The sequence below is a fragment of the Streptomyces sp. NPDC058326 genome (genome assembly GCF_042879855.1).
Lineage (GTDB): Bacteria > Actinomycetota > Actinomycetes > Streptomycetales > Streptomycetaceae > Streptomyces.
The window spans coordinates 1-57,164 of sequence record NZ_JBHVZO010000011.1; the positions used below are offsets into that span (position 1 = coordinate 1).

Below are 57,164 nucleotides of genomic sequence, written 5' to 3' on the forward strand. Positions count from 1 at the left end.
GGCCGGGGGAAGATCCCCGGCCGGCCGTCGCCGTGTGTGCCGCGTCAGGCGCCGATGCTGTCCTTCTCGGCGCTGTCGGCGTCGGCCACGCTCTCGGCGGCTTCCCGCTGCGCCTGCTTCTTGGAGGCGATCAGGCTGGTGATCGTGGTGATCACCAGGACACCGCCGATGACCGCGAGCGAGAACCCGATGGAGATCTCCGGGACGTGCACCCCGGACTCGTGCAGGGCGTGCAGCACGAGCTTCACGCCGATGAAGCCGAGGATCACCGACAGGCCGTAGCTGAGGTGGACCAGCTTCTTGAGCAGGCCGCCGATCAGGAAGTACAGCTGGCGCAGACCCATGAGCGCGAAGGCGTTGGCGGTGAAGACGATGTACGGGTCCTGGGTGAGGCCGAAGATCGCCGGGATCGAGTCGAGGGCGAAGAGGATGTCGGTGGTGCCGATGGCGAGCATGACGATCATGAGCGGGGTCATGATCCGCTTGCCGTTGTTCCGGATGAACAGCTTGGTGCCGTGGTACCGGTCGGCGACGCCGAACTTCTTCTCGACGCTCTTGAGAAGACGGTTCTCCTCCCACTCGTCCTCCTCCTCATCGGCGCGCGCCTCCTGGATGAGCTTCCAGGCGGTGTAGATCAGGAACGCGCCGAAGATGTAGAAGACCCAGGAGAAGTTCGCGATGACCGCGGCGCCCGCGACGATGAAGATCGTGCGGAGGACCAGGGCGATCACCACACCCACGAGCAGCACGCGCTGCTGGAGGTGGGAGGGGACCGAGAACTTCGCCATGATCAGGATGAAGACGAAGAGGTTGTCGACACTGAGCGACTTCTCGGTGACGTAGCCGGCGAAGAACTCCCCGGCCGCCTGGCTGTTGCCGAACACGAGCAGGCCGACTCCGAAGAGCACGGCGAGCACGACCCAGACGATCGTCCAGATTCCGGCTTCCTTGACCGAGACGTCATGGGGCTTCCGCCCGATGAAGAAGTCGGCTCCGATGAGGGCGACCAGACCGAGAATGGTCAGCACCCACAGGGTCATTGAAACGTCCACTGCGCCTCCGGCGTCGTACGGCTACTTGATCAGCGTCGTCGCTGCCGGAGGTCTCTTCCACCCGGGCGACGGACGAGGGCCGCCGGGCCGACGCCCCGGGATCAGATCCATGAGGATCCGTCCGTATTGACGGGTACGCCGCGCAATGGGGAGTACTCCCCTCCGCACCAAGAAGACTACCCGAAAGACCAAGAGAAGGTAAAGGGCAGGGTAAAGGGCCACCAAAAGCGCAGCTCAGAGCCGCTTTGCCTGCCGGGCCGCCACGACCTGACCCAGAACCTGCCGGAGGACTCCGCTGCCCGGCGGAAGCATCGGAGGCTCGTACGCCCAGGCATGGCCGACCCAGGGATCGGCGAGGTGGTCGTCGGGTACGGGGGTGAGCCGCAGCAGCGACCGCCACAGAGGATCGAGCAGCGGCCCGTACGCGGCGGCGTCCTCCCGGTCCGCGACCATCAGCAGATGGACGCCGACCGAAGGCCCCTCGTCGGCGAGGTACCGGAGCCGGGTGACCGCCCGGTCGTCGAAGCCGTGCGGGAAGTCGTGCACCAGGAGGAGCTGCCGTGCCGTGTCCAGACCCGGCGGCAGGGCGTCGTGGGCGCCGCCCCGCAGCGCCATCTGCAGCAGGTCGACCCGCTCGGTGAGCTGCTCCAGGACCGCCGACACCCCGGCCGCGCCCCGGGCCGGCGGGGCCGCGAGGACACCCTGGTCCACCAGCGGCGCGAGCGCGGCGGCGCCCGCACCCGCCGCGTCGACGACATGGACGGCGAACTGCCCAGCCGGATGCGCCGCGAGCAGGCGGGCCGTGTGCGCGACGGCGCTGTCCAGGGCGAGCCGGCGCAGCTCGGTCTCGTCGAGGAGCCCGGCCGCCTCGGAGCGGCCCCGGCCGCTGTCCACCCAGAGCCCTCGCTCCAGCGGCAGCCGGACGAGCATGGGGATCCGCAGATCCGCCCGCTCGGGGAGGTGGAGGTCGCCGAGGCGGACGGCCATCGGCTCCCCCGGCGGGACGCGGTAGGCGTGCCAGACGGGGTTGTCCCAGCGGGCGAAGGCGGCGGGCAGGGCCGGTTCGACGACCTCGGACTCGGCGGCGAGCTGGGCGAGGTCCCGGTCCAGGACCGCCTGGGCCCGCTCCACCAGCTCGTCGTGCCGGGCGCGGGCGGCGGCCCGCGCCGCGTCGTTCGCGCCCCCGACCCGGGAGCGGTAGTCCGAGAGCGTCTGGTCGAGCTCCCGGTCCAACCGGGACTCCGCGAAGTCGCAGGCGCTGCGGTAGGCGGCGGCCGTACGGGCCAGGTCCTCGAACATGCCCCACACCTGGTTGTACAGCCGCTCGTCCATGGACCAGCCCGAGGCGTCCCCGGCGACCGGCACGGGCGGTTCCTGCCGGGGCTCGGGGGCGGGGGCGGCGGCCGCCCGGCGGCGGGGGTGCGCGTAGTCGATGGGGCCGCCGGTGTGCGTGCCGGCCGAGGGCACGGCACCGGCCGTGCCCGTCGCGGGGGCGGACGTGGCGGCGCCGGTCACGGTGGGTGGCGTGGTGTCCGTCGCGGAGGTGGGTGTGGCGGTGCCCGACGCGGGCGTCGGTGCGGTGGTGCCCGTCGCGGCGGCCGGGGACGTCTGGACGGCCTGCGCGGCGGCCGGGTCCGGGGTCGTCACCGGCGCCGCGTGCCGTACGCGCTCCGTGTCGGGGACGCGCCGCGGCGGGGTGGCTACCGGGGCGACCGTCGCCAGGATCGAGGCGGCCAGATCGGCGGGGCGCTCCAGGCCCTGGTCGCCGAGGAGGGCGGCGAGACCGCCCTCGTACCCCTGGCCCATGGCCCGGACCTTCCAGGCGCCCTGGCGCCGGTACAGCTCCAGGGCCACGACGGCGGACTCGGTGTCGAGGCCGGTGATCGTGTAGCTGGCGATCTCGGCGCCGTCGAGACCGGAGACGGTGACGAACGGGGCCGCGACGGCCCCGAAACGGGCGGCCCCGCCGTCACGCGGTCCGGGCAGCGCCAGAAGGACGGAGACGCGGTGGACGGCCCCGGGGACCGCTTCCAGGTCGATGGTCAGGCGATGGTCGGCGGCGGCCTGCCCTGGGACCTCGACGCCGTGCAGGGAGGGCACGCCGGGGTGCGCGATCCACTCGGCGCCCGGCACTCTGCCCTGCTCGTCGCCGAGGCTGGCTCCGGCGAGGACGGGGTGACCGGCCGACACCCGGATCTCGAGGCGGGTGTCGGGCAGGGGGTGGTTCTGCCCCCGGACCAGCTCGGCCGTCATCGACTCTGTCCCCTCAGCGTTTCCGGGCTCGGTTGAAGCGCATCGTGTGGTTCATGCGGGACAGCTCCCGGTGGCTGCCGCCGCCGGGAGCTGTGGTGCGGCCGCGCGGGCCGCGCTGGCCGCCTACAGGTGGGGCAGGATCGACGGCATGAGGTCCTGGAAGGTGCGCCCGTTGGCCGGGTTGCCCAGGGCGGTCATCTGCCAGCCGGTGCCGACCCGGTGGACCTTCGCCATGATCTGCGCGGTGTAGTTGCCGCCGCCGTCGAGGGTGTAGCGCGCGAGCTCCTGACCGTTCGTCTCGTCGACGATCCGGCAGAACGCGTTCTGCACCTCCTGGAACGTCTGACCGGTGAAGGAGTTCACCGTGAAGACGACCGTGTCGATGTGGACGGGGACCCGCTGGAGGTCGACGAGGATCGCCTCGTCGTCCCCGCCCTGACCGGCGCCGCCGACGAGGTTGTCACCGGTGTGCTTGACCGAGCCGTCGTCGCTGACGAGGTGGCGGAAGAAGACCACGTCGACCGGCTGCTTGTCCGCGAAGAGGACGGCCGAGGCGTCCAGGTCGATCTCCTGCGTGCGCTTGCCGAAGAGACCGCGGCGCGGCGCGGCCTGCCAGCCGAGGCCCATCCGCACCTGGGTGAGACTGCCCCCGCCCTGCTTCTCCAGGCTGATGGCCTGACCCTTGGTCATGTTGACCGACACGCGTCTGCCCCTCTCGTTAGCGTTCCCCGCGCCCGCTGATCCGGTGCGTGCGGTTGTCCGTCACCCTACGCAGCGCCACTGACACCGAGGAGGCGCGGTCCGGTTTTGTGTCGGTCTTGCAACACACCGGGCCGCGTCCGGTCAGGCGAGTCCCGCCTCCTTCATCTGGCGCAACTCCTTCTTCAGCTCTCCCACTTCGTCGCGGAGCCGGGCCGCCACCTCGAACTGCAGCTCGGCGGCGGCCGCGCGCATCCGGTCGGTCATCTCCTCGATGATCGCGGCCAGTTCGGTCGCGGGCCGGTCGCCGAGCTCCACGGTGGATCCGGCCTTGCCCCTGCCCTTGACGCCGTGCGCGGCGAGCGCGGGGACGGGAGCCTTGGCACCCTTGCCCTCCTTCGCCTGGCGGTAGCCGGTGCCGAGCAGCTCCTCGGTGTCGATCTCCTCGCGTGCGATGGTCGCGACGATGTCGTTGATCTTCTTGCGGAGCGGCTGCGGGTCGATGCCGTGCTCCGTGTTGTACGCGATCTGCTTCTCACGGCGCCGGTTGGTCTCGTCGATGGCCTGCTCCATCGCCGGGGTGATCCGGTCCGCGTACATGTGGACCTGTCCCGAGACGTTCCGGGCGGCGCGGCCGATCGTCTGGATCAGGGAGGTGCCGGACCGCAGGAAGCCCTGCTTGTCGGCGTCGAGGATGGCCACGAGGGAGACCTCGGGAAGGTCGAGGCCCTCGCGGAGCAGGTTGATGCCGACCAGGACGTCATAGTCGCCGGCGCGCAGCTCGCGGAGGAGCTCGATACGGCGCAGGGTGTCGACGTCGCTGTGCAGATAGCGCACCTGGATGCCGAGCTCCAGGAAGTAGTCGGTGAGGTCCTCGGCCATCTTCTTGGTGAGGGTGGTGACGAGGACCCGCTCGTCGCGCTCGGTGCGCAGCCGGATCTCGTGGACCAGGTCGTCGATCTGGCCCTCGGTGGGCTTGACGACGACCTCGGGGTCGACGAGGCCGGTGGGACGGATGATCTGCTCGACGAAGCCGTCGCCCCGCGAGAGCTCGTACGTCCCGGGGGTCGCGGAGAGGTAGACGGTCTGGCCGATCCGCTGCTGGAACTCCTCCCACTTCAGCGGGCGGTTGTCGAGGGCGGACGGGAGCCGGAAGCCATGGTCGACGAGCGTCCGCTTGCGGGAGGCGTCGCCCTCGTACATGGCGCCGATCTGCGGCACGGTGACGTGCGACTCGTCGATGACGAGCAGGAAGTCCTCGGGGAAGTAGTCGAGGAGGGTGTTGGGCGCGGAGCCGGGCTCGCGTCCGTCGAAGTGCATCGAGTAGTTCTCGATGCCGGAGCAGGAGCCGATCTGGCGCATCATCTCGAGGTCGTAGGTGGTCCGCATGCGCAGCCGCTGCGACTCCAGGTGCTTGCCCTGCTTGTCGAGCTCGGCGAGCCGGCCCTCCAGCTCCCGCTCGATGTCGTTGACCGCGCGCTCCATGCGCTCGGGGCCCGCGACGTAGTGGCTGGCGGGGAACACGTACAGCTCACGGTCCTCGCTGATGACCTCGCCGGTGAGCGGGTGGAGGGTGGAGAGGGCCTCGATCTCGTCGCCGAACATCTCGATGCGGACGGCGAGCTCCTCGTACACCGGGAAGATCTCGATGGTGTCGCCGCGGACGCGGAAGGTGCCGCGGGTGAACGCCAGGTCGTTCCGCGTGTACTGGATGTCGACGAAGCGGCGGAGCAGCTGGTCGCGGTCGAGCTCCTCGCCGACCTTCAGCGGGACCATCCGGTCCACGTACTCCTGGGGTGTGCCGAGGCCGTAGATGCAGGAGACGGAGGCGACCACGATGACGTCCCTGCGGGTGAGCAGGGAGTTCGTCGCGGAGTGGCGGAGCCGCTCCACCTCCTCGTTGATGGAGGAGTCCTTCTCGATGTACGTGTCCGACTGCGGCACGTACGCCTCGGGCTGGTAGTAGTCGTAGTACGAGACGAAGTACTCCACCGCGTTGTTCGGCAGGAGCTCGCGGAACTCGTTCGCCAGCTGGGCGGCCAGCGTCTTGTTCGGCGCCATCACCAGGGTGGGGCGCTGGAGCTTCTCGATCATCCAGGCGGTGGTGGCCGACTTTCCGGTGCCGGTGGCACCGAGGAGCACGACGTCCTTCTCGCCCGCGCGGATACGCCGCTCCAGGTCGGCGATGGCCGCCGGCTGGTCGCCGCTGGGCTTGTAGTCACTGACGACCTCGAAGGGCGCCACCGAACGTTCGATCTTGGAAACGGGCCGCATGCAACCACCGTACGACCCGGCACTGACACTCGGGCGGTGATCACCAGTCCTGGGAGCGGTGGCCGCCCCTGGCGGCGGTCCCGCGGGCGGCGCGGCCGGGGGGCCGGGAGGTCCAGTTGGCGGGCTCGCCGTAGGACGGGACGTGGCGGGGCGCGGGCACGCCGGGGCGGTGCGGGGTCCGGGCCGCGGGGCCCCGCCAGTCCGGATCGCCCATCACGAGCAGCGGGTCGAACATGACGACGACGGCGGCGAGGATGAGGAAGACCGCCGGACCGATCAGCATCGGCAGCAGCAGCGAGGTGGCGTCGTCGCCGGTGCCGGTCGTCGGCTCGGTGCCGTGCAGATGGACGCTGACCGCCGACATGGCGGTGTAGTGCATACCACTGACGGCGACGCCCATCACCAGGCTCGCACCCAGACTGGCCAGAAACCCATGGACGGAGACGGCCGCCCAGAGGGCCGCGGTGGCGGCCACGACGGCGATGACCACGGAGAGCGCGACGGTGAGCGTGTCGTATTCGATACGCCCCTGGAGGCGCATACCGGCCATTCCCAGGTAGTGCATGGTGGCCACGCCCAGACCGGTGATGGTGCCGCCGGTGACCAGGGTGAGCGCGGTGGCTCCGCGGTATCCGACGATGAAGATGCCGATCCCGACCATGACGACGGCGACGCCGAGGCTGGCGAAGGTGATGGGCCGGTCGTACTGGATGGAGGCCTGGTGGACGGAGAAGCCCATCATGGCGATGAAGTGCATGGTCCAGATGCCGGTGCCGATCGAGGTGGCGCCGAGGGCGAGCCAGCCCGCCTTGAAGCTGTCGCGGTGGCGGAGCGATCTCGTCGTGCACCGGAGGCCGAGGGCGCCGCCCAGGCACGCCATGAGAAAGGCGGCCACCGGCGTGACGAGGCCGTAGCTGAATCCGTCGACCGTGCCCTGCATGAGCGTGTGCCCTCCACCCCTGGTGCAACGTCGTCCGAAAACAGTCGGTACCGCTGGGTACTGCTACCGGGGCGAGATTATGGCGCGCGGGGGGCTTCGCGAGCACGCGACCGGGGAATTGCTGTTCGTGAGACCGGAGCGAGACCAGTCCGTGATCTTGCCGGGCTCCGTGATCTCGCCGACCACGGTGATCGAGCCGAGCTCGACGAGTTCCCCGTCCCGGTCCCGCTGTCAGTGGCGGGTCGTACCGTGGGCGGCATGGACATCGAAGCGGGGCCGACGGGCGGCGAGCGGGCCGTCCCGGCGGAGTGGACGGTCATGGAGAGCGCCATCGGGCCGCTCTTCCTCGCCGCGACCGCGCGCGGGCTCGTGCGGGTCGAGTTCCACGCCGACGCGGCGCGCCGGGAGCGGATGCTCGCCCGGCTCGCGGGGCAGCTCGGCGCGGAGCCGGTGGAGCGCGCCTCGGGACTGCTCGCGGGCGCGATACGTCGTCTCGACCGGTACTTCGCGGGCGAGCCCGGCGATGTCGGACTGCCTCTGGACTGGAGCCTGACGGCCGGGTTCAACCGGCAGGTGCTGCGCGAGCTGGCGGTCGGCGTGCCGTACGGCACGACCGTGGGGTACGGGGAGCTGGCGCGGCGCGTGGGGCAGCCGGGCGCGGCGCAGGCGGTCGGGGCCGCGATGGGTTCCAATCCGCTGCCGGTGGTGGTGCCGTGCCACCGGGTGGTGGAGAGCGACGGCGGGCTCGGGGGCTTCGGAGGCGGTCTGGAGACCAAGCGGCGGTTGCTGGCCCTTGAGGGCGTGCTGCCCGCACCGCTGTTCTGAGCGGAGCTGGTCGTTCCGCCGAGCCGGGTGGGGGCGTTCCCCTGGGGTGGGGCGGCTGGCACACTCATGTCAGTGACCAACACCCCCGACGCCCCTGACACCACCCTCTCCGGGCATCTGTCCGTCACCGTCGCCGCGCTGCCCGCGCTCCGCCGGCGGATCCAGGCCGTGCTCATCGCCACCCAGATCCTCGGAGGCCTCGGCATCGCCACCGGCGTCGCGCTGTCCGCCGTCCTCGCCAGGGACGTCAGCGGCTCCGAGGCCCTGTCCGGTCTGGCGTCGACGGCGACGGTGGCGGGTCCCGCGCTGCTCGCCATGCCGCTGGCCGCCCTGATGGCCTCGCGGGGACGCCGGGCCGGGCTCGTCCTCGCGTACCTGATCGGAGCCCTCGGGGCCGGGGTGGCGGTACTCGGGGCGGTCGTCGCGAGCTTCCCCCTGCTGCTCGTCGGACTCGTCGGCTTCGGCGCGGGGTCATCGGCGAACCTGGCCGCCCGCTTCGCCGCCGCCGACCTGGCCGAACCGGACCGCAGGGCACGGGCCATCTCCACGGTCGTGTGGGCGACCACCATCGGGGCGGTGCTCGGGCCGAACATCGCCGCGCCGGCCGGCGAGAGCGTCTCGGGCCTCGGGATACCGGCCGCCGCCGGCCCCTTCGTCTGGGCCGCCGGCGTCTTCGTGATCGCCGCGGCCGTGGTGGCGCTGCTGCTCCGCCCCGACCCGCTCCTCGCCGCCCGCGCGCTGACCGAGGCCGGGGCCGGCGAGGCGGCGGAGGAGCGTTCGCTGCGCGCCGGGATGCGGGCGGTACGGGAGTCCCCGCGGGCCCGCCTCGCCCTCGTCACCGTCGCCGGTTCGCACACCGCGATGGTGTCGATCATGTCGATGACTCCGGTGGCGCTCACCCACCACGGCGCGGACATCCAGCTGGTCGGGCTCGTGATCAGCGGGCACATCGCGGGCATGTACGCCTTCTCGCCCCTGATGGGCTGGCTGTCCGACCGGCTGGGAAGGCTGTCGGTGATCGGGCTCGCGGTCGGGCTGATCGGGGTGGCGGCGCTCGTCGCGGGCACGGCGGGACCGAGTCACGGCAGGACCGCCCTCGGCCTCTTCGTCCTCGGCCTGGGCTGGTCGGCCGGTCTGGTGTCCGGCTCGGCGCTGCTCACGGACTCGGTGCCGACCGCCGCGCGGGCGGCGGTCCAGGGGCTCTCCGACTTCATCATGAACACCGCCGCCGGACTCGGCGGCCTCGCGGCGGGCCTGATCGTCGCGAAGGCGGGCTACGGGCCGCTGAACGCGATCGCCGCGTGTCTGCTGCTGCCGATGGCGGCGCTCGCGCTCCGCGGCTCGTTCCGGAAGGACTGATCCCGGGTCAGCGCGGCACCGTCGGCGAGGACGCCGCGCGCGCCAGTCGGCGCGGGGCTCCCGTGCCGTCGGCGGGCACCGTCCAGACCTCTCCCCCGTATCCGTACGCCAGGGTGGCGTGGTCCGTCCACAGCGCCTGGTCGTCGATGCCGCGCCGCTCGGCGACCGCGTGTTCGCGCCCGGTGGCAAGCTCGTACACGTACAGCCGCCACGGCTCGCGCGGCCCGTCGGACACCCGCTTCTTGAAGGCGATCCTGGTGCCGTCCGGGGAGAGCGAAGGGCATTCGACGTTCTCCCGCAGGGCCCGGGCCGACCAGTTCCGCAGGTCCCCCTCGACGAGGTGCGTGCGGCCCGCCGTCGAGACGGTGGCGTAGAAGCGGTTGTCGTCCGCGGCGAAGCTGACGCCCCAGTAGTTGACGTCGGGGGCGTGGTAGCGGCGCCCGCCCAGGGTGAGGGGGATCTGCTCCATGTTCTTGACCAGGTAGCCGGTGCGCAGGTCGAGGATGGACGTGCGGGTGGAGAAGGACGAACGGGCATAGGAGTCACCGGTCGCGAACATCGTCCAGGAGAGCAGGTTCCCCGAGGCGGAGACCCGGGCCCGGCTGGGGATGCCCGGCAGGCCGACGCGGCGCACCTCGCGCAGTCGCCGGTCGAGCACGAGGGCGTACGAGCGGGCCGGCACGCCCGGCCGGCGCTGGAGGCAGAGGGCCGTCCCGCCGGCCGCGTGGAAGCGGTCGCAGGAGGGGCCGCCCACGACCCGCCCGCCGGGTGCGGACGGATCCAGGCGGGCGACGCGGCCGCTCGCGGTGTCACGGACGTGGAGGGCGTCGGCGCCGCCGTCGAGGGTGAAGCCGGGGTCCGCGGTGCCCGTGGCCGCGGCCTCACGGCCCGAGGCCGCCCGCAGGGTGTAGGCGGTGGCTCCGCCCCCGAGCAGCAGGAGGGCGAGTACGAGGATCCACGCGCGCGCGTGGATGGACGGGCGGGCGCCGGTCAGGGCAGGCATGGGTCAGTCGGTCCTCTCGGAGGGCTAGGGGGTGTCTTGTCGATCAGGCCGGACGCCGCGAGCCCGGCCTGATCGACGAGACACCCCCTAGGGGGCATCGGCCGGTGGCCGCGGGGCGTCCCGCTCCGGTGCGGTGGCGGGCAGCAGGCGGGCGGCGCAGACGAGAGCCGCCGTGAGGGCGAGGAGAGCCGCGACGAGGGCGGCCTCCGGTCCTGCCGCGGTCCAGACGGCGCCGAAGGCGACGGCGGCTCCCAGCCGGGCGAGCGCCTGGGCGGTCTGGACGAGCGCGAGGCCGCCCGCCTGCCGTCCCTCGGTCAGGAAGGGGCCGGTCAGGGCCATCAGGACGCCGTCGGTGGCGGCGTAGAAGACCCCGAGCAGGGCGAGGACGCCCAGGAGGACCGCCGCGTCGGGCAGCGGGGTCAGGAGCAGTCCGTAGGCGAGGAGCAGGGCCCCGTGCCCGTACAGGAGGGGTCCTCGCCGCCCGATCCGGTCGGCGAGGCGTCCGGCGGGGACGGCGAGCAGGAGGTAGACGGCGGCGGCGCCGAGCGGCAGGAACGGGAACCAGGTCGCGTCGAACTCCAGCCGCCGCTGGAGCAGCAGATAGAGGAACGAGTCGCCGACGGTGGCGGCACCGAGGAGACCGGCGCAGAGCACGATCCGCCGGTAGCCGGGCGAGCGCAGTCCGGCGAGGAGCCCGCCACGCGCGCGTGGCGCCGCCGGCCCGGCCGGCCTCGGCGCCGCCTCCCGCGCCCGCCCGGGGACGAGCAGCACCCAGAGGAGGACGCCGAACGCTCCGACGCAGAAGCTGACGGCGAAGACGGCGTCGTACGCGTCTGCCGTCGCCCACAGCAGGGCGAAGGCGGCCAGGGGGCCGAGGAGGGCGCCGGTGGTGTCCATGGCGCGGTGGGTTCCGAAGGCGCGCCCCAGATCATCGGGTGGGCTGTGCAGGGTGATCAGGGCGTCGCGCGGGGCGGTGCGGACGCCCTTGCCGAGCCGGTCGGCGGCGATGGCGGTGGCGATCCAACCGGTCGCGCCGCCCGCGAGGAGGAGGCCGAGCCGGGAGCAGGCGGAGAGGGCGTAGCCGAGTCCGCCGACCTGCTTGTGTCGTCCGCCGCGGTCGGCGGCGGTGCCGCCGAGGAGCCGTACGAGCGCGGTGGCACCCGTGGAGAGGCCGTCGAGCAGCCCGAACTGGAGCGGGGAGAGACCGAGTCCGAGGACCAGGTAGAGCGGCAGGACCGCGGTCACCATCTCCGAGGAGACGTCGGTGACCAGGCTGACCGCGCCGAGGGCGAGGACGGTGCCGGGGACGCGCCGCCGGACCCCCGAGGGGGCGGGCGGCGCGTCGCGGCGACCGGTGGTCGCGAGGTACATCAGTGGCAGGTGTAGGTCGGGCCGGAGTCCTTCACCAGGTTGTCGGTGCCGACGTACTGCCAGGTGTAGGTGGTGTCGGTGAGGTCGAGCTTCAGCACGCCGTACGTTCCGCTGATCCGCTTCTGGCTGTGGGGCTGGACCGTCTCGATGTCGTACGGCTCGGCGCCGCCCATGCCGCCGACGATCTCGACGATGCCGTCGGCCGCGGCCTGCCCGCTCGCGTTCTGCGGGGCGAACCGCTCGTAGTGATGGTCGTGGCCGTTGAGCACCAGGTCGGCCTTGGCCGCGTAGAGGATCTGCCAGACGGGCTTGGAGACGGGGTCGTTGCCGTGGCCGCCCGAGGAGTACAGCGGGTGGTGGAAGTAGGCGGCGACGCAGCCCTTGGTGTTCCGCGCGAGGTCGTCCTTGAGCCACTGGATCTGCGCGGAGTCGTCGAAGGAGTTGGAGTCGAGGGCGATGAAGTGCCAGTTGCCCTGGTCGTAGCTGTAGTACGGCTTGCCCTGCGGGTAGGCGATGGAGCCGAAGTACGACTTGTAGCCGGCGAACGCGCCCGCGGGGTCGTAGGACTCGTGGTTGCCCGGCACGGGCCGGGTCTTCGCCTTGAAGGCTCCCCACGTCTTGTCGTAGTAGTTGCGGAAGTCGGAGAGCCGGGCGTCGTCGTACTGGTTGTCACCCATCGTCAGGTAGAAGGACGGCGCGATCCGCTGGGCGAGGGCGGCGGTCTTCGGGTGGGCGCAGGAGCTGCTGGATGCCGTGCACTGGGCGGCGATGTCGCCGGCCGCGACGACGGTGAAGGCGCCGGTGGGCGGGGGTGTGGTGCCGGCGGTGCCGTAGACCTCTACCGTGTAGAGCGAGTAGCCGTACGGGGTGCCGCGCGCCGTCCCGTACACACGCAGGTAGCGGCCGGTCCCGGTGAGGCCGGTCCAGTCGTCCGTGCCGCCGTTGCCCGCCGTCTCGGTGGCGAGGCCGGTCCAGGTGGTGCCGTCGGCGGAGATCTCGACGCGGTACGCCTTGGCGTGGGCGACCTCCCAGACGAGCTTGACGCGGGAGACGGTGGCGGAGGGGCCGAGGTCGACCCGGATCCACTGCGGGTCGATGCCTTCGGCGCTGGCCCAGCGAGTGGTGGAGACGCCGTCGAAGGCCTTCTCCGGGCCGAACGTGCTGTCCTCGACGGAGGAGGACGTGGCCGGCCGGCCCTGGGAGATGAGGACGTCGGCGGCGGCTCCGGCCCGGTCCGGGAGGGCGAGCAGGAGTCCGCCGACGAGCATCAGGACGGCGGTGAGGACGAGGGGCAGTCGGTTGGGGGCGGTGGGGCGGGGTGGGGCGGAGGCGTTCAGGCGCATACCTGGCTCCCTGGCCTGTGGGGTGGCGAGAGCTGGACACCGGTGCGGCGCACCACGGACCGGCCGCACGGCGCGGACGGGCGCCTGTGCCGCGGGATGCGGACGCGGGCGGCCGGCCGGGTGGCGATGCGGGGCGCCACGCGGCGGGGTGGTGCTCGGCGGCCGGGTCAGAGCTCTCACTGAGCGCGTCACGCCCTGGGGACGGGTCGCCGCGCCAAGCCGCTGCCGGGGATGCTAGCCGATAGGAAGGTTTCCTACCAGACCTTCGACCATCCATGAATCCGGCGCCGACCATCCGTGGATCCGGGGGGCAGCCACCCACGGGTTCGGGGCCAACCACCCACGGATCCTGGGCACTTCGGAGCCCCCGCCAGGCGATCTCCCGGCCTCAGAGGCTGATGTGGTACGCCTTGCGCAGGGTCTCGTGCACGGTCCAGGTCGTCCGGTCGCCCTCGCGCAGCACGCAGGCGTCACCGGGCCCGATCTCCAGGGTCTCCCCGCCCTCGACGGCGACGGTCGCCCGGCCGGAGACCACCACGAAGAGCTCGTTGGCCTCGGTGTCGGTGACGACGCCGGGCGTGATCTGCCAGATGCCGCGCAGCTGCTTGCCGTCGGCCGACTCCCACAGCACCTTGCCCGTCACCTCGGGTGTGCCGGAGACGATCTGGCCGGGATCGAGTGGCTCCGCCTCGAGCTCCGCGTCGGGGATGTGCACGGCGAAGGAGGGCTGGTCATGTGTCGTCATGGGCGGTGACTGTAGCGGGGGTCCAGGGCCGCCCCGAGGCCGGGACCGGATGGACGACAGCCCTCCGCTTGGGCTCTCACCAGGCACGATGCCCGCATCCCGGGAAGACGACGGAATCCGTACCCGCGCCTCGGCGCGGCATCCGGCGGGTGGGCCGCCCGGCTGGGGCGACCGCGCCGGCCCCCGTGACGGATTCCGAAGGCACCGTCGCCCGAGTGGCCGGTGGGCGCCACCGAGGTTTGCGGGGCGCGCGGTCGCGCCAGGAATGGGACATGTCCATACAGGTGTCCGAAGAGGTACGGGAGGCGCTCCACGAGGGGCGTCCGGTCGTCGCGCTGGAATCGACGATCATCGCCCACGGCCTGCCGCGCCCGCGCAACCTGGCCGTGGCCCTGGAACTGGAGGGGCTGGTACGCGCAGGGGGCGCCGTCCCCGCCACCATCGCCGTGGTCGACGGCACGGCCAGGGTCGGCCTCGACCGGGCGGCGCTGACCCGGATCGCCGAGGACCCCGCGGTGCGCAAGCTCGGACACCGCGACCTTGCTCCGGCCCTCGCGACCGACGCGACCGGGGCGACGACGGTCTCGGCGACGGCCCGGCTCGCCGACGCGGCCGGCATACGGGTGTTCGCGACCGGCGGCCTCGGCGGCGTGCACCGCGAGTGGACCGAGACCCAGGACGAGTCCGCCGACCTGCGGCTGCTCGCCCGGGTCGGGATCACCGTCGTGTGCGCCGGGGTCAAGTCGATCCTCGACGTGCCCGCGACGCTCCAGCGCCTGGAGACCCTGGGGGTGACGGTCGTCGGATACGGCACGGAGCACTTCCCCGGCTTCTATCTCTCCTCATCGGGTGAACCCGTCGACTGGACCCTGCGGACCCCCGAGGAGGTGGCGGGGGTGATACGGGCGCAGGACCGGCTCGGCGAACCGAGGGCGGCGCTCGTCGTCGCCAACCCCGTCCCGGTGACCGAGCAGTTGGATCCCGCGCTCCACGACCGGGTGCTCGCCGGCGGCCTGGCGGCGGCGAAGGAGAAGGGGATCACAGGCCAGGGGGTGACGCCGTTCCTGCTGGAGTATCTGACGGTGCACACGGAGGGTGCGTCCCTGGAGGCCAACCTGGCGGCGGTACGGGGCAATGTGCGGCTCGCGGCGAGAATCGCGGGAGCGTACGGCGCGGGGACGGCACCCGGCACGGGACCGCGCGCCTCGGGGGCGACGGCGCCCGGCGCGGGCGGCCGGTGAGCCGCGCGGCGGGCGCGCTGCTCGTCGTCGGTGACGTGGTCACGGATGTCGTCGCCCGGCACCGGACGCCACTCTCCCCAGCCACGGACACGGCGGCGACGATCCGGACCCTGCCGGGCGGCGCGGGCGCCAACGCGGCCTGCTGGGCGGCGCGTTCCGGGTGCGGAGAGGTGCGGCTGCTCGGCCGGGTGGGCACGGACGCGGCGGCCTGGCACGAGCGGGCGCTGCGGCGCGCGGGCGTGCGCCCCCTGCTCGTTCCGGACACGGAGGCGGCGACGGCCACCGTGATCGCGCTCGTGGACTCCTCGGCGGAGCGCACCTTCCTGACGGACAGCGGCGCCGCCCTGCGCCTCTCCCCAGGCGACTGGTCCCCCGCCCTCCTCGACGGGGTTGCCCGGCTCCATCTCTCCGGCTACCTGTTCTTCGCCGCGCCGAGCCATGAGACGGCCCGGCGGGCGCTGCGGGACGCCCTGGACGCGGGGGTCCCGGTGAGCGTGGACCCGGCGTCGTCGGGGTTCCTGACCGAACTGGGCGTGGACCGGTTCCTGGCGTCGGCGGCGGGCGCCGAGATCCTGCTGCCCAACGCCGACGAGGCCCGGTCGCTCACCGGACGTACCGGCCCGGAGGAGGCGGCCGCGGAGTTGAGCCGTCTCTTCCCTCTGGTCGTGGTCACCCTCGGGGCGGCGGGCGCGCTGGTCGCCGAGGGCGGCGCGGTCACCGCGCGGGTGACGGCGCCGCGGGTGCGGCCGGTGGACTCGACGGGCGCGGGCGACGCGTTCAGCGGGGCGTTCCTGGCCGCCCTGCTGGCGGGCGCGGACGCGGCGAAGGCCGCCGAGGCAGGCTGTCGCGCGGGCGCGGAAGCGGTCGCGGTGGTGGGCGGCCGCCCACCGGACCGGCGCGGCGAGGCCTGACCGAAGCCGTGCCGCTACCGCCCGATCCCCGTCCAGGCCGGGTGGCGGGGGTCGTCGGCGCGTACGACGGCGTCGGCGGCTGCACCGGGGTCGACCTCCGTCTCGTACCGGGCGAAGGCCGGCAGGGTCCAGGCCTCCTCGGTGCGCCGCGCGAGGGCGGCGGCCGAGAGCCTCAGGTGCACGGTGAGGTCGAAGGGGAACCAGTGCCCGAGCAGAAAGGGCCCGTGCACCACGAGGATCCCGCCCGGCGGCAGCGTGACGTACGGGCTGCGGGTCGCGCGGTCCCGCGCCGGGTCCCACAGGTCGGGCAGCACGCGCCCCGTGCCGCCGGGCTCCAGCGGGCCGAACACCTCCCGCCACAGGGCCTTGATGTCGGTCCACCCGTCGTAGTACGCGTCGGGGTCCCGCTTCCCGTACTCGTACCGGAGCGACGCGGGCCGCAGAAAGCCGGCGGTCCCCACGACATGGACGGAGCGCCCGCGCTCCCGCAGCGCCTCGGCGAGCAGCCGGGCGAGGTCGTCACCGAGTGCGGCGGGCGGACCGTCGATGCCGACCTTGACCCAGTCGCCGCCGTCCCCGGGGGTGGCCGCGTCGATGTGCCCGGCGAGTGTCTCCGCCAGCCGCTCCCAGGTGATCGCCTCGTATCGCATCCCACTCATCCTGCCCGCAGACGCACGGGACCGCCGTCGCCGGGACCGCGCGCGAGCGGCCGGGGACGGACTGCGAGCACCGATCGCACCTCACGGCTTGACCTTGTCACTGGCGTCACAGTTCGACCATCGGACTCATGGATACCACCACACCCACCAGAGTCGTTGTCGTCACCGGCGCGGGCACCGGTATCGGCCGGGCCACCGCCCGGGCGTTCGCCGGACAGGGGGCCACGGTCATCGCCGTGGGCCGCAGGAGGGAGCCCCTCCGCGAGACCGCCGACGGGCATCCGCGGATCCGTCCGTGCGTCGCCGACGTCACGGCGGAGGGCGCGGCCGAGGAGATCGTCCGTACCGCCCTGAGCGACCACGGCCGGCTCGACGTGCTCGTCAACAACGCGGGCATCGCCGCGGGCGGTCCGCTGGGCACCCTCGACCGCTCCGTGATCACCCCGCTCCTGGAGACCAACCTCGTCGCCCCGGTCCTGCTCACCCAGACCGCCGTCCCCGCGCTCCGGGAGTCCCGGGGCATCGTCGTGAACGTGACGACGGCGATCGGCCAGCGCGGCTGGCCGTCCAACTCCGTCTATCCGGCGACCAAGAGCGCCCTGGAGACCCTGACCCGGTGCTGGGCGGTGGAACTGGCGCCCGACGGCGTGCGGGTGGTGGCGGTCGCCCCCGGCGCGATCGAGACCCCGATCGGGGACCACATGGGCCTCTCCCCCGAGCAGCTGGAGGCGGTGCGGGCGTGGCAGCTCGCGCACACACCGCTGGGCCGGATCGGCAGGCCCGAGGAGGTCGCCTGGGCGATCACCGCGCTGGCCGCGCCGGAAGCCGCCTTCCTGACCGGCACGGTGCTGCCCGTCGACGGAGGCGCGCTGGTCACGTGATACGACTGTGTGAGGAGGTGGCGCCCTTGCGCATCGGTGAACTGGCCCGGCGGACCGGGGTGTCACCCCGCGCGCTGCGCCATTACGAGACGGCGGGACTGATCTCGTCGGACCGGGCCGTCAACGGCTACCGGGTGTACGGGGAGGGCGCTGTCGCGCGGGTGGCGAACATCCGGTACCTGCTGGACGCGGGGCTGACCCTGGAGGACGTGTCCGCGTTCCGTTCCTGCCTCGACGGGGACCTGCCGGCGGCCCCGCCGTCACCTCGCGGTCTGGAGATCGCCCGCGAGCGCCTCGCCGTGCTCGACGCGCGGATCGCGGCGCAGACCGCGGCTCGGGACCGGCTCGCCCGCACCTTGGCCGCCGCGTCCGACAGCGCCTGACCCCGCGGTTGGCCGGAACGCGGTCATCGGATCCGGCGGACCCGACCTCCCGAGGCCGGAAGGCTGTCAGCGGACCCGACCTCCCGAGGCCGGAAAGCGGTCAGCGGGCCCGGCACCCCGCACGGTCCGTTCGAGGGCGGCTCGGCCCGAGGCGATCGCCTCGGTGAGCGTCAGCTCCCCGGCCGCGAGGGCCCGGCAGGTCGCCGTGTCGGTCCGCAGCCGCGCGTCGGGCAGCTCCGCCGTACCCGCCCCGTACACCCCGTCCCCGTACGAAACGCTTCCGTCGCCCCCCACCCGTACGTGGAACTCGCCCTCGTCCAGGCTCACCTGGACGACTCCCTCGCCCAGTTCGACGAGCGCCCCGAGCAGCGGGATGGCGTACCAGTGCGCGCGGACGGCGTCGGTGGGCCGCGGTTCGCCCAGGTCGGGCGCTCCCCAGGCGGCGAGGGTGCGCAGCACGGGCAGCAGGTCCCGCCCGCGTGGGGTGAGTTCGTACACGAACGCCGAGGCGGGCGGGGGCAGTCGGCGGCGGGTGACGAGCTCGGCGCCCTCCATGTCCTTGAGGCGGCCGGCGAGCATGTCGGTGCTGACGCCGGGCAGGTCGGCGTGGAGGTCGGTGTAGCGGCGCGGTCCGGCGAGGAGTTCGCGGACGACGAGCAGGGTCCAGCGGTCGCCGACGAGGTCGAGGGCGCGCGCGGCGGCGCAATGCTGGTCGTAGCTGCGGCGGCGTGGCTGACGTGGCATGCGACGCAGTCTAGACATGTTGTTGGACTTTCCAAGCTCGAACTTGGTAAAACCAAGCAACACTGATTCCGGGGACCTGGGGAGGTCGGACATGGAGTTCCGGCAGTCGAGCAAGCTGAGCGAGGTCTGTTACGAGATCCGGGGCCCGGTCATCGAGCACGCCAACGCGCTGGAGGAGGCGGGCCACAGCGTCCTGCGCCTCAACACCGGCAATCCGGCGCTCTTCGGCTTCGAGGCGCCCGAGGAGATCGTCCAGGACATGATCCGGATGCTCCCCAAGGCCCACGGGTACACCGACTCGCGCGGCATCCTGTCCGCCCGCCGCGCCGTGGCCCAGCGCTACCAGGCCATGGGGCTGCCGGAGGTCGACGTCGACGACGTGTTCCTCGGCAACGGCGTCTCCGAACTCGTCTCCATGGCCGTGCAGGCCCTCCTGGAGGACGGCGACGAGGTCCTGATCCCCGCCCCCGACTTCCCACTGTGGACGGCGGTCACCACCCTCGCCGGCGGCAAGGCCGTGCACTACCTGTGCGACGAGTCGGCCGACTGGTACCCGGACCTCGACGACATGGCGTCGAGGATCACCGACCGGACCCGGGCCGTGGTCATCATCAACCCCAACAACCCCACCGGCGCGGTCTATCCGAAGGAGATCGTCGAAGGCATCCTCGATCTCGCCCGCCGCCACGGCCTGATGGTCTTCGCCGACGAGATCTACGACCAGATCGTCTATGACGACGCCGTCCACCACCCGGCCGCGTCCCTCGCCCCCGACCTGGTCGTCCTCACCTTCGGGGGGCTGTCCAAGACATACCGGGTGGCGGGATTCCGCTCCGGCTGGCTGGTCGTCACCGGTCCGAGGCAGCACGCCAGGAACTACCTGGAGGGACTCACCATGCTCGCCTCCATGCGGCTCTGCCCCAACGCCCCCGCCCAGTACGCCATCCAGGCCGCGCTCGGCGGCCGTCAGTCCATCCACGAGCTGACCGCCCCGGGCGGCAGGCTCCGCGAACAGCGCGACCGGGCCTGGGAGAAGCTCAACGAGATCCCCGGCGTCTCCTGCGTGAAGCCGAAGGGAGCGCTGTACGCCTTCCCTCGTCTGGACCCCGCCGTGCACAAGATCCACGACGACGAGAAGTTCGTCCTCGACCTGCTCCTGCGGGAGAAGATCCAGGTCGTCCAGGGAACCGGCTTCAACTGGCCGCGCCCCGACCACTTCCGCATTCTGACCCTGCCGTACGCCGACGACCTCGACGCCGCGATCAGCCGCATCGGCCGCTTCCTGAGCGGCTACCGGCAGTGACGTACCGCCCTCCCGGCTGTCATGATCTGACAGTCCGAAAGATCTTCGGACCCGACGAGGGAACCGGTCACCGACGGCCGGGGGGACGGGAGGGCGGCCGGTCATGGACGTGGCGCTGATAGCGGTGGCGGGAACCCTGTTGGGCGTCATCGCCACCCACTGGTTCCAGGGGCGGGCCACCGAGCGCACAGCCTCGCTCGCCCGGACCGAACAGCTCCGCCAGGAGCGGATCGCGGCCTACAGCGCCTACGCGGGGGCGGTCGTGGACTACCGCCGCAGCCAGAACGACCGCTGGTTCCGGGCCTTCAAGGAGCCCGGATCGGAGGAGGCGGAGGAGTCCCGGCACGCCTCCTACCGGCAGCGCACCACCGCCCGGCAGGCGCTCTTCCGCGTCCAGTTGGTCTGCGACGACGCGCACATCCGCCGGCTCGCCGAGGCGGCCTTCGAGCAGACCCACTGCATGCACGAGGCGGAGGGGGAGGCGGAGCGCGCCCGTCGCTCCGCGCAGGCGAAGGAGGCGCTCGCCCTGTTCATCTCCGCCGCCGCGCCCGGCGTCCGCTGACCGGGACGGCGGACATGGACCTCGTCGCACCCGTCGTCGTCGAACCGCTCAGGCGCCGCCGCTGCTCGGAGTGCCGGCAGGGCCCGCTGGAACGGATGATCGTCGAGTTCAACGCCCCGGTCTGTCTGGACTGCGCCGACCTCGGGCATCTGGTCTTCCTGCGCCGTGGCGACACGGCGCTCACCCGCCGGGCCCGTGAACGCAGCACGCTCTGGGCCGTGGTGGTACGGCACAACCGGCGCCGTACCCGATACGAACGACAGGGCCTCCTCGTCGAGGAGGCGGCGCTCGCCGAGGCGGAGCTGGCCTGCCTGGCGGACGCCGACGCGCGGGCCAGGCGGCGGGCCAGGGACGCGGTACGGCGCGCGGCCCTGGACGCGGAGATCACCGAGGTCCTCCGGGCGGAGATCCTGCGGCTCTTCCCCTCCATTTCGGCGGACCGGGCCACGGAGATCGCGCTCCACGCCTCGGCGAAGGGCAGCGGACGGGTGGGGCGCACGGCCGCGGGCCGCTCCCTCGACCGCGGCGCCGTCACGGCCGCGGTGCGCGCCTCCGTACGGCATGTCGACACGCCGTACGACACCCTCCTGATGCGGGGAGTTCCACGGCACCAGGCCCGGACGAGGGTCGCTCCCGCCATCGAGGCGGTGCTCCGGGCCTGGCGTCGCGGCGGCGAGGACGCTCATGGCCGGGGACACGGCTGACGGCTCGGGTGTCAGCGCGCCTCGGCCGGTCCGCGAGGCCGGGACCGTCAGGCCTGGTCTCCGGCGCGGCGCGCGCGACGGTACAGCAGGGCGCCGCCGAGCAGCAGCGCGGCGCTCGCGCCGGCGGCGTACCCGAGGGTGTCCGAACCGGTGGCGGCCAGCGCCGGGCCCTTCACACCCTGCGGCGCGGGGGCCGGGGCGGGCTTCTCCGTCTCGGTCTCCGTCTGCGGGACCGGCACGTTCCGGACGGGGGTCTGCGGGCGCGGCGTCGGCCTCTCGATCGGCGGCGCCGGCTTCGACGGGCCGTTGACCGAGGTGTTGCCGAAGACCGGGTTGAGCAGGCCGACGACGTTGACCGAGTTCCCGCTGACGTTCACGGGGAGGTCGACCGGCAGCTGGAGCCCGTTCCCGGAGAGGATGCCGGGCGAGCCGGCGGTACGGCCCTCGGCGGTGGACCCGCCGCCGTTGGAGGAACCACCCTGCGTGCCGCCGCCTTGGGAGCCGCCGGCCTGCTCGCCGCCGCGCGGGGTACCGGGCTGGTCCTTGTGGGAACGGCCGCCGCCGTCGCCCGAGCCGTAGCCCTCGGGCTCCTGCTCGGCGGAGTGGTTGGCACAGCTGTTGCCGAAGGCCGGGTTGAGCAGGCCGACGACGTTGACCGTGTTCCCACAGACGTTGACCGGGGCGTGCACCGGCAGCTGAACCGTGTTGCCGGAGCCGATGCCCGGCGAACCGACTGCGGCGCCCTGCGCGCCGGCGTCGGCGTGCGCGGCGCCCGCCGAGAGGGCGAGCGCTCCACCCGTGACCAACAATGTGGCCAGACCACTTCGGCGAATCTGCCTCATGGCTTCCTGCCTTCCGGAGGTGTGCACGGGCAAGTGCCCGTACCGGAATCAACGCGACAAACGCATGTGCCGGATCCGGCCGTTGACGAGTTTCACTCCATCGAGTGGGACCCGTTCGAGTGTCGGTCAGCTCCCCAGAAGGTCGGTGAGGGCTCCGACCGGGTCCTGATCGGGCTCGCCGCGCGGCCACCAGTCCTCACGTCCGGTGTCCGACTCGTAGCCGTACCAGAGGCCGTCACGGCCGAGACGGAGCTGGAGGGACTCGGTGGAGAGCCGGTTGCGCCAGGGCCGGAAGGCGGGGAAGTCGGCGGCGATCAGCGCCGGTCTGGCACGGTCGAAGGGGCCCGCCGGCGGGTCCCACGGCTCTTCGAGGACGGCGAGTCCTGCGGCGCCGCCCTGCCGCCAGGCGGCGACGGCCCGGGCGAGTTCCGTCGGGGTGCGGTCGAGCGCGTACGCCAGGTCGCGGTAGAGGGCGCGGGTCGAGGCGGTGAGCCCGGACCCCGGGTGCGCGGCGGCGAGCCGGACGGCGTCCTGCCACGGGGTGAGCGCGGCGACCGGGTCGCGGCCGGTGGCGAGGAAGGTGTGGGCGCGGGCCGCGGCCTCCGTGGCGAGGAGGTCGAGAGCGAGCGGGTCGGGCGCCTCCGGGTCGGGCGGGAAGACCGCGGGGCGGCCGGGGCGGTCCGGAAGCGGGAGCGGTGGCGGCAGCGGCGGGCCGGACCGCTCCGCCGCGTCGAGCACCGCGCGGGCGGGAACCGTGGGCATCGGGGGTGCGGCGGCGATCGTCTCCGCGGCGGACCGGGCCGCGTTCCGTCGGGTGAGTTCGGCGAGGAGCTCCTGCTCGCCGCGGCCGCGCATCAGGAAGAGGACGAACGGATCCTCGTCGAGCAGCCGGGCGGCCTGGTAGCAGAGGGCGGCGGCGTGCTTGCAGGGGTAACCATCGTCCGGGCAGGTGCAGTCGGGGACGAGGTCGCCGGGCGCGGGCAGCAGTCCGGTGACCGCCTCCAGGGCGTGCGGTACGTCCTTGTCGAGCAGGGCGGCGATGTGGTCGGGGCGTGCGGTGGCCTCGTCGAGGAACCGCTCCCAGCCGTCGTCGCCGAGCGTCCGCATCCTGATCTCGGCGCGGTACGGACGGGCCCGGCTGCCGTGGACGTAGGCGACGACCCGGCCGGGGGTGACGGTGATCGCGTCGACGTGGCCGCGTCCCGCGTATGCCTTGCCGCGGGCGAGACGGGCCGGGTCGAGGGCGGTGTCCTCAAGGGCCTCGACCCAGGCGTTGCCCCACCAGGTGGCGGCGAACCGTCCGTCGGGGGCCTCGCGGGGCGCGACCTGCGGGAAGCTGCGGCGGCGGTCGTCGTGGCGGGGGGCGGCTCCGCGGCCGCCCCTTGCGGTGTTCACGAGGGCCTCCTCAGGGACACCAGGTCGGCGAGCTCCCGGTCGGTCAGTTCGGTGAGGGCCGCCTCGCCGGAGCCCAGCACGGCGTCGGCGAGGGCCCGCTTGGCGCGGAGCATCTCGGCGATCCGGTCCTCGACCGTGCCCTCGGCGACGAGCCGGTGGACCTGCACCGGCTGGGTCTGCCCGATGCGGTAGGCCCGGTCCGTGGCCTGCTCCTCGACGGCCGGGTTCCACCAGCGGTCGTAGTGGACGACATGGCCGGCCCGGGTGAGGTTGAGGCCGGTGCCCGCGGCCTTGAGGGAGAGCAGGAAGACGGGAACCTCACCGGCCTGGAAGCGGTCGACCATGCGCTCCCGCTCGGCCACCGGTGTGCCGCCGTGGAGGAGTTGGGTCGGGACGCCGCGCGCGGCCAGATGGTCGGCGAGGAGCCGGGCCATCGACACGTACTGCGTGAAGACGAGCACCGAACCGTCCTCGGCGAGGATCGTGTCGAGGAGCTCGTCGAGCAGGGCGAGCTTCCCCGAGCGGCCGGCGAGCCGCGCGGTGCCCGCTCCCGGCGGTGCCTGTTCCTTCAGGTACTGGGCGGGGTGGTTGCAGATCTGCTTGAGGGAGGTCAGCAGCTTCATGACGAGGCCCCGGCGGGCCATGCCCTCGGCCTCCTCGATCCGCGCCATGGTCTCGCGGACGACCGCCTCGTAGAGCGAGGCCTGTTCCCGGGTGAGGGAGACGGGGTGGTCGGACTCGGTCTTCGGCGGCAGTTCGGGGACGATGCCGGGGTCGGACTTGCGGCGGCGCAGCAGGAAGGGGCGCACGAGGCGGGCGAGCCGCTCGACGGCCTCCTCGTGCTCGATCTCCTCGTTGTTCTCCACGGCACGCGCGTGCCGGGAGCGGAAGGCCTTGAGCGGGCCGAGGAGACCGGGGGTGGTCCAGTCGAGGAGCGCCCACAGTTCGGAGAGGTTGTTCTCCACGGGGGTCCCGGTGAGGGCGACCCGGGCGGGGGCGGGGATCTCGCGCAGTGCTCTGGCCGTCGCCGAGAACGGGTTCTTGACGTGCTGTGCCTCGTCGGCGACGACCATCCCCCACTCCCGCTCGGCGAGCCGGGCGGCGCTGGTGCGCAGGGTGCCGTACGTGGTGAGGACGAATCCGCCCTCGACGCCGTCGAGGTCCCGGTCGGCGCCGTGGAAGCGTCGTACGGGCACGCCGGGGGCGAACTTCTCCACCTCCCGCTGCCAGTTGCCGAGCAGGGACGCCGGGCAGACGACGAGGGTCGGGGCGCGGCGGGAGCGGCGCAGATGGAGGGCGATGAGGGTGACGGTCTTACCGAGGCCCATGTCGTCGGCGAGGCAGCCGCCGAGCCCGAGGGAGGTCATCAGGTCCAGCCAGGCGAGTCCGCGCAGCTGGTAGTCGCGGAGGGTGGCCGTCAGGCCGGGCGGGGCCTGCACGTCCTCGGGTCCCGCGAGGAGCCGGTCGCGGAGCGCGGCGAGCGCCCCGACGGGGACGGCGGGCACGGTCTCGCCGTCCACCTCGGCGGTACCAGTGAGGGCGACGGCGAGGGCGTCGACCGGTTCGAGCAGGCCCAGCTCCCGCTTGCGCGCCTTGCGGACGAGGTCGGGATCGATGACGACCCACTGGTCGCGGAGGCGCACGATGGGCCGGTGGGCCTCGGCGAGCTGGTCCATCTCGCGGTCGGTGAGCGGATCGCCGTCGAGGGCCAGCTGCCAGTTGAACCGCAGGAGCTCCTCGCTGTCGAAGAAGGCGGTGCCGTCGGTCGCGGAGCCGGGCGCGGCCTGGGCGGCCCGGACCACGGCGGAAGCGCTGAGCGAGCGGGCCAGCTCGCGGGGCCAGTGGACGGCGACCCCCGCGTCGGCGAGCCGGGCGGCGGCGGGGCCGAGCAGCTCGTACAGCTCGTCCTCGGTGACGGCGAGGACATCGGGCACGTCCCGCTCGAGGAGCCGGCCGAGCGGGGACCAGACGCGGGCGGCCCGACGCAGCGCGAGGACGGCGTCGATCCGGGCGCGGGGGCCGAAGTGCTCGCCGTCCCCCGCCCAGAGTGCCGAGGCGTCGATGACGAGGGTCGGGTCGGCCAGGCTGTGGACCTGGAGAAGCGCGGCGGCCGCATGGCGCTCGCGTCCGGTGGTGCCCTCCCCTTCGGCGCCGTCCTGGCCGGCGGCCGGGTCGAAGAGCTCGTACGGCGACAGGTCCAGGCGGAGCGAGACACGGACGCCCGCGTCCATCCCGGCCGCCGCCTCGGCGGCCCAGGCACGCGCGCGGGGCAGGTGCTGGGGCGGGCGCGCGGCGAACGGCGCCCCGACCGCGTGGGCGGCGGCCGGAGTGCGGGGCAGCACATCGGCGACCGCGTCGAGGAAGGCACGCACGAGGGCTTCGGGATCGGGCAGCCGCAGCGGACCTGGCCCTGGGACGGGCACGGCGTGCGCCTCGTACGGCAGGGCCGCGGCGACGGCCCGCAGATGGGCGATGTCGTCGGCGTCCAAGGGCCCCGCCCGCCAGGCGTCCAGGTCGTCGGCGGTCAGGCCGGGCAGCATCCGGCCGCGGGCCACCACGTGCAGGGCGTGCAGGGCGGCGGCACCCCAGCCGGCGGTAGCCGGGTGGGCCGCCGGGTGGTGACGGGCCGCGACGAGGTGGGGCAGGGCCACGTCGACGGGGAGGGTCAGGGCGGGGACCGCGCGACCACGGGCCCCGGTGCCATGCCGTCGTACGACGGTCAGCTCGACGCGCTCCGCACCGCTTTCCGCCGGATCGGGCAGGGCGCCTCCGTCAGGGGTCCAGAAGGCGACCCGGCCCTCACGGGGCAGGGCGGCCGGCAGGAAGACGGCGGCGCTGGTGATCCAGGTGGGTGCCACTGCTCCGCGCTCCTTCCGCCGGGTGATGCGTGTCGACCGGATCTCCGACCTTACGGGTGGGGTCTGACAACGGCCGCCGGGCGGCCTCCCCCGAGCGGCCCAGCAGCGGATGACACCGGCCCCCGGGGGCGGGAGGGTGGCCTGAACACCTCCCTCACAGAAGAGGATCCGCCATGTCCGTTCGCCGGCGTCTCACGACCGCCACCGGGGCCGTGCTGCTCACCTTCGCCGTCGCCGGTTGTTCGGGCCTGGGCCGCAGCGCCGTGGGCACGATCATGTACGAGACGGAGCGTGAGGCCGCGGTGATGGTGACCAGCCCCCTGGTGAAGGGCTGCCATCGCCTCGCGCCGGCCGGCGCGACCAAGGTCGAGAACAACACCCTGGTCGACATCGTGCTGTACCCGACGCGCGACTGTAAGGGCAAGGACTCCACCTACCTCCCCAGCAACAGCGGCAACGGGATCGTGCCGGGCACCCTGCCGTGGCGCAGCTACAGCGTCATCCACTAGGGATCACGGGCCGGGAGGGCGTCCGGCGCGGGTGCGCGCTCCGCCACCTTCGGCGCCGGTTCCCCTTCCGCCGTCCCAGGGTCCATCCTGGAAGTGTGCCTCCGGAGGCTCCGACGGGGAGGGTGACCGTCATGCGTACCGGGAACGAGCCGGCGACCGCGCGCAGCGCCCTGCGCCTGCGGTTCTGGCTGAGTGTCTGGGGCCTGCTCTGGGCCGGCTTCGGGACGACCGCGTTCTCCCTGGTGGGCCGCCCCGGGTGGGCCGCGGCCTGTGGCGTGCTGTTCCTGGTGGCCGCGTGCGACCTGACGATGGTGCTGCGCCATCTCCACCAGGGTCCGCACTGGCAGCCGGGCCGGGACATCCCGCCGTACGAGCCCGACCATGGCGGCACGGGGCGCTGAGTCCTCGGGCCGCCTACTTCTCCGTGTCGAACCCCGCCGCCCGGAGGTACTCGGGCTTCGGGTCGAGGGCGGCGGCGAGGCGGAAGTGGCGGGTGGCCTGCTCCGTCCGGCCCGAGCGCTCGAAGGTGCGGGCCAGTGCGAAGTGCGCGAACGCGTTGTCCGGCTCGCGCTCCAGGACCAGCTCGAACTCCAGCTGAGCCGGACGCAGCTGCGCGGCGGCGAAGAACGCACGGGCACGCAGCAGACGCGCCGCCGTGTTCTCGGGGTGGGCGGCGATCACGGAGTCCAGGAGCTTCACGGCACCCCGAGGGTCCCGCGCGGCCAGCAGGTGCTCGGCGGCGCGGAAGTCGATGACGTGTGTTTCCGGGTTTCTGTCGGCCACCATGGCATCCTTCCCCTTCGACCCGGTGGTTGAACACCGGACCCGGCGGCCGCATTCCACCAGCCTCACCGCCGGCGGCCCTACGCGGGGCCCGCGGTCCTGCGCTTCAGCTCGTCCCAGACCTTCCGCACCTGCGGTTCGAGGGCGTCGAGCGGTCCGTCGTTGTCGATCACGAGGTCCGCGACGGCCAGCCGCTGCGCGCGCGTGGCCTGGGCCGCCATCCGGGCCCTCGCCTCGGACTCGGCCATGCCCCGGAGCCGTACGAGCCGGTCCAGCTGGGTCTCCGGGGAGGCGTCCACCACCACGACCAGGTCGTACAGCGGCGCGAGCCCGTTCTCGGTGAGCAGAGGTACGTCGTGGACGACGACGTCTCCCGTGCCGGCGCGGCGCTCCAGCTCCGCCGACCGTGCCCCGACCAACGGGTGCACGATGCTGTTGAGCGTGGCGAGGCGGTCGGCGTCGGCGAAGACGATGGAGCCGAGCTTCGGCCGGTCGAGCGCCCCGTCGTCGGTGAGGATTCCGTCCCCGAAGGCCTCGACGACGGCCGCGAGCCCCGGGGTGCCGGGCTCGACGACCTCGCGGGCGATCCGGTCCGCGTCGATCAGCACGGCCCCGTAGGAGACGAGCAGCCGTGACACTTCGCTCTTGCCGGCGCCGATCCCGCCGGTCAGGCCCACCTTCAGCATGAGCGGCAGCTTAGGGCCTGCTCCTGGCGGGTCAGGAGTCGCCCTCCCGCTCGGCGAGGAAGCGCTCGAACTCGCGGCCCAGCTCGTCCGCCGACGGCAGGTCGACCGGCTCGGCGACCAGGCTGCCACGGGTCTCGGCCCCGGCCACCGCGTCGTACTGGTGCTCAAGGCCCTGCACGAGCGCGACCAGCTCCTCGTCGCCCTCGCCGATCTGGCGGTCGATCTCGGTCTGGGTGCGGCGGGCCTCCGTCCGCAGGGAGTGGGCGACGGCGGGGAGGACGAGCCCGGTGGCGGCAGTGACGGCCTCGAGCACGGTCAGGGCGGCGTCCGGATACGGGGAGCGGGCGACGTAGTGCGGCACGTGCGCGGCGACACCGAGGGTGTCGTGCCCGGCCTCGGTGAGCCGGTACTCGACGAGCGACTCGGCGCTGCCGGGGACCTGGGCCTCGTCGAAGGGGCTGCGGTGGCCGGGCATGAGGTCGGTGCGGCTGCCGTGCGGGGTCAGCCCGACGGGACGGGTGTGCGGCACGCCCATGGGAATGCCGTGGAAGTTGACGGAGAGACGCACGCCGAGGCGCTCGATGATCTGCCGTACGGCGGCGGCGAACCGCTCCCACTCGACGTCCGGCTCCGGGCCGGAGAGGATGAGGAAGGGCGCTCCGGTGGCGTCCTGGACGAGGCGGACCTCGATGGAGGGCGTCTCGTACGCCGTCCAGCGGTCGCGCTTGAAGGTCAGCAGCGGGCGGCGGGCACGGTAGTCCACGAGCCGGTCGTGGTCGAAACGGGCCACCAGCTGGTGGGGCAGCGTGTCGAGCAGGCGCTCGACGATCTGCTCACCGGCCTCGCCCGCGTCGATGTAGCCGTCGAAGTGGTACAGCATGACCAGCCCGGCCGACTCCTGCGCGAGGGCCAGGTCGACGACGGCCAGGCCCTTCGGGTCCCATTCGTACAACTCCTGGGGATCAAGCACGGTTACCGCTCCTCCTCGTGTCCTCTCTGGGAACGTCTGGTGCGGCAGCGCCATTCCCGCGGCGCGTGATCTTCCGCCCGGAACGGCCCGAACGGCGGCACTGGTCCAGACCTTGACATGGCCACCGCCTCTCCCTACCGTCTCGGGACAGCATCGCGTTCAGCATCTCGGTCATCGTGCACATACAGGAACACCCCACTCCCCCACCGCACGGAAGGGATCCCCATGCGCACCAGGACGCTGCTCCTCCCCCTCCTCCCGGCGCTCCTCGCCGTCCCCCTCGTCACCACCCCCGCCTCGGCGGCGACCGTCGACGTCTCGACCGCCGCACAGCTCAGGACGGCGCTCACCAACGCCCGGCCCGGCGACACGATCCGCCTCGCGGACGGCACGTACACCGGGAACTTCAAGGCCACCACCCCGGGCACCGCCTCGGCCCGGATCACCCTGACCGGCTCCTCGCGCGCGGTGCTCACCGCCGGCGGCGGCTACGGGCTGCACCTCAACGGCGCCTCGTACTGGACGGTCTCGGGCGTCACCGTCACCGGCGGTCAGAAGGGGATCATGACCGACGCCGCGAACAGTGTGGTGATCGACGGGGTGACCGTGCACGACCTGGACATGGAGGGCGTGCACTTCCGCAACTCCAGCAGGAACGGCGTCATCAGGAACTCCCGGATCTACGACACGGGGAACGACGGCCGTGGCATGGGCGAGGGCGTGTACGTCGGCAGCGCCAACACCCTCGCCGACCGCAGTGACAACGCGCAGATCCTGAACAACGTCATCGGACCCGACGTCGGCGGCGAGAGCGTCGACATCAAGGAGGGCACCACCGGGGCGCGGATCGTCGGCAACACCTTCGACGGGCGCGGACTGACCGGCGCCCACTACGACGACTCCTGGGTGGACGTGAAGGGCAACGGCGTCCTCGTGGAGAACAACACCGGCGTCAACACGACGAACAACGGCTTCGAGACCCACACCCAGCAGAGCGGCTGGGGCTGCGGGACGGTCTTCCGCGGCAACCACTCGAACCTGACGGGCGCGACCGGCACGAAGCGGCTCGCGATCAACGTGACCAACCGGAGCGGCTCCTGCCCGACGACGGTCTACGCCTCGAACACGGTCACCGGCGGGAACGGTCTGACGAACATCCCCGTCACTCCCTGAGCCGGCCCGGGGCATCGCGCGCCACCGCGGCGGGCGGCCCGGGGAACGACCGAGGCCCGCTCCCCCGAAGGGAAGCGGGCCTCGATTCGCTAGCGGCTAGCGCTCAGCGGAGAGCTGTTCAGCTCTGGCCGCCGGCGAGCTTCTCGCGGAGGGCGGCGAGCGCCTCGTCCGACGCCAGGGCGCCGGAGTTGTCGTCCGACTCCGAGGAGTACGAACCACCCGAGATGCCCGCACCGGCGTTGCCACCGGCGGCCGGGGCGGCAGCGCCCTCGGCGGCAGCGGCCTCGTCGGCCTCGCGGGACTTGATGACCTGAGCCTGGTGCTGCTCGAAACGAGCCTGCGCCTCGGCGTACTGGGTCTCCCAGGCCTCGCGCTGGGTCTCGAAGCCCTCGAGCCAGTCGTTGGTCTCGGGGTCGAAGCCCTCGGGGTAGATGTAGTTGCCCTGGTCGTCGTAGGACGCGGCCATGCCGTACAGGGTCGGGTCGAACTCGACCGAGGCCGGGTCGGCACCGAAGGACTCGTTGGCCTGCTTCAGCGAGAGGCTGATGCGACGACGCTCGAGGTCGATGTCGATGACCTTGACGAAGATCTCGTCGTTGACCTGGACGACCTGCTCCGGGATCTCCACGTGGCGCTCGGCCAGCTCGGAGATGTGGACCAGACCCTCGATGCCCTCGTCCACGCGGACGAACGCACCGAACGGAACCAGCTTGGTGACCTTACCCGGGACGACCTGGCCGATCTGGTGGGTCCGGGCGAACTGCTGCCACGGGTCCTCCTGCGTCGCCTTCAGCGACAGGGAGACACGCTCGCGGTCCATGTCGACGTCGAGAACCTCGACGGTGACCTCCTGGCCGACCTCGACAACCTCGGACGGGTGGTCGATGTGCTTCCAGGACAGCTCGGAGACGTGCACGAGGCCGTCGACGCCACCCAGGTCCACGAAGGCACCGAAGTTGACGATCGAGGAGACGACGCCGGAGCGGACCTGACCCTTCTGCAGGGTGGTGAGGAACGTCTGGCGAACCTCGGACTGGGTCTGCTCGAGCCAGGCACGGCGGGACAGGACCACGTTGTTGCGGTTCTTGTCCAGCTCGATGATCTTCGCCTCGAGCTCCTTGCCCACGTAGGGCTGGAGGTCGCGGACGCGACGCATCTCGACGAGGGAGGCCGGCAGGAAGCCGCGGAGGCCGATGTCGAGGATGAGACCACCCTTGACGACCTCGATGACGGTACCGGTGACGATGCCGTCTTCTTCCTTGATCTTCTCGATGGTGCCCCAGGCGCGCTCGTACTGGGCGCGCTTCTTCGAGAGGATCAGGCGGCCTTCCTTGTCCTCCTTCTGGAGAACCAGGGCCTCGATCTCGTCGCCGACCTTGACGACCTCGTTCGGGTCGACGTCGTGCTTGATCGAGAGCTCACGGCTCGGGATCACGCCTTCGGTCTTGTAACCGATGTCGAGCAGGACCTCGTCCCGGTCGACCTTCACGATGACGCCGTCGACGATGTCGCCGTCGTTGAAGTACTTGATCGTCTCGTCGATCGCGGCGAGGAAGGCTTCCTCGTTACCGATGTCGTTGACCGCAACCTGCGGGGTGGTGCTGGTGGCGGTGGTCTCGGTGCTGCTCGTCATGTGGGAAAGGGCTCCGGTTACGGACAGAAAGTCGTAGGTACTGCTACGCCGTGAGCCCGTATCGCACCAAGAAGCCGGACAGCCAATGAAGCACCTTCCGCGAACGGCAGGAGCCTCGAAAACCGAGGGGACATACAACAGGTACGAGCGCGGCCTGCTCCGTCTGAGGCGCGCAGGCCCGCAGCGCAACCTTTAGCATACGGGGGCAGCCGGACAGGGTCAATGCGCGAAGCGCGCACCCGGGGCGGAACGCCTCAACTCCGGCGCCACTCATGTCCTTACGCGCCGCAACGGCGGGGGCCGCCGCACGGCGGCACTGAGCGCAAACTACATCGGCGGGCGAGATGAACCAAGAGTACGAACAGGAAGTGCCCCGGGACTCGGCCGAGGACGAGGCGGAGGCGACCCGGCGTGACGCGGGGGACGCGGAGAGCAGCCGGGCGAGCCGTGGCTGGTGGGACAGGAACGCCGACGAGTACCAGAGCGACCACGGCTCCTTCCTCGGCGACGACCGGTTCGTGTGGGGCCCCGAGGGACTCGACGAGGCCGAGGCCGGACTCCTCGGGCCCGCCTCCGCGCTCAAGGGCCTCGACGTCCTGGAGATCGGAGCGGGCGCGGCGCAGTGCTCGCGGTGGCTGGCGGCGCAGGGGGCGCGGCCGGTGGCCCTCGACCTCTCGCACCGGCAGCTCCAGCACGCGCTGCGGATCGGCGGCGAGGTGCCGCTGGTGGAGGCCGACGCCGGGGAGCTGCCGTTCCGCGACGGCGCCTTCGACCTGGCGTGCTCGGCGTACGGCGCGGTGCCGTTCGTCGCCGACCCGGTGAGGGTGTTCCGGGAAGTACGACGGGTGCTGCGGCCCGGCGGCCGGTGGGTCTTCTCCGTGACGCATCCGATCCGCTGGGCGTTCCCCGACGAGCCCGGTCCCGAGGGCCTGTCGGTCGCGGCCTCCTATTTCGACCGCACCCCTTATGTGGAGCAGGACGAGCAGGGCAGGGCCGTGTACGTGGAGCACCACCGGACGATCGGTGACCGGGTCCGGGACGTGGTGGCCGGCGGATTCCGTCTGGTGGATCTCGTCGAGCCGGAGTGGCCGGAGTGGAACAGCCAGGAGTGGGGTGGCTGGTCCCCGCTGCGGGGGAACCTGATCCCCGGGACGGCGATCTTCGTCTGCGAACGCATGGAGTAGTCGAGCAGCGAATGCCCGGAGCAGCCGAGTAGTCGTATTAATGGGTGGGCCCTGTGGACAACGGGGCCCGCCTTTTTCGTGTCTCGTACGAGACTGAGTGCGTGATCCGAAACGACGCACTCGACCGTCTCCCCGTCCGCCATGCCGTCCCCGAGCTGCTCGCCGCGCTCGACCGGCGCGGTGCGGCCGTGTTGTCCGCGCCTCCCGGCACGGGCAAGACGACGCTGGTGCCGCTCGCGCTCGCGGGACTCATAGGGGAGGGACCCCGGCGGCGGGTGCTGGTGGCCGAGCCCCGCCGGATGGCGGTGCGGGCGGCGGCCCGGCGGATGGCGTGGCTGCTCGGTGAGGAGGCCGGCGGCACGGTCGGCTTCTCGGTGCGCGGAGAGCGGCGGACCGGTCCGTCGACCCGGGTCGAGGTGGTGACCACGGGCATCCTGCTCCAGCGGCTCCAGCGGGACCCGGAGCTGGCGGGCGTGGACATGGTCCTGCTCGACGAGTGCCATGAGCGGCACCTGGACGCCGACACGGCCATGGCCTTCCTCGTGGACGTACGGGCCACCCTGCGCCCGGAGCTGAAGCTGATCGCCGCGTCGGCGACGAGTGACGCGGCGGCATGGGCGGACCTCCTCACGGTCCTGGACGGGACAGGGCCGGCGCCGGTGGTGTGGAGCAAGGGCGAGGGGCACGGTTGCCGGGTCTTCTTCGCGGCGCCGCCCCCGGGCGTCCGGCCGGCCCACGGCACCTGGGTGGACCCCGCGATGCTGCGGCACGTCGCCGCGACGGTCCGGCTCGCGATGGAGCGGCACGACGGGGACGTCCTCTGCTTCCTGCCGGGGACGGGGGAGATCGCTCGGACGGCCGGGATGCTGGCCGGCGTCGACGCGGAGGTGCTCCAGCTGCACGGGCGGGCCCCGGCGGCGGTGCAGGACGCGGTGCTGCGCGGTACGGAGCCGGGCGGCCGGCGCCGGGTGGTCCTCGCGACCTCGGTGGCGGAGTCCAGCCTGACGGTGCCGGGGGTGCGGATCGTCGTGGACTCGGGGCTCGCACGGGAGCCGCGCATGGACCACGCCCGCGGGCTCGGCTCACTCGCGACGGTGACGGTCTCGGAGGCGACGGCGACGCAGCGCCTCGGCCGGGCAGGCCGGGAGGCGTTCGGCTTCGTGTACCGCTGCTGGGCCGAGGCGAGCGACGGGGGCAGGCCCCGCTTCCCGTCCCCGGAGATCAAGGTCGCCGATCTCTCGGACTTCGCCCTGCGGGCCGCCTGCTGGGGCGACCCGACGGCCGAAGGGCTCGCGCTGCTCGACGCGCCGCCCGCCGGGGCGATGGCGGCGGCCCGGACGGTCCTCGGCTCGATCGGAGCGGTGGACGAGGCCGGGCGGGCCACCGATCGAGGGGTACGGATGTCCCGGCTCGGGCTCCACCCGCGGCTCGGCCGCGCCCTCCTGGACGGTGCTCCGGAGGTCGGGGCGCGGCGGGCCGCGGAGGTGGTGGCGCTGCTCAGTGAGGAGCCGCCGCGCGACTACGGGGACGATCTGGCGGCGGCCTGGCGTGCGGCCCGCCGGGGCACCGACGGGTACGGCGCACGGTGGAAGGCGGAGGCGCGCCGCCTGGAGCGGTCGGCGGCCGAGTCGGTCGGCGGAGCGGGCTCCGGGGCCGGGGGCGGTCCGGTGGTGGGCGAGGACGCGGTGGCCGGGCTCGTGACGGCACTGGCGTTCCCCGAGCGGGTGGCGAGGGCCAGGGAGCAGGAGGGATATCTGATGGTGTCGGGGAGCGGGGCGCGGCTCGCGGAGGGTTCCTCGCTGCGCGCCACTCCGTGGCTGGCCGTGGCGGTGGCGGACCGTACGGCGCGGGACGCCACCGCACGGGTGCGGCTGGCCGCCGTGGTGGACGAGGACATGGCGCGGCGGGCGGCCGGTCATCTGCGGTCCACGGGTGAGGAGGTCCGATGGGAGGACGGGGACGTGGTCGCCCGCTCGGTGGACCGGCTGGGCGCGGTCGAGCTGACGGTCCGGCCGCTGGGGGCGGGGGCGGCGCCCGCGCTCGTACGGGAGGCGCTGCTCGACGGCCTGCGGCGGGAGGGGCTCGGGCTGCTGCGGTGGAGCCGGGAGGCCGGGGAGCTCCGTGGGCGGCTCGCCTTCCTCCACCGGCAGCTGGGAGAACCCTGGCCGGACATGGCGGACGAGGCGCTGGTCGACCGGGCCGGGGAGTGGCTGGAGCCGGAGCTGTCCCGGGCCGGGCGCCGGGCGGATCTGGGGCGGATCGACGCCGGTGAGGCACTGCGGCGGCTGTTGCCGTGGGCGTCGGGCGAGGCGGGCAGGCTGGGGGAACTGGCGCCCGAGCGGATCGAGGTGCCGAGCGGATCGCGGATCCGGGTCGAGTACGGGGGTGAGCGGCCGGTGCTCGCGGTGAAGCTCCAGGAGCTGTTCGGGCTCGCCGAGACGCCGCGGGTGGCGGGGGTCCCGGTGCTCGTCCATCTCCTCTCCCCCGCCGGGCGGCCGGCGGCCGTGACCGCCGACCTGGCGTCGTTCTGGCAGGACGGCTACCGGGCGGTGCGGGCGGAGCTGAGGGGGCGGTATCCGAAGCATCCGTGGCCGGAGGATCCGTCCACGGCGGAGGCGACCCGGCACACGAGCGCGCGGCTCAGACGGGAGGGGTGACCGGGGCGGTGGCGGCCTCCGGTGCCGGGCGGCGGGAGCGGGCCTCGAGCCAGAGGGCGAGAGCGAGGAGGAGCAGCGCCAGGAGGGTGAGGCTCCACGGGAGGTAGGAGACGAGCATGAGGACCATGAGGCGGTTGGAGGAGACCATCTCGCCGACGCTCTCGATGTAGTCCTCGCGCATCTTCACGTGCCCCTCGAAGACGGTGAGGGTGTCCCGGCCCATCAGCGCGCCGGCGTTGCGGAGCTCCTCCTTGTGGATCTCCTCGCCGTTGACGGGGGCGCCGGTGACCGGCTCGATCCAGAACATCCGCTTGGTCGTGTACCAGCGGGTGAGGCCGGATTCGGCGATGACCTCCGGGGGGATCTTGACCGGCATGGTCTTGGGCATGGGGACCTTGGTCCAGGGGATGGTCTGCTCGAAGTAGTAGACCTCCATGCCGCGGAAGGTGCGGGTGCCCTTGTAGTGGATGGGGGCGGAGGTCCGGGTCTGGGCGTCGAAGTACTGGTAGTCGCGCTTCTCGGTGAGGAAGGGCCACTTGAACTCGATGCCCTCGCGCCGGACGGGGTCGCCGTCGACCATCTCGCCGGTGGCGTGGACGGGGTCCTGGGTGTGGGCGTCGAAGATGTACCGCTCGGGGACCCGGGAGACCATCTTGCCGTCGGGGCCCGTGATGTAGGCGAGGGCGTCCCAGACGACGACGTCGCGCCCGGCGTCGCGTTCGATGCGCCGCGACTCCTCGACGTTGCCCTTGAGGGTCTGGATGATCGTGATCTTGTCGACCTTCTCGGCCTTGAGGGTGGAGTAGTCGAGGAGGGTCGCGGGCTTCGCCTCGAGGACGGTCTCCTGGTACTGGTTCGGCGGAATCTTCGCCAGCCGGGGGAAGGCGTACCAGCGCAGGGTCGGCGCCATCGCGGCGCAGAAGACAGCGAGGGCGAGGAGGACGAGGCTCGCTCGGCGGCGCACGGTCGCCCCCTACTTCTTGGGGCCGGGGTCGGCGGTCAGCAGGGGCTTGGGCGAGGTGGGGCCGTCGGGCGGCAGATCGACCACGGAGACGAGGAGGACGAAGAGGAGGACTGGGGCGAGTCCGATGGCGGCGGCGACGAGGGCGCGCATGGTCGGCCTCCCGGGATGCGATCTGATGGGGCGTCAGGGCGGGGGCACCGTAGCAACGCGACCGTGAGATGAGAACACGTTGCACCACGGCACCGTCGCTTCCGGGGAACGCGAAGCGCCGCCCCTCCGTCCGGTGGGGACGGAGGAGCGGCGCGGAGGCGCGGTCGGGTCAGGCCGAAGGCGAGGGCGAGGCCTCGGGCGTGCCGGTCCCGGAAGGAGTCGGGTCCGCGGTCGGCTCCGGAGTGGGAGTCGGCGTCGGGGCGGGCGCGGTGACCGTCAGCTTGACCTCCGTGCTGCCGCCGCCGGGCGCGGTCAGGCGGATCACGTACTCGCCCGCCTTGTCGCCGGCGAAGAGGTCGGGGAGCGTGATCAGACCGTCCGCTCCGGTCTTGAGGGAGACCTCGCGGAACGTGTTGCCTGCCGCGTCCTTGAAGTAGGGGCTGTCGGCGCTCTCGGCGCCCGTCGCCGAGGCGACGATCACGGCGGTGACGCGTACACCGGGGGCGAGCACGCCCTTGTCGGTGGCCTTCACCTGCACCTGTCCGCCGAAGGCGGTGCCGGTGGTGGCCGACAGGGGCTCACCGGCGACGCGGGCGAGGGTGTCCGCCTCACGGGCGGTGACCGTCGCGGCGAACTCGGTCGCGGCCACCGTGCTGTTGCCCACGAGGGTGGCCCTGACCTTGAACGATCCGGTCTTCTCGCCCGCCCGCAGCGTGGGGGCCTTGGCCATGCCGGCGGAACCGACGGTGACGGTGGCGGTCGTCGCGCCGCCGACGAACCGGGTGTCGGTCGCGCCGACGATCTCGAAGCGGATGCCGACCCCGGTGACCGGCGCGCCGGAGGCGTCGAGCGCCGCGACCGTCGGCGCCGTGGCGAAGGCGCTCTCGGTGCTCGCGGTCAGCTGCCCGGACGCGACGGGCGCGAGCCGTACGACCTTGACGGCGGGCGGCACGGTGGGCGGCTTCGTCGGAGTGACCGGCGGCTTGGACGGGGTGGTCGGCGTCGGCTTCTTCGGCGGGGTGACCGGCGGCTCGGACGGGTCCGTCGGCTTCGGGGTGACCGGCGCGGAGGGCTTCGGAGCGGGCGACGTCGGGATGGGCGGGAGCGGCGTGGCCGGGCGGTTCCCCTGTCCCCGGCCGTCGCTCCGGTCGACCGGCAGCACGCCCGTGCCGTCCGGGACCTGGTGGGTGCCGCGCTGGTAGTACTCGAACCATGACAGGACCGTGTTCAGGTACTCCCGCGAGCGGTTGTAGCTGAGGACCGCCCGGTCGAGGTCGGCCTTGAGCGCGAGGTTGCGGTCGTTGGCGCAGAGGTAGAGACCGGCGGCCTGCGCGGCGTCGTAGATGTTGTTCGGGTCCTTCTTCCCGTCGCTGTTCGCGTCCTGGCCCCAGGTGGCCCAGGTGGACGGGATGAACTGCATCGGGCCGACGGCACGGTCGTGGGTCTTGTCACCGTCGTAGGCGCCGCCGTCGGTGTCGGAGATGTTGGCGAATCCGACGCCGTTGAGGGCGGGGCCGAGAATCGGCGAGAGCGTCGTGCCGTTGGCGTCGACCCGGCCTCCGCGCGCCTGGCCGGACTCGACCTTGCCGATGCCGGCGAGCAGCTGCCAGGGCAGGTTGCAGCCGGGGTCGGTCGAACGTATCGACTGCTCGGCGCGCTTGTAGGCGGAGAGCACGGACGCGGGTATGCCGGCCTCGGCGGGCCCGGTGACCAGCGGCAGACGGGGGGTCACCCCGGGCTTGTTCGGCGTGTTCAGCGGCGGCAGCTCGGTGTAGTAGGGCGAATCGCCCGTGGCGGAGCCGTCGCCGGAGGGCGACGCCGTGTCCCCCGCGCCGATGGCGCGGTCCCCGCCGGCGTTGTCCGCGGTCGGCGGAACCACCTCCGGCGCCTGTGAGGCGGCGAGCGCGGCGACCGCCGCGGCCACCACCGCACCACTGGTCGCTCCCTTGCGCAGCCTGCGGCCCAAGTGCGCTGACATGTCGGCGGTCCCTTCCCCCTCGACTGCGGTCCCACGCTCCCCGCGTCAGACCTCCGGCGACCCTATGCCAACTCCGGCCCGCCCGGCACCGGCGCCTGACCGTGTTTCACGCTTTCGTCACCTCTCGGCCGCTTCACGACCAGGGACGCGAGGGAACCGAGTGGAGCGCCGCGCCCCTCTTGCACTGCGGCCGATGCCACACTCCGGCCGTCACCACCGGAACCTGGGGGAACTCCCGTTGCCGTTCACACTGAGCCATGCCGCAGCCGTGCTGCCCGGACTGCGCCGGAACGGGACCGCGCGCGGACCACTGGTCGCGTCCGCTCTCGTCGCGGGCTCCTTCGCGCCCGACATGACCTATTTCGCGGCGACGGCGTTCCCCGGGGCGATGGTCCTCGGGGACGTAACCCACTCCCCCGTCGGGATCGTGACCGCCGACGTACTCATCACCGCCGGGCTCGTGGCCCTGTGGCTGACCGTGCGTGAGCCGCTCGTGGTGCTGCTGCCCGCCCGGTGGCGCGGGCGGGTGTACGGGCTCGTGCGAGGCCGCCCCTGGAGCGACCGGCACCCGGCCGTCGTGGCCGGGTGGTTCGTCCTCTCCGCGATCCTCGGCGCGACGACCCATGTGGTGTGGGACTCCTTCACCCACATCGACCGCTGGGGCACCCGGATGATCCCGTTCCTCGGTGACGTCGTGGCCGGGTTCCCCGTCTATCTCTACGCGCAGTACGGGGGTTCGGCGCTGGCCCTGGGACTTCTGGGCTGGTTCGTCGCGCGGGCGCTGCGCTCCGCCGGCCCGAGCGTGGAGCTGCCGGCCGGGATTCCGGTCCCCGGACGGCGCGGACGGCTGTTCGCGGCATGGCTGATCGGCGGCTGCGTCCTCGCCGGGATCGCCCACCGGGTGCTGCGCTGGGCCGCGTACTGGGGCTGGGACCGGATCGAGACGCCCCTGGACGTCATTCCGACGGCGTGCTTCGGGGCCGGCGCGGGGCTCGCCGTCGGGCTCGTGCTGTACGGGGCGGGGGCGCGGCTGCGGCCGGCGCCACCGGCTCCGGCATCCCCGGCCCCGGCCGGTCCACTCCCCGCGGCGTCCGACGGAAAGGACCGGGGTCCACGGGCGGAACGCTCCCGTCAGGAATCTCGCTGATCTTCTTCGGCGAGGTGAAGCCACGGGCCGCCGCACCGCCGGAGAGTCCCCCGTAGCGGTCGTGGCCCAGGACGGGTTCTGGGCACCGGCCTCACGGAGGACCTGGTTCAACCGGGCGCGGGAGAGCCCTTGCCACGGTGGGCCCACGGCGAGGTGGGCCCACCCGTGGCGTCAGTGGGCGGCGGAGTCCCAGTCCCGGCCGACGCCCACCGAGACGTCGAGCGGGGCGCGGAGCTCGGCCGCGCCGGACATCTGCTCGCGGACCAGGGCCTCGACCTGCTCGCGCTCGCCGGGGGCGAGTTCGAGCACGATTTCGTCGTGGACCTGGAGGAGCATCCGGGAGGCGAGGCCCGCCTCCGTCAGTGCCCGGTCGACGTTGAGCATGGCGACCTTCACGATGTCGGCGGCCGTGCCCTGGATCGGGGCGTTGAGCGCCATCCGCTCGGCGGACTCGCGGCGCTGCCGGTTGTCGCTGTTGAGGTCGGGCAGGTAGCGGCGGCGGCCGAGGATGGTCTCGGTGTAGCCGGTGGCACGGGCCTCGTCGACGACCCGGCGCAGATAGTCGCGTACGCCGCCGAAGCGCTCGAAGTAGGTGTCCCGCAGGCCGGCGGCCTCACCCGGGTCGATGCTCAGCTGCTGCGAGAGACCGAAGGCGGACAGTCCGTAGGCCAGGCCGTACGACATGGCCTTGATCTTGCGGCGCATCTCGGAGTCGACGGCGGACCGCTCGACGCCGAAGACCTGGGAGGCCACGGTGGTGTGGAGGTCCTCGCCGGAGGCGAAGGCCTCGATGAGGCCCTCGTCCTCGGAGAGGTGGGCCATGACACGCAGCTCGATCTGGCTGTAGTCGGCGGTCATGAGGGCCTCGAAGCCCTCGCCCACGACGAAGCCGTGCCGGATGGCCCGGCCCTCGTCCGTCCGCACCGGCACGTTCTGCAGGTTCGGGTCGGTGGAGGAGAGACGGCCGGTGGCGGCGACGGTCTGGCTGAAGGTGGTGTGGATCCGGCCGTCGGCGGCGACGGTCTTGATCAGGCCCTCGACGGTGGACCGGAGCCGGGCCTGCTCACGGTGGCGGAGCATGATCACCGGCAGGTCGTGCTCGGTCTGCGCGGCCAGCCAGGCGAGCGCGTCGGCGTCGGTCGTGTAGCCCGTCTTGGTCTTCTTGGTCTTCGGCAGGTTCAGCTCGCCGAAGAAGACCTCCTGGAGCTGCTTGGGGGACCCGAGGTTGAACTCGTGGCCCACGGAGGCGTGCGCCTCCTTCACGGCCTGCTGCACCGCGCCGGCGAACTGCTGCTCCATGGCCTCCAGATGGTCCCGGTCGGCGGCGATGCCGTGCCGCTCCAGACGGGCGAGGAGGGCGGAGGTGGGCAGCTCGACCTCGTGGAGGAGCTCGCGGGCCCCGACCTCGTCCAGCCGCTCTTCGAAGGCGTCCCCGAGGTCGAGGACGGCCCGCGCCTGGGTCATGAGGGCCTCGGCCTCGGCGGTGTCGTCCGCGCCGAAGGCGAGCTGTCCGTCGGCGGCGGCCGCCGGGGCGAGCTCACGGTGGAGGTACTCCACGGAGAGCGCGTCGAGGGCGAAGGAACGCCGGCCGGGCTTGACGAGGTAGGCGGCAAGGGCGGTGTCCATCGTGACGCCCGCGATGCTCCAGCCGTGCTCGGGGAAGACCCGCATGGCGCCCTTGGCGTTGTGCATGACCTTGGGCCGGGCGGGGTCGGAGATCCACGCGGACCAGGCCCGCTCGTCGGCCTCGTCGAGGGCGCTGGGCTCGAACCAGGCGGCGGCGCCTCCGGCGGCGGCGAGGGCGATCTCGCTGACGTTCCCCGCGCCGAGCGCCCAGCTGTCCACGGTGGCGATGCCGAGCGGCTCGGTGCCGTGCTCGGCGAGCCAGGGGGCGAGCTCGCCGGAGCCGAGGACGGTGCCGTCGATCTCCACACCGGCGGCGGGGGCCGGGGCGGCTTCCTCCGCGGCGCCCGGGTCGACGGCGAGGAGCCGCTCGCGCAGCGAGGGGTTGCGGATCTCCAGGGTGTCGAGGACGAGGGCGACGGCCCCGCGGTCGTACGGCTCGCGTGCGAGGTCAGTGACGCTCTTCGGCAGCTCGACGTCCTTGACCATCTCGGTGAGCCGGCGGTTGAGCTTGACCGACTCCAGGTGGTCGCGGAAGTTCTGGCCGGCCTTGCCCTTGACCTCGTCGGCGCGCTCGACGAGCTCGGCGAAGGAGCCGAACTGGTTGATCCACTTGGCGGCGGTCTTCTCGCCGACTCCGGGGATGCCGGGCAGGTTGTCCGACGGGTCGCCGCGCAGGGCGGCGAAGTCCGGGTACTGCGAGGGCGTGAGGCCGTACTTCTCCTGGACCTTCTCCGGGGTGAAGTGGGTGACCTCGGAGACGCCCTTGGTGGGGTAGATCACGGTGGTGCGGTCGGAGACCAGCTGGAAGGAGTCCCGGTCGCCGGTGAAGATCCGGACGTCGAAGCCCGCGGCCTCGGCCTGGGTGGTGAGGGTCGCGATGACGTCGTCGGCCTCGAAGCCGTCGACGGCGAACCGCGGCACGTTCATCGCGTCGAGGAGCTCGCCGATCAGCTCGACCTGCCCCTTGAACTCGTCGGGGGTCTTCGAGCGGGTCGCCTTGTACTCCGGGAACTCCTCGGACCGCCAGGTCTTGCGGGACACGTCGAAGGCGACCGCGAAGTGCGTGGGGGCCTCGTCGCGGAGCGTGTTCGCCAGCATCGAGGCGAACCCGTAGATCGCGTTCGTCGGCTGCCCGGTCGCGGTGGTGAAGTTCTCCGCGGGCAGCGCGAAGAACGCCCGGTACGCGAGCGAGTGCCCGTCCATGAGGAGCAGGCGGGGGCGGGTGTCTGCGGGGTTCTTCGATGCTGTCTCGGCCACACGACGATCCTGCCACGGACCGCTGACAATCCCGTCCACACCTGCGGAGGTGCCGGGCTGTCGGTGCCGCGTGACAGGATCGAAGCCGTACGCCACAGGATTACCGCTCAAGGGAGAGCGCGATGGTCAGCAAGCCGCCGGTCGGTGACCCGGTCCAGGACGCACCGCAGGTCACGCCACCGCAGCACTCCGCGGCGGGACTGCCCGCCATCGGGCACACCCTGCGCGTCGCCCGGGAGCAGATGGGGACGGTGCGCACGGCGCGGACCCTCCTGAAGGTCAACCAGAAGGACGGCTTCGACTGCCCCGGCTGCGCCTGGCCCGAGGGGGACAAGCGGCATGTGGCGGAGTTCTGCGAGAACGGGGCGAAGGCGGTCGCCGAGGAGGCGACCCTGCGCCGGGTGACCCCGGAGTTCTTCGCCGCGCACCCGGTGGCGGACCTGGCGACCCGCAGCGGGTACTGGCTCGGCCAGCAGGGCCGGATCACGCAGCCGATGCTGCTCGCGGAGGGCGGCGAGCGGTACGAGCCGGTGACCTGGGAGCGGGCTTTCGCGATCATCGCCGAGGAGCTCCGGGCGCTCGGCTCCCCCGACGAGGCGCTCTTCTACACCTCGGGGCGGACGAGCAACGAGGCGGCGTTCCTGCTCCAGCTCTTCGCCCGCGAGTTCGGCACGAACAATCTGCCGGACTGCTCCAACATGTGCCACGAGTCCTCGGGTTCGGCGCTCACGGAGACCATCGGCATCGGCAAGGGCAGCGTCTCCCTGGAGGACCTGCACCGGGCGGACCTGATCATCGTGGCCGGCCAGAACCCGGGCACGAACCATCCGCGGATGCTCTCGGCCCTGGAGAAGGCGAAGGCGGCGGGCGCCCGGATCATCTCGGTGAACCCGCTGCCGGAGGCGGGCCTGGAGCGGTTCAAGAACCCGCAGACCCCGCAGGGCATGCTCAAGGGCGCCGCCCTCACCGACCTCTTCCTCCAGATCAGGATCGGCGGCGACCAGGCCCTGTTCCGGCTGCTCAACAAGCTGGTCCTGGAGACGGCCGGGGCGGTCGACGAGGAGTTCGTACGGGAGCACACCCACGGGTTCGAGGAGTTCGCGGCGGCGGCGGGGGAAGCCGACTGGGACGAGACGCTCGCCGCGACCGGGCTCGACCGGGCCGCGATCGAGCGGGCCCTGGAGATGGTGCTCGCCTCGGAGCGGACCGTCGTCTGCTGGGCGATGGGCCTCACCCAGCACAAGCACTCCGTGCCGACCATCCGCGAGGTGGTCAACTTCCTCCTGCTCCGTGGGAACATCGGCCGGCCGGGGGCCGGGGTGTGCCCGGTGCGCGGCCATTCGAACGTGCAGGGTGACCGGACGATGGGGATCTTCGAGCGGCCCGCGCCCGCTTTCCTCGACGCCCTGGACAAGGAGTTCGGGATCGTATCGCCGCGCCACCACGGCTTCGACGTGGTCCGCTCGATCCAGGCGCTGCGCGACGGCGAGGCCAAGGTGTTCTTCGCCATGGGCGGCAACTTCGTGGGGGCGACGCCCGACACGGAGGTCACCGAGGCCGCCATGCGCACCGCGCGCCTGACCGTCCACGTCTCGACGAAGCTGAACCGCTCGCACGCGGTCACGGGCACGCGCGCACTGATCCTGCCGACGCTCGGCCGCACCGACAAGGACGTGCAGAGGAGCGGCAGACAGTTCGTGACGGTCGAGGACTCGATGAGCCTGGTGCACGCCTCGCGCGGCAACCTGCCGCCTGCCAGCCCGCACCTGCTGTCGGAGCCGGCGATCGTGGCGCGGATGGCCCGTGCCGTCCTGGGCGCCGGATCGGCGACGCCCTGGGAGGAGTTCGAGGCGGACTACGCCACGATCCGCGACCGCATCGCGCGCGTGGTGCCCGGTTTCCAGGACTTCAACGCGCGTCTCGCGGCGGATCCCGGCGGTTTCGCGCTGCCGCACGGCCCGCGCGACGAGCGCCGCTTTCCCACGAAGACCGGCAAGGCGAACTTCACGGCGGCGCCCGTCGAGTACCCGAGGGTGCCGGAGGGCCGGCTGCTGCTGCAGACGCTGCGCTCGCACGACCAGTACAACACCACGATCTACGGCCTGGACGACCGCTACCGGGGCATCAAGGGCGGCCGCCGGGTCGTCCTTGTCCACCCCGAGGACGCGGCGGCGCTCGGTTTCGCCGACGGGGCGTACGCGGATCTGGTGAGCGAGTGGACGGACGGCAGCGAGCGGCGGGCGCCCGGCTTCCGGGTGGTGCACTACCCGACGACCCGGGGATGCGCGGCGGCCTACTACCCGGAGACGAACGTCCTCGTACCGCTGGAGTCGACGGCGGACATCAGCAACACCCCCGCGAGCAAGTCCGTGATCGTGCGTCTGGAAGAATCCGCTTCCGCCTAAGCGTTTGCTCAGGCAGCTCAGGAAGATCAGCCGTACGAAGACGAACGGAGTCGGGCCATGGGTGAACAGCAGCACGTGAAGTTCCCGCAGGAGGTCATCGAGGAGTACGCGGCCCTTGGCGTCGACCTCCCGGCGCTGTTCTCGGCCGGGCACCTCGGGAACCGGATGGGCGTCCAGATCCTGGAGGCCTCGGCCGAGCGGGTCGTCGGCACGATGCCGGTCGAGGGGAACACGCAGCCCTATGGCCTGCTGCACGGCGGGGCCTCCGCGGTGCTCGCCGAGACGCTGGGCTCCATCGGCTCGATGCTGCACGGCGGGGTCTCGAAGATCGCGGTCGGCGTCGACCTGAACTGCACCCACCACCGCGGAGCGCGCAGCGGCCTGGTGACCGGTGTGGCGACGCCGGTACACCGCGGGCGGTCCACCGCCACGTACGAGATCGTGATCACCGACGAGCAGGACAAGCGGGTCTGCTCGGCAAGGCTGACCTGCATGCTGCGCGAGATCACCGCCAAGGACGCGGGCGACCTGCCGGAGGCGGGCCGGGCCGGCACCGTCTGAGCCGGGCGGCCCGCCGGGCAGAACGGCGCGGCGCGGGAGGGGATGACCCTCCCGCGCCGCGCCGTTCGCGTATCGCCTCCCCACGCCCCCTCCCCACCTCCACGCCCCCTCCACGTCCCGACCACGCCGCGCCGCGACGTCCGGCGGTCAACTCCCTTTCCGCCGCCCCCTCTTGCCTCACACAGCCACAGCCGCTTCACTGGCGAAACTCCCTCCACAGGAGATCACCCGATCCACTCAGACACCGAGGGGTTCTTCGTGACCGCCGTTCGCACCACCTCCGCGATGACCGCCGTCACCGCCGCCGCCTGCGCCGCCGTTCTCGCCACCGCGATCCCGGCCACGGCGATCAACTCGTACAACGCAGCCCCCGCCCCCGAGCGCACCGAGGTCGGCGCGCTCGTCGCGACCTGGGACAACGACGAGAACCCGGCGACGCCGGACCGGGTCGACTGGGTCTGCTCCGGCACCATGATCGACGCGGACACGTTCCTGACGGCCGCGCACTGCACGACGGACTGGCCGGCGAACGTCCGCTTCCACGTCTCGCTCGACCAGGACGTCCAGGCCGGCCTCGACCGGGCGGCGGCCGAGCACCCCGGTGACCCGGCCGCCCAGGCCAGGAGCGTGGCCGTCGAGGGCACCGCCCACAACCACCCCGCCTACCCCGGCCCGGCCTCCGACACCCATGACATCTCGGTGATCGAACTGCCCGCCTCCGCCATGAAGACCCGGTGGTCCTTCACCCCGGCGACGCTCCCCCGCGCGGGCGCCCTCGACGCGCTCGGCGCGCGGGGCCTCGACGCCACGTCCTTCGTGGTCGCCGGATACGGCACCGAGGAGTCGAAGCGCGGCCCGGGCGGTCACACCCACCCGGGCGGCGGCGTCCGCATGAAGGCGCCGGTCGCCTTCAACGCGCTCAACGACGCCTGGATCCGGCTCGCCATGACGGCGCCGCAGGGGAACGGCGGTGCCTGTTACGGCGATTCGGGCGGCCCCAACTTCGCGACCCTGGACGGCAGGCTCACTCTGGTGGCCACCACGATCACCGGTGATACGCCGTGCTACGCCACCAATGTGACCTATCGCCTGGACAGTCCCGGTGCGCGTGACTTCCTGAAGCCGTACGTCCAGCTTCCCTGAGGTGAACCGTCACCCTGAGTGATGACGGTACGGGTGGGGGCGGACCGGGACGGAGGAGCCGTTTCGTCCGCTGAGGTTTCTGCCAGTGTCCGATATCCGGAGAGGCGGCCGAGTGCTCCGACAGGAGCAAGATTCACTCAAGCCCCTTAGCGGAACTGCACGTTCTCACGATGCGAACACCGCATTACAGACCGCTATGCCCCGGTTTTCCCACCCGACGAACACACTCTTTCCCCCTCGGCATAACAAGACAGTCACATCATGTCCTCGGCGCTCCCCGACCCTCCCCACCTGCGCCTAGAGTCACGGCCAGTCACCGCGCCGCCGGGCGCGTTCTACTGCACGGCCCTGTACCACCCAGTACGGCCCGGCGTTCCAAAACGGCACCCCTCGCTTTGCAGCTTCACGGCACCGCCTCATTCCGAGGGGGCCGCGCCAGGGAAAGGACCCTTCGTGCGAAACCGTTCGTTGCTCATACTCACCACCGCGGTCACCGCGGGAGCACTCACCCTCACCGCCTGTGGTTCGCGCGACGACAAGGGCGGAGCCGCGGAGAACGGTGAGGGCGGCAACGTCACCGTCACCATCGGTCTCGACGCGCCCCTCACGGGCGAGCTCTCCGCCCTCGGCCTCGGCATCAAGAACTCGGCCGACCTGGCGGTCAAGACGGCCAACAAGAAGGCGTACGTCAAGGGCGTCACCTTCAAACTGGAGTCCCTGGACGACCAGGCCCAGCCCTCCGCCGGCCAGCAGAACGCGACCAAGTTCGTCGCCGACAAGACCGTCCTCGGCGTCGTCGGCCCGCTGAACTCCTCCGTCGCCGAGTCGATGCAGAAGGTCTTCGACGACGCCAAGCTGACGCAGGTCTCCCCGGCCAACACGAACCCGGCGCTGAGCCAGGGCGTCAACTGGAGCACCGGCGACAAGAAGCGCGGCTACAAGTCGTACTTCCGTACGGCCACCACCGACGCCATCCAGGGCCCCTTCGCCGCCCAGTACGTCTTCAACGAGGCCAAGAAGACCAAGGCCTTCATCATCGACGACAAGAAGACCTACGGCGCCGGCCTCGCGGGCACCTTCAAGGGCGAGTTCGAGAAGCTCGGCGGCAAGGTCCTCGGCACCGAGCACATCAACCCGGACACCAAGGACTTCTCCGCCGTCGCCACCAAGGTGAAGAGCTCCGGCGCCGACGTCGTCTACTACGGCGGCGAGTACCCGGCGGCCGGCCCGCTGGCCAAGCAGATCAAGGAAGCCGGCGCGAAGGTCACCGTCGTCGGCGGCGACGCGCTCTACAGCCCGGAGTACGTGAAGCTGGCGGGCGCCAAGGCGGCCGAAGGCGACATCGCCACCTCCGTCGGCGCGCCGATCGAGTCCCTCGCCTCCGCCAAGGAGTTCCTGGCCGACTACAAGACCGGCGGCTACAAGGAGGCCTACGAGGCCTACGGCGGCTACTCGTACGACTCGACCTGGTCGATCATCGAGGCCGTCAAGAAGGTCGTCGACGGCAACGGCGGCAAGCTTCCCGAGGACGCCCGCGCCAAGGTCGTCGAGGCCATGCAGGGTGTCTCCTTCGAGGGCGTGACCGGCAAGGTCTCCTTCGACGAGTTCGGTGACACCACCAACAAGCAGCTGACGGTCTACAAGGTAGAGGGCGGCGCGTTCAAGCCCGTCAAGTCCGGCACCTTCGGCGGCTGATCCACCCCGCCACTCACGCACCACCTTCACCGCGCGGGGGGCCGCACCAGGCTCCCCGCGCGGTGTCACATCCGTCGAAAGTCTCGGAGGACAATGCGGTGAACGAACTGCCGCAGCAGCTGGTCAACGGCCTGCTACTGGGATCCATGTACGGGCTGGTCGCCGTCGGCTACACGATGGTCTACGGCATCGTCCAGCTCATCAACTTCGCCCATGGCGAGATCTTCATGACCGGCGGCTTCGGGGCCCTCACGGTCTGGCTCATCCTGCCCGGCGGCACCACCATGTGGGTCGCTCTGCCCCTCATGATCATCGGAGCCGTACTCGTCGCGACGACGATAGCCGTCGGAGCGGAACGGCTCGCGTACCGTCCGCTCCGCGGAGGCCCCCGCCTCGCCCCGCTCATCACGGCCATCGGTCTCTCGCTCGCCCTCCAGCAGCTCGTCTGGTCGCTGTACCCGGAGGCGAAGTCCGCCCGGACCTTCCCACAGATCCCCGGCGGCCCGATCGAGCTCGGCCCGATCACCATCCAGACCGGCGACGTCTTCCTCCTGATCGCCGCCCCCGTCTGCATGGCCGTCCTCGCCTTCTTCGTCATGCGCACCCGCACCGGGCGCGGCATGCAGGCCACGGCGCAGGACCCGGACACCGCCAAGCTCATGGGTGTCAACACCGACCGGATCATCGTGATCGCGTTCGCCCTCGGCGCCGCGATGGCCGCGGTCGGTGCCGTCGCCTACGGCCTCAAGTACGGCGTCGTCGACTACAAGATGGGCTTCCTCCTCGGACTGAAGGCCTTCACGGCCGCCGTCCTCGGCGGCATCGGCAACATCTACGGAGCCATGATCGGCGGAGTCGTCCTCGGTATCGCCGAGACCATGGCGACGGCGTACATCAGCCACATCCCCGGTATGGAGCAGCTCGGCGGCCAGTCCTGGGCCGACGTCTGGGCCTTCGTACTCCTCATCGTCGTACTCCTCGCCCGGCCACAAGGCCTCCTCGGCGAGCGCGTCGCGGACAGGGCGTGAGCACCATGACCACCATCTCCGAGAACCCCAAGGCGGCGGCCTCCGAGCCCGCGGCCGAGGCGACCGGCCTCATCGGCTTCGTGCCGGCCAAGGCCGCCCGCGCCCTCACCGTGGGCGGCGGCGCCCTCACCGTCGCCAGCTGCTTCCTCGCCTGGACCTGGACGCCCCGCTTCCCGGGTGACCTCACGTTCTACGGCTCCCCGGCCGGCCTCCAGATGCAGGTCCTGGTCACGGGCCTGCTCACCACCCTCTTCGCCCTCTCCTCGTACGGCGTCAAGGGCACCCGCTGGCTCACGCCGGCCGGCGGCGACGCGGCCCTCAGGCTCGCCGCCATCGCCAACTTCGCGATCGTCTGGTTCACCGTCGGCGCGATCAGCATCACGCTCGGCGGCCCGGTCAACCTGGAGCCGGGCGGCGCGGTCGTCGCGCTCGCCGCACTGCTCGCCCTCCTCGGCGCCCTCGCCCTCCCCTTCAAGCGGCCGAAGCTGCTGCCCACGGACCCCGAGGACACCGGCTGGGACCAGTTCAAGCACAACTCCGGCAACGGTTGGGCCACCTTCAAGGCCGCCTTCGCCGCCGGCCCCGCGCGCAAGCTGCCCGCGATGCACTCCTCCGTCGAGATCCTGATCATCACCGGCGTCCTCGCCGTGGCGCTCGGCGTCTTCACCTACGGAGTCGGCACCGAGTACGACGAGCTGTTCCTCGGCTTCCTGATCACGACCGGCATCGGCTTCGCCGCGGTCAACAAGTCGGGCCTCATGCAGCAGGCCACGCAGCTCACCGGCAAGCACCAGAACCTCACCATCGCCGGCGCGTTCACCGCCGCCGCCCTCTTCCCGTTCACCCAGACCGACGACCAGTACGCGACGCTCGGCGTCTACATCCTGATCTTCGCCACGGTCGCCCTGGGCCTGAACATCGTCGTCGGCCTCGCCGGTCTCCTCGACCTCGGTTACGTCGCCTTCCTCGGCGTCGGCGCCTACGCGGCCGCCCTCGTCTCGGGCGCCCCGACCTCCCCCTTCGGCGTGCACTTCCCCTTCTGGGCGGCCGTCCTGGTCGGCGCGGCGGCGTCCCTGGTCTTCGGTGTCCTCATCGGTGCCCCGACCCTGCGGCTGCGCGGTGACTACCTCGCCATCGTCACCCTCGGTTTCGGTGAGATCTTCCGTATCGCGGTCAACAACACCGACGGCACGTCCGGCCCCGACATCACCAACGGTTCCAACGGCATCGCGTCCATCCCGAACCTCAACATCTTCGGGTTCGACTTCGGCGCCGAGCACTCGATCGCCGGCTTCACGATCGGCCGCTTCGCCAACTACTTCTTCCTGATGCTGCTGATCATGGCGGTCGTCGTGCTGGTCTTCCGGCGCAGCGGCGACTCCCGCATCGGCCGCGCCTGGGTCGCCATCCGCGAGGACGAGACCGCCGCGCTCGCCATGGGCATCAACGGCTTCCGCGTCAAGCTCATCGCCTTCGCGCTCGGCGCCGCACTCGCCGGCCTCGCCGGCACCGTGCAGGCCCACGTCACCTACACGGTGACCCCGGAGCAGTACCTCTTCGCCGGGCCCATCCCGCCCAACTCCGCCTTCCTGCTCGCGGCCGTCGTCCTCGGCGGCATGGGCACCATGAGCGGTCCCCTGGTCGGCGCGTCCCTGCTCTTCCTCATCCCGAACAAGCTGCAGTTCATGGGCGAGTTCCAGCTTCTCGCCTTCGGCGTCGCGCTGATCCTCCTCATGCGCTTCCGTCCGGAGGGCATGATCGCCAACCGGCGCAACCAGCTGGAGTTCCACGAGAAGGACGAGACGCCCGCCACGCTCGCCAAGGCAGGTGCCTGAACCATGACGACCACCACGAAGACCGCCGACGCACCCACCGCGCCGGCCGCCGGCGAGACCGTGCTCGACGCGCGCGGGGTCACCATGCGCTTCGGCGGCCTCACCGCCGTACGCGATGTGAACCTGACCGTCAACAGCGGAGAGATCGTCGGTCTCATCGGCCCCAACGGCGCCGGCAAGACCACCTTCTTCAACTGCCTCACCGGCCTCTACGTCCCCACCGAGGGCGAAGTCCGGTACAAGGGCACGGTCCTGCCGCCCACGTCCTACAAGGTCACCGACGCCGGCATCGCCCGTACCTTCCAGAACATCCGCCTCTTCCACAACATGACCGTCCTGGAGAACGTCCTCGTCGGACGCCACACCCGGATGAAGCAGGGCCTCTGGTCCGCGCTGCTCCGCCTCCCCGGCTTCAAGAAGGCCGAGGCGGAGGCATCGAAGCGGGCGATGGAGCTCCTGGAGTTCATCGGCCTCCAGGACAAGGCCCAGCACCTCGCCAAGAACCTCCCGTACGGAGAGCAGCGCAAGCTGGAGATCGCCCGCGCCCTCGCGAGCGACCCCGGCCTGATCCTGCTGGACGAGCCCACCGCCGGCATGAACCCGCAGGAGACGCGGGCGGCCGAGGAACTCATCTTCGCCATCCGGGACATGGGCATCGCCGTCCTCGTCATCGAGCACGACATGCGGTTCATCTTCAACCTCTGCGACCGGGTCGCCGTGCTCGTCCAGGGCCAGAAGCTGATCGAGGGCGACAGCCAGACCGTCCAGAGCGACGAGCGGGTCATCGCGGCGTACCTCGGCGAGCCCGTCGAGTCGGCCCCCGCCCCGGCTGAGGCCGAGGCCCCGGCCACGGCCACGGCCACGGCCACGGCCACGGCCAGGGAGGAGACCCCGGAAGCCCCGGAGACCCCCGAGGCCGACGAGGCACCGGACTCCGACAACGACGAGACCCCGGCCGACGACGCACCGGACTCCGACAACGACGAGACCCCGGAGCCCGCCCCCGCCTCGGAGGACACCCCGCACGACCCTGCTTCGGGCAAGGAGAACGACGCATGACCGCACTGCTCGAAGTCGAGGACCTGCGCGTCGCCTACGGAAAGATCGAGGCCGTCAAGGGCATCTCCTTCTCCGTCGACGCCGGTGAGGTCGTCACCCTCATCGGCACCAACGGCGCCGGGAAGACCACCACCCTGCGGACCCTCTCCGGGCTGCTCAAGCCGGTCGGCGGCCAGATCAAGTTCGAGGGCAAGTCCCTCCGCAAGATCCCCGCCCACAAGATCGTCTCCCTCGGGCTCGCCCACTCCCCCGAAGGCCGGCACATCTTTCCCCGGATGAGCATCGAGGAGAACCTCCTCCTCGGCGCCTTCCTCCGCAAGGACACCGCCGGCATCGCCAAGGACGTCCAGCGCGCCTACGACCTCTTCCCGATCCTGGGCGAGCGTCGCAAGCAGGCCGCCGGCACGCTCTCCGGCGGTGAGCAGCAGATGCTCGCCATGGGCCGGGCCCTGATGTCCCAGCCCAAGCTGCTCATGCTCGACGAACCCTCCATGGGCCTCTCGCCGATCATGATGCAGAAGATCATGGCGACCATCGCCGAGCTCAAGGCCCAGGGCACCACCATCCTGCTCGTCGAGCAGAACGCCCAGGCCGCGCTCGCCCTGGCGGACCACGGTCACGTCATGGAGATCGGCAAGGTCGTCCTGTCCGGCAGCGGACAGGACCTCCTCCACGACGAGTCCGTCCGCAAGGCGTACCTCGGCGAGGACTGATCCCCACCAAGGACAGAAGGCCCGCCCCACAGTGACGTGGGGCGGGCCTTCTTCCGTACGGGTAAGGGGGCTACTGGCCCTTCGCCGCCTTCTTCTCCTCGGCGTCCTCGATGACCGCCTCGGCGACCTGCTGCATCGACATGCGGCGGTCCATCGACGTCTTCTGGATCCAGCGGAACGCGGCCGGCTCCGTCAGCCCGTACTGCGTCTGCAGGATCGACTTGGCCCGGTCCACCAGCTTCCGGGTCTCGAGCCGGAGGGAGAGGTCAGCGACCTCCTGCTCCAGGGCACGCAGCTCGGCGAAACGGGACACGGCCATCTCGATGGCCGGCACCACGTCGCTCTTGCTGAACGGCTTCACGAGGTACGCCATGGCGCCGGCGTCCCGGGCCCGCTCCACGAGCTCCCGCTGCGAGAAGGCGGTGAGCATGAGGACCGGGGCGATGGACTCGCCGGCGATCTTCTCGGCCGCCGAGATGCCGTCGAGGACGGGCATCTTCACGTCGAGGATGACGAGGTCGGGCCGGTGCTCACGGGCGAGCTCGACGGCCGTGGCACCGTCACCGGCCTCGCCGACGACCGTGTAGCCCTCTTCCTCCAGCATCTCTTTGAGGTCGAGGCGGATGAGGGCCTCGTCCTCGGCGATGACGACACGGGTCGTCAGCGGCGGGACGTGCGACGTGTCGGCGGCGGCGTCGGCGGGCTGGGGCGACTCGGGGGCGGTCACGGGGCTCCTCGTTCAAGGCCTCTTCCAGGCGGATACAGCTCACCAAGAGCCTACCTAGCTGCGGTATGGTGTACGCGCAGAGGGTCAGAGTAAATCTTTGATTCTGCGGGCCCCGGTAGCCCAATTGGCAGCAGGCAGTGGATTCAAAACCCACACAGTGTCGGTTCGAGTCCGACCCGGGGCACTTTTCCTTCGATTCGAAGGTCGAAGAGCAGTCGGCGGTCGTCACCCACCCGCGTGAACCCTGCCGATCCGGGCATAGTCCCGCAGGCAAATCAGTCACCGTCGGCCGTGTGTACGACATCGGAACACGCCAACGGGCACTCACTCTCCTGCGAAGCGGCGCAAAGAACGCGGCTGTCGCCAGGGCACTGAACATCCCACTCGGCACGATCAGCTACTGGAAGCACGAGGACCGCGCGAAGCGTGGCGAGTGCCCGGGCCGGCGCCACCGCCCGTGTCCACGGTGCGACGGACGCGAGCTCGACGAAGTCGCGTACGCGTATCTCCTCGGGTTGTACCTCGGCGACGGGCACATCAGTCAGCCCCAGCAGCACCGGGTGCCGAGCCTGAGGATCACACTCGACGACAACTGGCCCGGCGTACAGCAAGAGGCCATGGCGTCCGTTCGTGCGGTGTTCCCGGACAACGCCGCCTCTCGGGCCCGGAAGACCGGCTGTCACGACGTCAAGGTGTGCTCCAAGCATCTCGCCTGCCTGTTTCCCCAGCACGGGCCCGGCAAGAAGCACGAGCGGACCATGACCCTCGAACAGTGGCAGCAAGAGATCGTCGATGCCCACCCGTGGCCGTTCATTCGAGGGCTGATCCACTCCGACGGATCGCGGATCGTCAACTGGACCGAGAAGACGATCGGCGGCCGCAGGAAGCGATACGAGTACCCCCGCTACTTCTTCACCAACACCTCGGACGACATCGTGCGGCTGTACACCGAGATGCTGGAACGTGTCGGTGTGGCCTGGCGGAGCAGGCGCCGCGCGACGGGGGCACAGGATGTCTCCGTGGCACGGCGTGATGCCGTCGCACTTATGGACCTTCACGTCGGCCCCAAGCACTGACTACGTCAGCGGGTCGCCGATGTGGTGCACCCGGACCAGGTTCGTCGAGCCCGCGACGCCCGGCGGGGAGCCCGCCGTGATCACCACGATGTCGCCCTTCGCGCAGCGGCCGATGCGCAGGAGTTCCTCGTCGACCTGCGCCACCATCGCGTCCGTCGAGTCGACGTGCGGACCCAGGAAGGTCTCCACGCCCCACGTCAGGTTGAGCTGGGAGCGGGTGGCCGGGTCCGGGGTGAAGGCGAGGAGGGGGATCGGGGAGCGGTAGCGGGAGAGGCGCTTGACCGTGTCGCCGGACTGGGTGAAGGCGACGAGGAACTTGGCGCCGAGGAAGTCGCCCATCTCGGCGGCCGCGCGGGCGACCGCCCCGCCCTGGGTGCGGGGCTTGTTGCGGTCGGTGAGGGGCGGGAGGCCCTTGGCGAGGATGTCCTCCTCCGCGGCCTCGACGATGCGGCTCATGGTGCGGACGGTCTCGACGGGGAAGCGGCCGACGCTGGTCTCGCCGGAGAGCATCACCGCGTCGGTGCCGTCGATGACCGCGTTCGCCACGTCGCTCGCCTCGGCGCGGGTGGGGCGGGAGTTGTCGATCATCGAGTCGAGCATCTGGGTGGCGACGATGACCGGCTTGGCGTTGCGCTTGGCGAGTTTGACAGCGCGCTTCTGGACGATCGGGACCTGCTCCAGGGGCATTTCGACGCCGAGGTCACCGCGGGCGACCATGATGCCGTCGAAGGCGGCGACGATCTCGTCGATGTTCTCGACGGCCTGGGGCTTCTCGATCTTGGCGATGACGGGCAGCCGGCGGCCCTCCTCGTCCATGATGCGGTGGACGTCGACGATGTCGCGGGCGCTGCGGACGAAGGAGAGGGCGATGACGTCGGCGCCGGTGCGCAGGGCCCAGCGGAGGTCTTCGATGTCCTTCTCGGAGAGGGCGGGGACGGAGACGGCGACGCCGGGGAGGTTGAGCCCCTTGTGGTCGGAGACCATGCCGCCCTCGATGACGAGGGTGTTCACCCGGGGCCCGTCGACGGAGATGACCTCCAGGGTGACGCGGCCGTCGTCGACGAGGATGCGCTCCCCGGCGGTGACGTCTCCGGCGAGGCCGGAATAGGTCGTTCCGCAGTGGTGGCGGTCGCCTTCCGCAGGCTCGACGGTGATGGCGAACTCGTCGCCGCGTTCAAGGAGTACGGGTCCTTCACGGAAGCGGCCCAGACGGATCTTCGGGCCTTGAAGGTCGGCGAGGACGCCGACGCTGCGGCCGGTCTCGTCGGAGGCTTTGCGTACGCGCTGGTAGCGCTCCTCGTGCTCGGCGTAGGTGCCGTGGCTGAGATTGAGGCGGGCCACGTCCATTCCGGCCTCGATCAATGCCTTGATCTGGTCGTATGTTTCGGTGGCGGGCCCAAGGGTACAAACGATTTTCGCTCGGCGCATGGGTCGAGCCTAGGCCTTACCCATCAGTAGCGAGTTGGCGTGACATGACTACTCAACAACCTTTCCGTGAAAGGCTGTTGACAACTCTTGAATCTGTGCACCGGGGTGCTCCGATGAGCGATTTCCACGCCCCGGCGCCCCCTGTCTCAGAGTGCGGGCGGCCTCATCGTGAAGCGCGCCACGACCTCGGCCGTGACGGTCTGCCGTTGCGGTTCGAGGTCCAGCGGCGGAGCCTCTCCGGCGGACTCCGCCGCGAACGCCACCCGGCGGGCGCCGGCGAAGGCGGGCGGCATCGACATCTCGGAGCCCCCGAGACCCGCGTCCGACAGTTCGACGAGTGAGGCGAGGGAGGTGCCGAGCGCCTCCGCGTACGCGCGTGCCCGCCGCACCGCCTCCGTCACCGCGAGCCGCCGTGCCTCCGCGTACGCCG

At 71.9% G+C, this 57,164-nt stretch carries 49 protein-coding genes and 1 tRNA gene (1 of these 50 running past the window's edge); 25 read left to right on the forward strand and 25 right to left on the reverse strand.

Features of this window, described 5'->3' with window-relative positions:
* Positions 1-44 precede the first annotated feature (44 nt).
* The 5 genes from ACFVYX_RS20720 to ACFVYX_RS20740 form a co-directional block, all read right to left on the reverse strand.
* Positions 45-1,052 carry a TerC family protein gene (locus tag ACFVYX_RS20720; RefSeq protein ID WP_389682865.1) on the reverse strand — a complete coding sequence of 336 codons (1,008 nt, stop codon included), beginning with the start codon at positions 1,050-1,052 and terminating at the stop codon, positions 45-47.
* A gap of 234 nt (positions 1,053-1,286) precedes the next feature.
* A complete protein-coding gene (locus tag ACFVYX_RS20725; protein WP_389682866.1) occupies positions 1,287-3,305 on the reverse strand; it encodes a TerD family protein in 2,019 nt (672 codons plus the stop codon).
* A gap of 123 nt (positions 3,306-3,428) precedes the next feature.
* On the reverse strand, positions 3,429-4,007 hold the full coding sequence (locus ACFVYX_RS20730) for a TerD family protein (RefSeq protein WP_389682867.1): 579 nt from the start codon (positions 4,005-4,007) through the stop codon (positions 3,429-3,431).
* A gap of 141 nt (positions 4,008-4,148) precedes the next feature.
* Positions 4,149-6,278: an excinuclease ABC subunit UvrB gene (gene uvrB / locus ACFVYX_RS20735; RefSeq protein ID WP_389682868.1), complete on the reverse strand. Its 2,130-nt coding sequence runs from the start codon at positions 6,276-6,278 to the stop codon at positions 4,149-4,151.
* Between the two features lie 40 nt (positions 6,279-6,318).
* Positions 6,319-7,218, reverse strand: coding sequence for an MHYT domain-containing protein (locus ACFVYX_RS20740; RefSeq protein WP_389682869.1), 900 nt, complete (start codon positions 7,216-7,218; stop codon positions 6,319-6,321).
* Positions 7,219-7,476: 258 nt separating this feature from the next.
* Between ACFVYX_RS20740 and ACFVYX_RS20745 the strand changes: the two genes are divergently transcribed.
* Positions 7,477-8,043 (forward strand): methylated-DNA--[protein]-cysteine S-methyltransferase, encoded by a 567-nt coding sequence (locus ACFVYX_RS20745; protein ID WP_389682870.1) that lies wholly within the window; start codon positions 7,477-7,479, stop codon positions 8,041-8,043.
* Positions 8,044-8,109: 66 nt separating this feature from the next.
* Positions 8,110-9,402, forward strand: coding sequence for an MFS transporter (locus tag ACFVYX_RS20750; protein ID WP_389682871.1), 1,293 nt, complete (start codon positions 8,110-8,112; stop codon positions 9,400-9,402).
* Between the two features lie 7 nt (positions 9,403-9,409).
* Here ACFVYX_RS20750 and ACFVYX_RS20755 read toward each other — a convergent pair whose 3' ends face one another.
* The 4 genes from ACFVYX_RS20755 to ACFVYX_RS20770 all read right to left on the reverse strand — a co-directional run bounded on the left by ACFVYX_RS20755 (position 9,410) and on the right by ACFVYX_RS20770 (position 13,864).
* Positions 9,410-10,405 carry a TolB family protein gene (locus ACFVYX_RS20755; RefSeq protein WP_389682872.1) on the reverse strand — a complete coding sequence of 332 codons (996 nt, stop codon included), beginning with the start codon at positions 10,403-10,405 and terminating at the stop codon, positions 9,410-9,412.
* An 87-nt stretch (positions 10,406-10,492) separates the two neighbouring features.
* Positions 10,493-11,776, reverse strand: a complete 1,284-nt coding sequence (locus ACFVYX_RS20760) for an MFS transporter (protein ID WP_389682873.1) — start codon at positions 11,774-11,776, stop codon at positions 10,493-10,495.
* A complete protein-coding gene (locus ACFVYX_RS20765) occupies positions 11,776-13,119 on the reverse strand; it encodes a discoidin domain-containing protein (protein ID WP_389682874.1) in 1,344 nt (447 codons plus the stop codon). Before ACFVYX_RS20765 ends, ACFVYX_RS20760 begins: the two co-directional genes overlap by 1 nt.
* 388 nt (positions 13,120-13,507) lie before the next feature.
* On the reverse strand, positions 13,508-13,864 hold the full coding sequence (locus tag ACFVYX_RS20770; RefSeq protein ID WP_389682875.1) for a cupin domain-containing protein: 357 nt from the start codon (positions 13,862-13,864) through the stop codon (positions 13,508-13,510).
* 272 nt (positions 13,865-14,136) lie between these two features.
* On the opposite strand from ACFVYX_RS20770, the gene ACFVYX_RS20775 reads away from it, so the two are divergent.
* Together ACFVYX_RS20775 and ACFVYX_RS20780 are read left to right on the forward strand one after the other, a co-directional pair.
* Positions 14,137-15,105 (forward strand): pseudouridine-5'-phosphate glycosidase, encoded by a 969-nt coding sequence (locus ACFVYX_RS20775; RefSeq protein ID WP_389682876.1) that lies wholly within the window; start codon positions 14,137-14,139, stop codon positions 15,103-15,105.
* Positions 15,102-16,016, forward strand: a complete 915-nt coding sequence (locus ACFVYX_RS20780; protein ID WP_389682877.1) for a carbohydrate kinase family protein — start codon at positions 15,102-15,104, stop codon at positions 16,014-16,016. The genes ACFVYX_RS20775 and ACFVYX_RS20780 overlap by 4 nt, the downstream gene beginning before the upstream one ends.
* 14 nt (positions 16,017-16,030) lie before the next feature.
* On the opposite strand, the gene ACFVYX_RS20785 is transcribed toward ACFVYX_RS20780, so the two are convergent.
* Positions 16,031-16,666, reverse strand: a complete 636-nt coding sequence (locus ACFVYX_RS20785) for a uridine kinase (protein WP_389682878.1) — start codon at positions 16,664-16,666, stop codon at positions 16,031-16,033.
* Between the two features lie 137 nt (positions 16,667-16,803).
* On the opposite strand from ACFVYX_RS20785, the gene ACFVYX_RS20790 reads away from it, so the two are divergent.
* Positions 16,804-17,556 (forward strand): SDR family NAD(P)-dependent oxidoreductase, encoded by a 753-nt coding sequence (locus ACFVYX_RS20790; protein ID WP_389682879.1) that lies wholly within the window; start codon positions 16,804-16,806, stop codon positions 17,554-17,556.
* A gap of 26 nt (positions 17,557-17,582) precedes the next feature.
* Positions 17,583-17,939 carry a MerR family transcriptional regulator gene (locus ACFVYX_RS20795; RefSeq protein WP_389682880.1) on the forward strand — a complete coding sequence of 119 codons (357 nt, stop codon included), beginning with the start codon at positions 17,583-17,585 and terminating at the stop codon, positions 17,937-17,939.
* A gap of 66 nt (positions 17,940-18,005) precedes the next feature.
* On the opposite strand, the gene ACFVYX_RS20800 is transcribed toward ACFVYX_RS20795, so the two are convergent.
* Positions 18,006-18,683 carry a winged helix-turn-helix transcriptional regulator gene (locus ACFVYX_RS20800; protein ID WP_389682881.1) on the reverse strand — a complete coding sequence of 226 codons (678 nt, stop codon included), beginning with the start codon at positions 18,681-18,683 and terminating at the stop codon, positions 18,006-18,008.
* A 91-nt stretch (positions 18,684-18,774) separates the two neighbouring features.
* Here ACFVYX_RS20800 and ACFVYX_RS20805 point away from each other — a divergent pair, with 91 nt between their 5' ends.
* The 3 genes from ACFVYX_RS20805 (at position 18,775) to ACFVYX_RS20815 (ending at position 21,252) form a co-directional block, all read left to right on the forward strand.
* The gene (locus ACFVYX_RS20805; RefSeq protein WP_389682882.1) at positions 18,775-19,986 is read left to right on the forward strand and encodes a pyridoxal phosphate-dependent aminotransferase; all 1,212 of its coding nucleotides are present in this window, start codon (positions 18,775-18,777) and stop codon (positions 19,984-19,986) included.
* Positions 19,987-20,089: 103 nt separating this feature from the next.
* Positions 20,090-20,548 (forward strand): hypothetical protein, encoded by a 459-nt coding sequence (locus tag ACFVYX_RS20810; RefSeq protein ID WP_389682883.1) that lies wholly within the window; start codon positions 20,090-20,092, stop codon positions 20,546-20,548.
* A gap of 14 nt (positions 20,549-20,562) precedes the next feature.
* The gene (locus tag ACFVYX_RS20815) at positions 20,563-21,252 is read left to right on the forward strand and encodes a DUF2293 domain-containing protein (RefSeq protein WP_389682884.1); all 690 of its coding nucleotides are present in this window, start codon (positions 20,563-20,565) and stop codon (positions 21,250-21,252) included.
* 47 nt (positions 21,253-21,299) lie between these two features.
* Here ACFVYX_RS20815 and ACFVYX_RS20820 read toward each other — a convergent pair whose 3' ends face one another.
* The 3 genes from ACFVYX_RS20820 to ACFVYX_RS20830 form a co-directional block, all read right to left on the reverse strand.
* Positions 21,300-22,094, reverse strand: a complete 795-nt coding sequence (locus ACFVYX_RS20820) for a chaplin (protein WP_389682885.1) — start codon at positions 22,092-22,094, stop codon at positions 21,300-21,302.
* A 126-nt stretch (positions 22,095-22,220) separates the two neighbouring features.
* Positions 22,221-23,489: an SWIM zinc finger family protein gene (locus tag ACFVYX_RS20825; protein WP_389682886.1), complete on the reverse strand. Its 1,269-nt coding sequence runs from the start codon at positions 23,487-23,489 to the stop codon at positions 22,221-22,223.
* Positions 23,486-26,347 (reverse strand): DEAD/DEAH box helicase, encoded by a 2,862-nt coding sequence (locus ACFVYX_RS20830; protein WP_389682887.1) that lies wholly within the window; start codon positions 26,345-26,347, stop codon positions 23,486-23,488. Before ACFVYX_RS20830 ends, ACFVYX_RS20825 begins: the two co-directional genes overlap by 4 nt.
* A 173-nt stretch (positions 26,348-26,520) precedes the next feature.
* Here ACFVYX_RS20830 and ACFVYX_RS20835 point away from each other — a divergent pair, with 173 nt between their 5' ends.
* The gene (locus ACFVYX_RS20835) at positions 26,521-26,856 is read left to right on the forward strand and encodes a hypothetical protein (RefSeq protein WP_389682888.1); all 336 of its coding nucleotides are present in this window, start codon (positions 26,521-26,523) and stop codon (positions 26,854-26,856) included.
* Positions 26,857-26,987: 131 nt separating this feature from the next.
* Entirely contained in the window at positions 26,988-27,257 is a 270-nt protein-coding gene (locus ACFVYX_RS20840) for a DUF6343 family protein (RefSeq protein WP_389682889.1), read from the forward strand.
* Between the two features lie 13 nt (positions 27,258-27,270).
* On the opposite strand, the gene ACFVYX_RS20845 is transcribed toward ACFVYX_RS20840, so the two are convergent.
* From ACFVYX_RS20845 to ACFVYX_RS20855, 3 genes are all read right to left on the reverse strand, one after another.
* Positions 27,271-27,639, reverse strand: a complete 369-nt coding sequence (locus tag ACFVYX_RS20845; RefSeq protein ID WP_389683081.1) for a tetratricopeptide repeat protein — start codon at positions 27,637-27,639, stop codon at positions 27,271-27,273.
* 80 nt (positions 27,640-27,719) lie between these two features.
* Positions 27,720-28,325, reverse strand: coding sequence for a dephospho-CoA kinase (gene coaE / locus ACFVYX_RS20850; protein WP_389682890.1), 606 nt, complete (start codon positions 28,323-28,325; stop codon positions 27,720-27,722).
* A 31-nt stretch (positions 28,326-28,356) separates the two neighbouring features.
* On the reverse strand, positions 28,357-29,295 hold the full coding sequence (locus tag ACFVYX_RS20855; RefSeq protein ID WP_389682891.1) for a PAC2 family protein: 939 nt from the start codon (positions 29,293-29,295) through the stop codon (positions 28,357-28,359).
* Between the two features lie 225 nt (positions 29,296-29,520).
* Here ACFVYX_RS20855 and ACFVYX_RS20860 point away from each other — a divergent pair, with 225 nt between their 5' ends.
* On the forward strand, positions 29,521-30,468 hold the full coding sequence (locus tag ACFVYX_RS20860; protein ID WP_389682892.1) for a right-handed parallel beta-helix repeat-containing protein: 948 nt from the start codon (positions 29,521-29,523) through the stop codon (positions 30,466-30,468).
* A 118-nt stretch (positions 30,469-30,586) separates the two neighbouring features.
* Here ACFVYX_RS20860 and rpsA read toward each other — a convergent pair whose 3' ends face one another.
* Positions 30,587-32,101, reverse strand: coding sequence for a 30S ribosomal protein S1 (gene rpsA / locus ACFVYX_RS20865; protein ID WP_030325237.1), 1,515 nt, complete (start codon positions 32,099-32,101; stop codon positions 30,587-30,589).
* Positions 32,102-32,445: 344 nt separating this feature from the next.
* Between rpsA and ACFVYX_RS20870 the strand changes: the two genes are divergently transcribed.
* Complete coding sequence (locus tag ACFVYX_RS20870) at positions 32,446-33,285, forward strand: class I SAM-dependent methyltransferase (RefSeq protein ID WP_389682893.1); 840 nt, start codon at positions 32,446-32,448, stop codon at positions 33,283-33,285.
* A 101-nt stretch (positions 33,286-33,386) separates the two neighbouring features.
* On the forward strand, positions 33,387-35,942 hold the full coding sequence (hrpB, locus tag ACFVYX_RS20875) for an ATP-dependent helicase HrpB (RefSeq protein WP_389682894.1): 2,556 nt from the start codon (positions 33,387-33,389) through the stop codon (positions 35,940-35,942).
* On the opposite strand, the gene ACFVYX_RS20880 is transcribed toward hrpB, so the two are convergent.
* The 3 genes from ACFVYX_RS20880 to ACFVYX_RS20890 all read right to left on the reverse strand — a co-directional run bounded on the left by ACFVYX_RS20880 (position 35,926) and on the right by ACFVYX_RS20890 (position 39,034).
* On the reverse strand, positions 35,926-36,906 hold the full coding sequence (locus tag ACFVYX_RS20880; RefSeq protein WP_389682895.1) for a DUF3068 domain-containing protein: 981 nt from the start codon (positions 36,904-36,906) through the stop codon (positions 35,926-35,928). The genes hrpB and ACFVYX_RS20880 overlap by 17 nt on opposite strands.
* A gap of 9 nt (positions 36,907-36,915) precedes the next feature.
* On the reverse strand, positions 36,916-37,056 hold the full coding sequence (locus ACFVYX_RS20885) for an SPW_0924 family protein (RefSeq protein ID WP_106975990.1): 141 nt from the start codon (positions 37,054-37,056) through the stop codon (positions 36,916-36,918).
* Positions 37,057-37,225: 169 nt separating this feature from the next.
* The gene (locus tag ACFVYX_RS20890) at positions 37,226-39,034 is read right to left on the reverse strand and encodes a lytic transglycosylase domain-containing protein (protein ID WP_389682896.1); all 1,809 of its coding nucleotides are present in this window, start codon (positions 39,032-39,034) and stop codon (positions 37,226-37,228) included.
* Between the two features lie 238 nt (positions 39,035-39,272).
* Between ACFVYX_RS20890 and ACFVYX_RS20895 the strand changes: the two genes are divergently transcribed.
* Positions 39,273-40,181 (forward strand): DUF4184 family protein, encoded by a 909-nt coding sequence (locus ACFVYX_RS20895; RefSeq protein ID WP_389682897.1) that lies wholly within the window; start codon positions 39,273-39,275, stop codon positions 40,179-40,181.
* 171 nt (positions 40,182-40,352) lie between these two features.
* Here the strand turns inward: ACFVYX_RS20895 and polA are convergent, their stop codons facing one another.
* Positions 40,353-43,064, reverse strand: a complete 2,712-nt coding sequence (polA, locus tag ACFVYX_RS20900; RefSeq protein WP_389682898.1) for a DNA polymerase I — start codon at positions 43,062-43,064, stop codon at positions 40,353-40,355.
* A 122-nt stretch (positions 43,065-43,186) separates the two neighbouring features.
* Here polA and ACFVYX_RS20905 point away from each other — a divergent pair, with 122 nt between their 5' ends.
* The 8 genes from ACFVYX_RS20905 (at position 43,187) to ACFVYX_RS20940 (ending at position 53,503) form a co-directional block, all read left to right on the forward strand.
* The gene (locus ACFVYX_RS20905; protein WP_389682899.1) at positions 43,187-45,469 is read left to right on the forward strand and encodes an FdhF/YdeP family oxidoreductase; all 2,283 of its coding nucleotides are present in this window, start codon (positions 43,187-43,189) and stop codon (positions 45,467-45,469) included.
* A gap of 57 nt (positions 45,470-45,526) precedes the next feature.
* Positions 45,527-46,030, forward strand: coding sequence for a PaaI family thioesterase (locus ACFVYX_RS20910; protein WP_389682900.1), 504 nt, complete (start codon positions 45,527-45,529; stop codon positions 46,028-46,030).
* A 258-nt stretch (positions 46,031-46,288) separates the two neighbouring features.
* Positions 46,289-47,173, forward strand: coding sequence for a trypsin-like serine protease (locus ACFVYX_RS20915; protein ID WP_389682901.1), 885 nt, complete (start codon positions 46,289-46,291; stop codon positions 47,171-47,173).
* 453 nt (positions 47,174-47,626) lie between these two features.
* Entirely contained in the window at positions 47,627-48,868 is a 1,242-nt protein-coding gene (locus ACFVYX_RS20920; RefSeq protein ID WP_389682902.1) for a branched-chain amino acid ABC transporter substrate-binding protein, read from the forward strand.
* Between the two features lie 98 nt (positions 48,869-48,966).
* Entirely contained in the window at positions 48,967-49,896 is a 930-nt protein-coding gene (locus ACFVYX_RS20925; protein ID WP_389682903.1) for a branched-chain amino acid ABC transporter permease, read from the forward strand.
* 5 nt (positions 49,897-49,901) lie between these two features.
* Complete coding sequence (locus tag ACFVYX_RS20930) at positions 49,902-51,731, forward strand: branched-chain amino acid ABC transporter permease (RefSeq protein ID WP_389682904.1); 1,830 nt, start codon at positions 49,902-49,904, stop codon at positions 51,729-51,731.
* Positions 51,732-51,734: 3 nt separating this feature from the next.
* Complete coding sequence (locus tag ACFVYX_RS20935) at positions 51,735-52,790, forward strand: ABC transporter ATP-binding protein (RefSeq protein ID WP_389682905.1); 1,056 nt, start codon at positions 51,735-51,737, stop codon at positions 52,788-52,790.
* Positions 52,787-53,503, forward strand: coding sequence for an ABC transporter ATP-binding protein (locus ACFVYX_RS20940; RefSeq protein ID WP_389682906.1), 717 nt, complete (start codon positions 52,787-52,789; stop codon positions 53,501-53,503). Before ACFVYX_RS20935 ends, ACFVYX_RS20940 begins: the two co-directional genes overlap by 4 nt.
* Positions 53,504-53,573: 70 nt before the next feature.
* Here ACFVYX_RS20940 and ACFVYX_RS20945 read toward each other — a convergent pair whose 3' ends face one another.
* Positions 53,574-54,230, reverse strand: coding sequence for an ANTAR domain-containing response regulator (locus ACFVYX_RS20945; protein WP_389682907.1), 657 nt, complete (start codon positions 54,228-54,230; stop codon positions 53,574-53,576).
* A gap of 109 nt (positions 54,231-54,339) precedes the next feature.
* Here ACFVYX_RS20945 and ACFVYX_RS20950 point away from each other — a divergent pair.
* A tRNA-Leu gene (locus tag ACFVYX_RS20950) sits at positions 54,340-54,414 on the forward strand.
* A gap of 109 nt (positions 54,415-54,523) precedes the next feature.
* Positions 54,524-55,306, forward strand: a complete 783-nt coding sequence (locus ACFVYX_RS20955) for a helix-turn-helix domain-containing protein (RefSeq protein ID WP_389682908.1) — start codon at positions 54,524-54,526, stop codon at positions 55,304-55,306.
* Here ACFVYX_RS20955 and pyk read toward each other — a convergent pair whose 3' ends face one another.
* Together pyk and ACFVYX_RS20965 are read right to left on the reverse strand one after the other, a co-directional pair.
* Positions 55,307-56,734 carry a pyruvate kinase gene (gene pyk / locus ACFVYX_RS20960; RefSeq protein ID WP_389682909.1) on the reverse strand — a complete coding sequence of 476 codons (1,428 nt, stop codon included), beginning with the start codon at positions 56,732-56,734 and terminating at the stop codon, positions 55,307-55,309.
* Positions 56,735-56,880: 146 nt separating this feature from the next.
* On the reverse strand, positions 56,881-57,164 hold the 3' end of the coding sequence (locus ACFVYX_RS20965) for an SIMPL domain-containing protein (RefSeq protein ID WP_389682910.1). It continues 418 nt past the right edge of the window; 284 of the gene's 702 nt are visible here — the last part of the coding sequence; the start codon falls outside the window, past its right edge — the gene reads right to left on this strand; it ends in the stop codon at positions 56,881-56,883.

Coding starts and splice junctions, on each gene's coding strand:
- ACFVYX_RS20770 (WP_389682875.1), bottom strand. CDS start 13,864: ATGACGACACATGACCAGCCCTCCTTCGCCGTGCACATCCCCGACGCG.
- ACFVYX_RS20935 (WP_389682905.1), top strand. CDS start 51,735: ATGACGACCACCACGAAGACCGCCGACGCACCCACCGCGCCGGCCGCC.
- ACFVYX_RS20835 (WP_389682888.1), top strand. CDS start 26,521: ATGTCCGTTCGCCGGCGTCTCACGACCGCCACCGGGGCCGTGCTGCTC.
- ACFVYX_RS20885 (WP_106975990.1), bottom strand. CDS start 37,056: ATGCGCGCCCTCGTCGCCGCCGCCATCGGACTCGCCCCAGTCCTCCTC.
- ACFVYX_RS20815 (WP_389682884.1), top strand. CDS start 20,563: ATGGACCTCGTCGCACCCGTCGTCGTCGAACCGCTCAGGCGCCGCCGC.
- ACFVYX_RS20810 (WP_389682883.1), top strand. CDS start 20,090: ATGGACGTGGCGCTGATAGCGGTGGCGGGAACCCTGTTGGGCGTCATC.
- ACFVYX_RS20765 (WP_389682874.1), bottom strand. CDS start 13,119: ATGCGCCTGAACGCCTCCGCCCCACCCCGCCCCACCGCCCCCAACCGA.
- ACFVYX_RS20790 (WP_389682879.1), top strand. CDS start 16,804: ATGGATACCACCACACCCACCAGAGTCGTTGTCGTCACCGGCGCGGGC.
- ACFVYX_RS20860 (WP_389682892.1), top strand. CDS start 29,521: ATGCGCACCAGGACGCTGCTCCTCCCCCTCCTCCCGGCGCTCCTCGCC.
- ACFVYX_RS20805 (WP_389682882.1), top strand. CDS start 18,775: ATGGAGTTCCGGCAGTCGAGCAAGCTGAGCGAGGTCTGTTACGAGATC.
- ACFVYX_RS20755 (WP_389682872.1), bottom strand. CDS start 10,405: ATGCCTGCCCTGACCGGCGCCCGCCCGTCCATCCACGCGCGCGCGTGG.
- ACFVYX_RS20940 (WP_389682906.1), top strand. CDS start 52,787: ATGACCGCACTGCTCGAAGTCGAGGACCTGCGCGTCGCCTACGGAAAG.
- ACFVYX_RS20740 (WP_389682869.1), bottom strand. CDS start 7,218: ATGCAGGGCACGGTCGACGGATTCAGCTACGGCCTCGTCACGCCGGTG.
- ACFVYX_RS20745 (WP_389682870.1), top strand. CDS start 7,477: ATGGACATCGAAGCGGGGCCGACGGGCGGCGAGCGGGCCGTCCCGGCG.
- ACFVYX_RS20785 (WP_389682878.1), bottom strand. CDS start 16,666: ATGCGATACGAGGCGATCACCTGGGAGCGGCTGGCGGAGACACTCGCC.
- ACFVYX_RS20725 (WP_389682866.1), bottom strand. CDS start 3,305: ATGACGGCCGAGCTGGTCCGGGGGCAGAACCACCCCCTGCCCGACACC.
- ACFVYX_RS20800 (WP_389682881.1), bottom strand. CDS start 18,683: ATGCCACGTCAGCCACGCCGCCGCAGCTACGACCAGCATTGCGCCGCC.
- ACFVYX_RS20820 (WP_389682885.1), bottom strand. CDS start 22,094: ATGAGGCAGATTCGCCGAAGTGGTCTGGCCACATTGTTGGTCACGGGT.
- ACFVYX_RS20760 (WP_389682873.1), bottom strand. CDS start 11,776: ATGTACCTCGCGACCACCGGTCGCCGCGACGCGCCGCCCGCCCCCTCG.
- uvrB (WP_389682868.1), bottom strand. CDS start 6,278: ATGCGGCCCGTTTCCAAGATCGAACGTTCGGTGGCGCCCTTCGAGGTC.
- ACFVYX_RS20930 (WP_389682904.1), top strand. CDS start 49,902: ATGACCACCATCTCCGAGAACCCCAAGGCGGCGGCCTCCGAGCCCGCG.
- ACFVYX_RS20840 (WP_389682889.1), top strand. CDS start 26,988: ATGCGTACCGGGAACGAGCCGGCGACCGCGCGCAGCGCCCTGCGCCTG.
- ACFVYX_RS20890 (WP_389682896.1), bottom strand. CDS start 39,034: ATGTCAGCGCACTTGGGCCGCAGGCTGCGCAAGGGAGCGACCAGTGGT.
- rpsA (WP_030325237.1), bottom strand. CDS start 32,101: ATGACGAGCAGCACCGAGACCACCGCCACCAGCACCACCCCGCAGGTT.
- ACFVYX_RS20750 (WP_389682871.1), top strand. CDS start 8,110: ATGTCAGTGACCAACACCCCCGACGCCCCTGACACCACCCTCTCCGGG.
- ACFVYX_RS20905 (WP_389682899.1), top strand. CDS start 43,187: ATGGTCAGCAAGCCGCCGGTCGGTGACCCGGTCCAGGACGCACCGCAG.
- ACFVYX_RS20910 (WP_389682900.1), top strand. CDS start 45,527: ATGGGTGAACAGCAGCACGTGAAGTTCCCGCAGGAGGTCATCGAGGAG.
- coaE (WP_389682890.1), bottom strand. CDS start 28,325: ATGCTGAAGGTGGGCCTGACCGGCGGGATCGGCGCCGGCAAGAGCGAA.
- ACFVYX_RS20775 (WP_389682876.1), top strand. CDS start 14,137: ATGTCCATACAGGTGTCCGAAGAGGTACGGGAGGCGCTCCACGAGGGG.
- pyk (WP_389682909.1), bottom strand. CDS start 56,734: ATGCGCCGAGCGAAAATCGTTTGTACCCTTGGGCCCGCCACCGAAACA.
- ACFVYX_RS20870 (WP_389682893.1), top strand. CDS start 32,446: ATGAACCAAGAGTACGAACAGGAAGTGCCCCGGGACTCGGCCGAGGAC.